General features: G+C 40.4%; 51 protein-coding genes, 1 pseudogene and 1 CRISPR repeat array (1 of these 53 running past the window's edge). Of the genes and pseudogenes, 19 read left to right on the top strand and 33 right to left on the bottom strand.

What is annotated here, in order from left to right:
- The 3 genes from RM049_RS27540 to RM049_RS27530 all read left to right on the top strand — a co-directional run.
- On the top strand, positions 1-436 hold the 3' portion of the coding sequence (locus RM049_RS27540) for a CHAT domain-containing protein (RefSeq protein ID WP_322706427.1). It extends 3,428 nt beyond the left edge of the window; the window shows 436 of its 3,864 coding nt (coding positions 3,429-3,864); its start codon lies off the left edge, out of view; it ends in the stop codon at positions 434-436.
- Between the two features lie 355 nt (positions 437-791).
- Positions 792-1,259 carry a GNAT family N-acetyltransferase gene (locus RM049_RS27535; RefSeq protein WP_322706426.1) on the top strand — a complete coding sequence of 156 codons (468 nt, stop codon included), beginning with the start codon at positions 792-794 and terminating at the stop codon, positions 1,257-1,259.
- A gap of 740 nt (positions 1,260-1,999) precedes the next feature.
- Positions 2,000-3,712 (top strand): fasciclin domain-containing protein, encoded by a 1,713-nt coding sequence (locus tag RM049_RS27530; protein WP_322706425.1) that lies wholly within the window; start codon positions 2,000-2,002, stop codon positions 3,710-3,712.
- Positions 3,713-3,812: 100 nt separating this feature from the next.
- Here the strand turns inward: RM049_RS27530 and RM049_RS27525 are convergent, their stop codons facing one another.
- Positions 3,813-4,478, bottom strand: coding sequence for a class I SAM-dependent methyltransferase (locus tag RM049_RS27525; RefSeq protein WP_322706424.1), 666 nt, complete (start codon positions 4,476-4,478; stop codon positions 3,813-3,815).
- A gap of 67 nt (positions 4,479-4,545) precedes the next feature.
- Here RM049_RS27525 and RM049_RS27520 point away from each other — a divergent pair, with 67 nt between their 5' ends.
- Positions 4,546-4,953 (top strand): hypothetical protein, encoded by a 408-nt coding sequence (locus RM049_RS27520; protein ID WP_322706432.1) that lies wholly within the window; start codon positions 4,546-4,548, stop codon positions 4,951-4,953.
- 10 nt (positions 4,954-4,963) lie between these two features.
- Here the strand turns inward: RM049_RS27520 and RM049_RS27515 are convergent, their stop codons facing one another.
- Positions 4,964-5,653 carry a hypothetical protein gene (locus tag RM049_RS27515; protein ID WP_322706423.1) on the bottom strand — a complete coding sequence of 230 codons (690 nt, stop codon included), beginning with the start codon at positions 5,651-5,653 and terminating at the stop codon, positions 4,964-4,966.
- Positions 5,654-6,247: 594 nt separating this feature from the next.
- Between RM049_RS27515 and RM049_RS27510 the strand changes: the two genes are divergently transcribed.
- On the top strand, positions 6,248-7,021 hold the full coding sequence (locus tag RM049_RS27510; protein WP_322670874.1) for a hypothetical protein: 774 nt from the start codon (positions 6,248-6,250) through the stop codon (positions 7,019-7,021).
- Between the two features lie 189 nt (positions 7,022-7,210).
- Positions 7,211-7,579, top strand: a complete 369-nt coding sequence (locus RM049_RS27505; protein WP_322706422.1) for a hypothetical protein — start codon at positions 7,211-7,213, stop codon at positions 7,577-7,579.
- Between the two features lie 607 nt (positions 7,580-8,186).
- Here the strand turns inward: RM049_RS27505 and RM049_RS27500 are convergent.
- The 3 genes from RM049_RS27500 to RM049_RS27490 all read right to left on the bottom strand — a co-directional run bounded on the left by RM049_RS27500 (position 8,187) and on the right by RM049_RS27490 (position 11,442).
- Positions 8,187-9,071, bottom strand: a complete 885-nt coding sequence (locus tag RM049_RS27500) for a hypothetical protein (RefSeq protein WP_322706421.1) — start codon at positions 9,069-9,071, stop codon at positions 8,187-8,189.
- Positions 9,072-9,140: 69 nt separating this feature from the next.
- On the bottom strand, positions 9,141-9,731 hold the full coding sequence (locus tag RM049_RS27495) for a DUF1517 domain-containing protein (RefSeq protein WP_322670996.1): 591 nt from the start codon (positions 9,729-9,731) through the stop codon (positions 9,141-9,143).
- Positions 9,732-9,879: 148 nt separating this feature from the next.
- The gene (locus RM049_RS27490; RefSeq protein ID WP_322706431.1) at positions 9,880-11,442 is read right to left on the bottom strand and encodes a pentapeptide repeat-containing protein; all 1,563 of its coding nucleotides are present in this window, start codon (positions 11,440-11,442) and stop codon (positions 9,880-9,882) included.
- A 70-nt stretch (positions 11,443-11,512) separates the two neighbouring features.
- On the opposite strand from RM049_RS27490, the gene RM049_RS27485 reads away from it, so the two are divergent.
- Together RM049_RS27485 and RM049_RS27480 are read left to right on the top strand one after the other, a co-directional pair.
- Positions 11,513-12,349 carry a prephenate/arogenate dehydrogenase gene (locus tag RM049_RS27485; RefSeq protein WP_322706430.1) on the top strand — a complete coding sequence of 279 codons (837 nt, stop codon included), beginning with the start codon at positions 11,513-11,515 and terminating at the stop codon, positions 12,347-12,349.
- A gap of 207 nt (positions 12,350-12,556) precedes the next feature.
- Entirely contained in the window at positions 12,557-12,853 is a 297-nt protein-coding gene (locus RM049_RS27480; protein ID WP_322670870.1) for a hypothetical protein, read from the top strand.
- A 400-nt stretch (positions 12,854-13,253) separates the two neighbouring features.
- Positions 13,254-14,230: direct repeats of the CRISPR family, unit length 37 nt; unit sequence ATTGCAATTCATCAAAATCCCTATTAGGGATTGAAAC.
- 85 nt (positions 14,231-14,315) lie between these two features.
- Here RM049_RS27480 and hetF read toward each other — a convergent pair.
- The 8 genes and pseudogenes from hetF to RM049_RS27440 all read right to left on the bottom strand — a co-directional run.
- Complete coding sequence (hetF, locus tag RM049_RS27475) at positions 14,316-16,814, bottom strand: cell division protein HetF (protein ID WP_322706420.1); 2,499 nt, start codon at positions 16,812-16,814, stop codon at positions 14,316-14,318.
- A 698-nt stretch (positions 16,815-17,512) separates the two neighbouring features.
- Positions 17,513-17,707: a hypothetical protein gene (locus RM049_RS27470; RefSeq protein ID WP_322706419.1), complete on the bottom strand. Its 195-nt coding sequence runs from the start codon at positions 17,705-17,707 to the stop codon at positions 17,513-17,515.
- Between the two features lie 1,187 nt (positions 17,708-18,894).
- Complete coding sequence (locus RM049_RS27465; protein WP_322670868.1) at positions 18,895-19,650, bottom strand: FHA domain-containing protein; 756 nt, start codon at positions 19,648-19,650, stop codon at positions 18,895-18,897.
- A 696-nt stretch (positions 19,651-20,346) separates the two neighbouring features.
- A complete protein-coding gene (locus RM049_RS27460) occupies positions 20,347-21,942 on the bottom strand; it encodes a serine/threonine-protein kinase (protein ID WP_322685897.1) in 1,596 nt (531 codons plus the stop codon).
- 692 nt (positions 21,943-22,634) lie between these two features.
- On the bottom strand, positions 22,635-23,465 hold the full coding sequence (locus tag RM049_RS27455; protein WP_322670866.1) for a phytoene/squalene synthase family protein: 831 nt from the start codon (positions 23,463-23,465) through the stop codon (positions 22,635-22,637).
- An 838-nt stretch (positions 23,466-24,303) separates the two neighbouring features.
- Positions 24,304-24,747: a thioesterase family protein gene (locus tag RM049_RS27450; RefSeq protein ID WP_322670865.1), complete on the bottom strand. Its 444-nt coding sequence runs from the start codon at positions 24,745-24,747 to the stop codon at positions 24,304-24,306.
- A 41-nt stretch (positions 24,748-24,788) separates the two neighbouring features.
- Entirely contained in the window at positions 24,789-25,376 is a 588-nt protein-coding gene (locus RM049_RS27445) for a TetR/AcrR family transcriptional regulator (RefSeq protein ID WP_322670864.1), read from the bottom strand.
- Positions 25,377-25,601: 225 nt separating this feature from the next.
- Positions 25,602-25,785, bottom strand: a pseudogene (locus RM049_RS27440) (NADH-dependent alcohol dehydrogenase); the annotation flags it as partial.
- A 423-nt stretch (positions 25,786-26,208) separates the two neighbouring features.
- Between RM049_RS27440 and RM049_RS27435 the strand changes: the two are divergent.
- Positions 26,209-27,006 carry a sulfite exporter TauE/SafE family protein gene (locus RM049_RS27435; protein ID WP_322685895.1) on the top strand — a complete coding sequence of 266 codons (798 nt, stop codon included), beginning with the start codon at positions 26,209-26,211 and terminating at the stop codon, positions 27,004-27,006.
- Between the two features lie 50 nt (positions 27,007-27,056).
- Here the strand turns inward: RM049_RS27435 and RM049_RS27430 are convergent, their stop codons facing one another.
- Positions 27,057-27,719, bottom strand: a complete 663-nt coding sequence (locus RM049_RS27430) for a cadmium resistance transporter (protein WP_322706418.1) — start codon at positions 27,717-27,719, stop codon at positions 27,057-27,059.
- Positions 27,720-27,944: 225 nt separating this feature from the next.
- Here RM049_RS27430 and RM049_RS27425 point away from each other — a divergent pair, with 225 nt between their 5' ends.
- Positions 27,945-28,631, top strand: a complete 687-nt coding sequence (locus RM049_RS27425; RefSeq protein WP_322706417.1) for a cadmium resistance transporter — start codon at positions 27,945-27,947, stop codon at positions 28,629-28,631.
- Between the two features lie 259 nt (positions 28,632-28,890).
- Here the strand turns inward: RM049_RS27425 and RM049_RS27420 are convergent, their stop codons facing one another.
- The 3 genes from RM049_RS27420 to RM049_RS27410 all read right to left on the bottom strand — a co-directional run bounded on the left by RM049_RS27420 (position 28,891) and on the right by RM049_RS27410 (position 31,139).
- On the bottom strand, positions 28,891-29,238 hold the full coding sequence (locus RM049_RS27420; protein WP_322670858.1) for a hypothetical protein: 348 nt from the start codon (positions 29,236-29,238) through the stop codon (positions 28,891-28,893).
- A gap of 437 nt (positions 29,239-29,675) precedes the next feature.
- Complete coding sequence (cysK, locus tag RM049_RS27415; protein WP_322706416.1) at positions 29,676-30,638, bottom strand: cysteine synthase A; 963 nt, start codon at positions 30,636-30,638, stop codon at positions 29,676-29,678.
- Positions 30,639-30,656: 18 nt separating this feature from the next.
- On the bottom strand, positions 30,657-31,139 hold the full coding sequence (locus RM049_RS27410; protein WP_322685903.1) for an Rrf2 family transcriptional regulator: 483 nt from the start codon (positions 31,137-31,139) through the stop codon (positions 30,657-30,659).
- Between the two features lie 216 nt (positions 31,140-31,355).
- Between RM049_RS27410 and cysE the strand changes: the two genes are divergently transcribed.
- Positions 31,356-32,081, top strand: a complete 726-nt coding sequence (cysE, locus tag RM049_RS27405) for a serine O-acetyltransferase (RefSeq protein ID WP_409339895.1) — start codon at positions 31,356-31,358, stop codon at positions 32,079-32,081.
- A gap of 181 nt (positions 32,082-32,262) precedes the next feature.
- Complete coding sequence (locus RM049_RS27400; RefSeq protein ID WP_322700157.1) at positions 32,263-32,853, top strand: Crp/Fnr family transcriptional regulator; 591 nt, start codon at positions 32,263-32,265, stop codon at positions 32,851-32,853.
- Positions 32,854-32,859: 6 nt separating this feature from the next.
- Here RM049_RS27400 and RM049_RS27395 read toward each other — a convergent pair whose 3' ends face one another.
- Positions 32,860-33,192, bottom strand: a complete 333-nt coding sequence (locus RM049_RS27395; protein WP_322706415.1) for an NIL domain-containing protein — start codon at positions 33,190-33,192, stop codon at positions 32,860-32,862.
- A gap of 22 nt (positions 33,193-33,214) precedes the next feature.
- Positions 33,215-33,880: an NIL domain-containing protein gene (locus RM049_RS27390; RefSeq protein ID WP_322670853.1), complete on the bottom strand. Its 666-nt coding sequence runs from the start codon at positions 33,878-33,880 to the stop codon at positions 33,215-33,217.
- 692 nt (positions 33,881-34,572) lie between these two features.
- Here RM049_RS27390 and RM049_RS27385 point away from each other — a divergent pair.
- Positions 34,573-36,084 (top strand): hypothetical protein, encoded by a 1,512-nt coding sequence (locus RM049_RS27385; RefSeq protein ID WP_322706414.1) that lies wholly within the window; start codon positions 34,573-34,575, stop codon positions 36,082-36,084.
- Between the two features lie 130 nt (positions 36,085-36,214).
- Here the strand turns inward: RM049_RS27385 and RM049_RS27380 are convergent, their stop codons facing one another.
- The 8 genes from RM049_RS27380 to purE all read right to left on the bottom strand — a co-directional run bounded on the left by RM049_RS27380 (position 36,215) and on the right by purE (position 43,209).
- A complete protein-coding gene (locus RM049_RS27380) occupies positions 36,215-36,481 on the bottom strand; it encodes an NIL domain-containing protein (protein WP_322706413.1) in 267 nt (88 codons plus the stop codon).
- Between the two features lie 149 nt (positions 36,482-36,630).
- Positions 36,631-37,506, bottom strand: a complete 876-nt coding sequence (cysW, locus tag RM049_RS27375; protein WP_322706412.1) for a sulfate ABC transporter permease subunit CysW — start codon at positions 37,504-37,506, stop codon at positions 36,631-36,633.
- A complete protein-coding gene (gene cysT, locus RM049_RS27370) occupies positions 37,493-38,353 on the bottom strand; it encodes a sulfate ABC transporter permease subunit CysT (RefSeq protein ID WP_322706411.1) in 861 nt (286 codons plus the stop codon). Before cysT ends, cysW begins: the two co-directional genes overlap by 14 nt.
- A 245-nt stretch (positions 38,354-38,598) precedes the next feature.
- On the bottom strand, positions 38,599-39,768 hold the full coding sequence (locus RM049_RS27365) for a sulfate ABC transporter substrate-binding protein (RefSeq protein ID WP_322706410.1): 1,170 nt from the start codon (positions 39,766-39,768) through the stop codon (positions 38,599-38,601).
- A 323-nt stretch (positions 39,769-40,091) separates the two neighbouring features.
- Positions 40,092-40,856 carry a sulfite exporter TauE/SafE family protein gene (locus tag RM049_RS27360; RefSeq protein ID WP_322706409.1) on the bottom strand — a complete coding sequence of 255 codons (765 nt, stop codon included), beginning with the start codon at positions 40,854-40,856 and terminating at the stop codon, positions 40,092-40,094.
- 423 nt (positions 40,857-41,279) lie between these two features.
- Complete coding sequence (locus RM049_RS27355) at positions 41,280-42,059, bottom strand: class II glutamine amidotransferase (protein WP_322706408.1); 780 nt, start codon at positions 42,057-42,059, stop codon at positions 41,280-41,282.
- A gap of 153 nt (positions 42,060-42,212) precedes the next feature.
- Positions 42,213-42,512, bottom strand: coding sequence for a putative quinol monooxygenase (locus tag RM049_RS27350; RefSeq protein ID WP_322670846.1), 300 nt, complete (start codon positions 42,510-42,512; stop codon positions 42,213-42,215).
- A 178-nt stretch (positions 42,513-42,690) separates the two neighbouring features.
- Positions 42,691-43,209: a 5-(carboxyamino)imidazole ribonucleotide mutase gene (gene purE / locus RM049_RS27345; RefSeq protein ID WP_322706407.1), complete on the bottom strand. Its 519-nt coding sequence runs from the start codon at positions 43,207-43,209 to the stop codon at positions 42,691-42,693.
- 91 nt (positions 43,210-43,300) lie between these two features.
- Here purE and nagA point away from each other — a divergent pair, with 91 nt between their 5' ends.
- Positions 43,301-44,464, top strand: a complete 1,164-nt coding sequence (nagA, locus tag RM049_RS27340; protein WP_322706429.1) for an N-acetylglucosamine-6-phosphate deacetylase — start codon at positions 43,301-43,303, stop codon at positions 44,462-44,464.
- Positions 44,465-44,573: 109 nt separating this feature from the next.
- Here nagA and RM049_RS27335 read toward each other — a convergent pair whose 3' ends face one another.
- Positions 44,574-44,942 carry a hypothetical protein gene (locus RM049_RS27335; protein WP_322706406.1) on the bottom strand — a complete coding sequence of 123 codons (369 nt, stop codon included), beginning with the start codon at positions 44,940-44,942 and terminating at the stop codon, positions 44,574-44,576.
- 155 nt (positions 44,943-45,097) lie between these two features.
- Between RM049_RS27335 and RM049_RS27330 the strand changes: the two genes are divergently transcribed.
- Both RM049_RS27330 and RM049_RS27325 read left to right on the top strand, forming a co-directional pair.
- On the top strand, positions 45,098-45,541 hold the full coding sequence (locus tag RM049_RS27330) for a DUF29 domain-containing protein (RefSeq protein WP_322706405.1): 444 nt from the start codon (positions 45,098-45,100) through the stop codon (positions 45,539-45,541).
- Positions 45,542-45,665: 124 nt separating this feature from the next.
- Complete coding sequence (locus RM049_RS27325; protein ID WP_322706404.1) at positions 45,666-45,815, top strand: hypothetical protein; 150 nt, start codon at positions 45,666-45,668, stop codon at positions 45,813-45,815.
- A 5-nt stretch (positions 45,816-45,820) separates the two neighbouring features.
- Here RM049_RS27325 and RM049_RS27320 read toward each other — a convergent pair whose 3' ends face one another.
- The 3 genes from RM049_RS27320 to typA form a co-directional block, all read right to left on the bottom strand.
- Entirely contained in the window at positions 45,821-46,069 is a 249-nt protein-coding gene (locus RM049_RS27320; RefSeq protein WP_322706403.1) for a hypothetical protein, read from the bottom strand.
- A gap of 27 nt (positions 46,070-46,096) precedes the next feature.
- Complete coding sequence (locus RM049_RS27315) at positions 46,097-48,430, bottom strand: ATP-dependent nuclease (protein ID WP_322706402.1); 2,334 nt, start codon at positions 48,428-48,430, stop codon at positions 46,097-46,099.
- Positions 48,431-48,703: 273 nt separating this feature from the next.
- Positions 48,704-50,494 carry a translational GTPase TypA gene (gene typA, locus RM049_RS27310; protein ID WP_322675245.1) on the bottom strand — a complete coding sequence of 597 codons (1,791 nt, stop codon included), beginning with the start codon at positions 50,492-50,494 and terminating at the stop codon, positions 48,704-48,706.
- Positions 50,495-51,106: 612 nt separating this feature from the next.
- Between typA and RM049_RS27305 the strand changes: the two genes are divergently transcribed.
- The 3 genes from RM049_RS27305 to RM049_RS27295 all read left to right on the top strand — a co-directional run bounded on the left by RM049_RS27305 (position 51,107) and on the right by RM049_RS27295 (position 55,327).
- Positions 51,107-52,477: a serine/threonine-protein kinase gene (locus RM049_RS27305; protein WP_322706401.1), complete on the top strand. Its 1,371-nt coding sequence runs from the start codon at positions 51,107-51,109 to the stop codon at positions 52,475-52,477.
- A 70-nt stretch (positions 52,478-52,547) separates the two neighbouring features.
- Positions 52,548-54,011: an ABC transporter substrate-binding protein gene (locus RM049_RS27300; RefSeq protein WP_322706400.1), complete on the top strand. Its 1,464-nt coding sequence runs from the start codon at positions 52,548-52,550 to the stop codon at positions 54,009-54,011.
- Positions 54,012-54,274: 263 nt separating this feature from the next.
- Complete coding sequence (locus RM049_RS27295; protein ID WP_322675242.1) at positions 54,275-55,327, top strand: hemerythrin domain-containing protein; 1,053 nt, start codon at positions 54,275-54,277, stop codon at positions 55,325-55,327.
- 81 nt (positions 55,328-55,408) lie between these two features.
- Here RM049_RS27295 and RM049_RS27290 read toward each other — a convergent pair whose 3' ends face one another.
- Together RM049_RS27290 and RM049_RS27285 are read right to left on the bottom strand one after the other, a co-directional pair.
- The gene (locus RM049_RS27290) at positions 55,409-56,593 is read right to left on the bottom strand and encodes a M20 family metallopeptidase (RefSeq protein WP_322688932.1); all 1,185 of its coding nucleotides are present in this window, start codon (positions 56,591-56,593) and stop codon (positions 55,409-55,411) included.
- Between the two features lie 193 nt (positions 56,594-56,786).
- Complete coding sequence (locus RM049_RS27285; RefSeq protein WP_322675240.1) at positions 56,787-57,350, bottom strand: pentapeptide repeat-containing protein; 564 nt, start codon at positions 57,348-57,350, stop codon at positions 56,787-56,789.
- Positions 57,351-57,671 lie beyond the last annotated feature (321 nt).

Raw genomic sequence — 57,671 nt, 5'->3', positions numbered from 1 at the left:
TCTAGATAGTTACAACCTTATTACCCTCTCTGCCTGTGAAAATTTAAGTACTAACAACTACACTATCAGCAGCGAATATGTGAGTTTAGTCAGTGGTTTTATAACTCAGGGCGTACCTCATGTAGTGAGTACTCTTTGGAGTGTAGAATCTTCGGCTAGCGCCTTGGTGATGATTGAGTTTTACCGACGATTACAGCCCAATAAATCAGCAGTTACTGCCTTAGCTGAAGCAACACGATGGCTGAAAGAACTAACTGCTGGAGAACTGACAAAATGGTATGAAGATATTTTGAATAATCTGCATCCAGAAGAAGTAAGAATTCAAACTTATTTAGCGACCCAACTATATAGAAATAGTAAAATGGCATCAGATAAAAATCTTTATAATCATCCTTATTATTGGGCAGCTTTTACAATTATGGGTAAGCCTAATTAATACTTTGAAACTTTTATTCCAGCCATAAAATTAGCCAGATACTTGTTTTTAGCTTCACCTCTCTAAAAGTTCAATGATTTCAGTAAAATAGTCTAATTATATACAAAAATTGGATGAATTCACTGTGGTCTTAAAATTAATGGCAAAAGTGAAGATTAAAAATAAATATGAAATCAGAAACCAGAAATATAGTACTTAAAGCTTACGCAGAACTACATAAGTAAGTCGGCAGAAAAAACCAAACTAAGTAAGTTTGCACAATAAAACTAAACTATGTGAAGAGAGGTAAACTAGACTAAAACTTTCTTTCCTCCTGCCTTATCGCAACGATAAATTTTTACGCCGAACTACAGCTTTGTCTAAACCTATAATTACCGTTCGCCTAATTACACGCGACGAACTTCCCCAACTTTTGGCTTTATATAAGCATCTAAATCTTGTCGATGCGCCTCTACCGACTGATGATGTCTTACAATCTATCTGGGATGGAATTTTAGATGATCCCCGTTTGTATTACATTGTGGCTGATGTTGATAAGCAGTTAGTAGCAACATGTAATTTAACTATTGTTCCCAACTTGACGCGTGGCGCACGTCCAGACGGCATTATTGAAAATGTTGTTACCCATCTCGATTATCGACAACAGGGATTTGGTACACAAGTGCTGCATTATGCCTTAGCTTTAGCATGGCAGCAACAGTGCTATAAAGTGATGCTTCTAAGCGGCTCAAAAAACGAAGAGACGTTGCACTTCTATGAAAAAGCAGGATTCAAGCGTGGACTAAAAACAGGATTTGTTGCCCTACCTCCAGAGGAGTTGTGAGCAAAATTTATACAGATTAGCTAGCTTCCAAAAATCCTAGTTTATCTTTGGGTTCGCTTTTATAAAATAGTCTTTTGGAAAAAAATAATTCTTAGCCAAAAATCTTGGCGCAATCAGGCTCGAAATTTTGGATTGCGATCGCTAATTTCCCGTCTAGTATTTGAAAATTTACCATCAAGGACAACTATCTAAAGAGTGAAAGTTTTTCTTCAAAATCCAGCCCTGAGTTAGTTGTATAATCACAATAAAAGATTAACAATACACCATATCGCCAAGATTGATTTTATTTCTTAAATCTTGCTAAAGATCATGATACATTGAGTTTAACGGCATTAACCCTCCTCGGCAATTATAAAGAGACGGCTATTAAAGGCCAATTATTTTACTGCTTGACTGCAATTTTAGAACTGAATAAAATCGCCTACTTGCATTAATTCTCTTTATTGTTGCGACATATTATATTACCACAGGAGCCATGCTTATTTGTAGTGTACTCTGCGGTTCTTAAAAAAAAATAGGAATTCGATACTATGTGTGGTGCACATGAGGATAAACGTTATGAGATATCAGAGCAGCTACTCATAATGTCCAGCGTATTAATTTTCCAGAGCTAACAGGTTTCATTTCTGGTTTTCATGTCGAGGCGAACCAAATAATCATCTAGATATTTGTATTCACTTAACCTTGCATCCAGTATTTTCCATATAGTCAACCCAAGAAATTGAAAAGAGGATATTTCCATGTCTAGTTTGTCTCGTTGGTCATCAACAAAGGTTGCTTTGCTAGTTCTGGGAATGACAGCTGCTACAATAACTCCCATCATAATTTCTGCCCCAGCTTCATCTCAAACCCCTGTTCCATCTACGACACCATCACCTGATACACCATCACCTGCAACACCATCACCTGCGACACCATCGCCTACGTCAACAGTTAACCTGTCTGATGTTTCCTCAGATTATTGGGCGCGTCCCTTCATTCAAGCCCTAGCTGAGAATAACGTGATTAGTGGCTTTCCTGATGGCACTTATAGACCAAATCAGCCTGTGACTCGTGCGGAATTTGCTGCTTTGATTCAAAAAGCTTTCAGTAACCAAAACCGAGTCCGGCAATTAAGTGCAGGTGGATTTAGTGATGTTCCTGCTAACTACTGGGCCGCTGCTGCAATTCAAAACGCTTACGAAACTGGATTTTTGGCAGGCTATCCTGGGAACGTGTTTAGACCAAATCAAGAAATTCCTAGAGTGCAGGGGATCGTTGCTTTAAGTAGTGGTTTAGGTTTAACTGGTGGCGATACAAGTACTCTCACTACTTACTACAACGATGCCTCAGCTATCCCAGAGTATGCTGTTGGCAGTGTTGCAGCAGCGACAGTAAGTAATCTTGTTGTCAACTACCCAGATGTAAAACAACTCAATCCGCAACAGTCTTTGACTCGTGCTGAAGCAGCAGCACTTTTATATCAAGCTTTAGTTAAACAAGGACGGGCGCAACCTATTGCTAGCAATCTTCCAGCTAGTCAGTACGTTGTAGCTGGAACTCCTGCCGGTACTGATATTGTTGCTCTAACGGCATCCAGTAGTTCTTTTACAACTCTGACTTCTTTATTAAAGACAGCCGGTCTATCAGATATTCTTCAACAGCCAGGCCCTTATACAGTCTTTGCTCCCACCAATGACGCATTTGCTGCTTTACCTGCTGCTACCTTACAACAGTTAGAGCAACCAGAAAACAGAGAAGCGTTAGTTAAGATTTTGAGATATCACGTGGTTCCTGGTGCGGTAACTTCTAGTCAACTCTCAGCAGGGGAGTTGACAACCGATGAAGGAAGACCTGTAAATATTAAAATCGATTCCGCTAACAGTCAAGTCTCGGTGAATAATGCCAGAGTTCTCCAGGCGGACGTGAAAGCTAGCAATGGTGTTATCCATGCAATTAACCAAGTCCTAATTCCGCCTGATGTTAACATCAGTCAGTTAAATCAACCACCAACAGGAAACACAGATGGTACAACGCCTCCGGTTAGACCAGGTAGAACTACTCTTGGTGGGCCTAGCTACATCGGGGGTGGTGGTAACATTGGTTTGAGCGGTGGCGATACAGCTTTGGGCGACACCAACTTTTCAGTGTTCAGCAAAATTGGTCTGACACGCAATATCTCAGTCCGACCAGCAGTAATCTTTGGGGATGATACATTGTTTTTGGTTCCCTTGACTCTGGATTTTACTCCTCGTGCAACTGCTGAAGTGGGTCAACGAACCTTTGCTATAGCTCCTTATGTGGGTGCTGGCGTAGCCATAGAAGCTAATCTCGATACTGATTTTGGATTACTGCTAACTGGTGGTGTAGACATTCCTCTCGGTACTCGATTTACGTTAAATGGCGCTGTAAATGCTGCTTTTATGGATGAAACTGATGTAGGGCTACAATTAGGACTTGGCTACAACTTCTAATTGAAGATAGAAGTAGGGGTAATTCATGAATTGCCCCTACCTAGAAATAAAAGTCTCGCCTATTGTTTGCGTAATTTATAAGCAATTAGAAATAAGTATACTAAGATCGCTTGATTGCTAAAGTAAGTCCATCGGCGATGGGGACAAGGGAGAGGGTAACTCGTTCGTCATGATGTAACTTTTCGTTTAGCGCCCGGATTGCTTGGGTGCTTTCATCTTGATTTTGCTTATCAGCTACTTGTCCAGACCATAAAACATTATCGATCGCAATTAATCCACCTGGACGAACTAATTGCAGCGATCGCTCATAATATCCATCATAATTTTCTTTATCAGCATCAATAAAGGCAAAATCAAAAGTTTCGGCTTGTCCAGTTGCTAATAACTTATCTAAAGTTTCCAAAGCTGGTGCTAATCGTAAATCGATTTTATCGGCAACTCCGGCTTCTTGCCAATATCTGCGGGCGATCGCAGTAAATTCTTTACTCACATCACAAGCGATAATCTTGCCATCAGGCGGTAGTGCCAAAGCTACAGAAAGTGAGCTATAACCCGTAAATACTCCAACTTCTAGGGTTTTTTTCGCTCCAATCAACTGCACCAGAAGGCTCATAAACTGCCCTTGTTCTGGTGAAATCTGCATTCCACTCCGGGGATGATTGGCGGTTTCTTGGCGCAACTTCCCAAGAATTTCTGGTTCTCGCAGCGAAACAGATAAAAGATAATTGTAAAGTTGGTTATCAAGACCTATAGACTGTTTTGGCATGATAGATGAGAGAATTGAGAGAAACTACAGTTATACTATCGCTGATAAGTGGAATCTCAGGAATAACATGGTGCGGTTAGTTTTGACAGCAATATTGCTGGTGCTAGTGACAGCTTGTGGCAGTATTGGACTGTTACCGACTAGCGAGTTAGTGCAAAAAGCGATCGCACTTGGGCTAGAACAAACTCAACAAAAACTTAGCCAACAGTTGGATTTAGATTTTCAAGGATTTGAAATCAAGCGGCTATCAATTACCCAAGAACAACCACTGACGATTGAAAATTTACCAGCTTTCCACGTTCGGGGAACCTACGACTTGATTCTCAAGCTACCAAAACGGCGCTTGACGCAACCAAAACAACCCTTTGACGTTTACTTGCAAATTCAGCAAGAAGGTAAAACTTGGCGATCGCTGCTTCCAGAAAAGGGTAGTAAAGATACTCAACCAACCTGGCGCAGTTACTTAGTTGAGTAAACCTGTGTCATCAAAGTGCTTTTTTACGGTTGTGTAAGAATTGCAAACCAGTAGCGTAAACACCCAATGCCAGTAAACCTGACATAAAATTGGGTTCAGGAACACTAGCAGTAGATACAGAATTGATACCAACAGCAAAGTCTTGATTTAAATCTACATTATCAACAAATGAACTGTCGGCAGCACCAATAAATATAAATTTTGCATCAATGGGAACTTGCACAATAGCACCATTAAAATCTACACGTGAGATGTAAAAAATACTATTGTCTAAACACTGCAATGGAAGACAACCGTTGGGAAGAATTGGATTAATAGCACCAGGAACTCTGTCAGTCGTTGCGCCATTATACTCTCCGGTGTTTGGTAGCAATCTATTGTCAGCGCTGAAAGTAGCCCACATTGCACCAAAGTATTCGTCAGTCGGATCGTCAAAGGGTGAAAAACTGCCAAACCGTTCCAGTTTAATTGTGTCCCCTGAATTAACTCCCAAGTTTGTTAGAGAAAAAGGTACGCTGTCAGGACTAAATGTATATGAGGAAATAAAACTTGCACTGGGGTCAATATTGAATTTGGCTGCCAAAGCTTGAGCAGAATCAGTTTTGAATAATAGTATTAAGCTGAAGGCGGTTTGAGCTGTTACAACTGATAATTTGGTGAATAATTTAGGAGCTTTTTGATTGAAAAAAAAGATTGACATAATGATTTTTTACAAATTGTTAATTACTGGAGTCAGATAAAAAGTGAGGTATTTTACTGTTTAATTTTTATTTATGAGTATATTTAAATATTTAATCGTCAAACTATCTTATAAAAGATAAAACTGTCAATCTACCAATAGCTAGTTGACAATTGATAACGAGCCTAAATTATAAGTTTTATTTAAATTTTGGTTGATGAATTGAAATTTTTTTATCAGGGAAAAAGTTCTGCGCCACCTCTTGTAAATTTTGATAAATGATTGCATGAGGCTATTGTTCCGAAGTCAAAAATACAATGTCTTCGGATAGAGAAACTTTTTATTGGTAATTAACGCTTAAAAAGTTCAAGAAATAAAGCTAAGTTTGTCGCAGTTGTGGAAAAACTAGATTAAGGGTTTTTAAATTTTGAATGACGTACAGTGGAATATGTGCTATTAAAAAAACTATCACAAGGATTCTGAACACAAAAATTTTTAAGGTTTGAATTCCGCACAGTAGGATATGTGCTACTCAAAAAACTATCACAAGCATTTACGTATAACCGCTAGGGTACAGTCACGATCGAGGTATAGTTTCATCGGAGACAGGGTAAGATGTATATCAACTTTTTTATCAGTTCCATTATTGGAATTGTGGTTCCGGTGCTGGTGGCTTTTGGCTTACTACAATGGTTGCACATACCTACAGGTAACTTTCTTGATTGGGTGATTGGTGGTGCTAGTTTTTGGTGGCTGTTGGTAATTGTTACCGTACCGTGGAATGTGCATTTTCAAGCCAAAGAAGTCTTAGCAGAAGCAGCACAATCAACTGAGAAAGGAATTCCAGTTGATGAGAAACAAGTGAAGTATGTCACATTGTTGGCAAAGCGATCGCTCTGGGTTGCTATTGCTTTACATTTATTCTCAGCTGTTGGTCTTTATACCCTTGCTGTCACTGGTATTAGTACAGTTGGATATATAAGTTCTGGTGCAGCTTTATTATTAACAATTCTGCGTCCCGCGATTCGCGCTTATGAGTATTTATATGCGCGGTTAGCGATGATTCGCCAAGAATGGAAGTATCCGCGCGAAGATATTTTGGAACTGCGCGATCGCTTCTCTATATTGGAACAAAAAATCCAGTCTTTGGAAGATCAACTCAACCCAGAACAACCCTATTCCTTATCCGCAACTCAACAACGTTTTGCCGAAGAAACTCGCAGAGATTTAGCCCGAATTGCGGCTAATTTAGAAGAATTACGGGCGACAAATCAAACGGAACATGAGCGTTTGGCAAGAGAAGCCAGAAATGCGATCGCGCAACTTTCTACCGATGGGCAATTTCTCGATCATGTCCGCGAAATTATTCGATTTTTTAAGACAGCTTAATTATTGCTTTAATAACCTGACCGAATTTTAAGTTTTGGATAATGATAGTGAATATTCATCATCCAAAATTTAAAAGAATTATTCAAAAACGGTTAACTATACCTTACGACCAGAAGAATAAGTTTGACATAAATTGTATAGTTCAGTATGCAATTTTTCTATATGTTGTAAAAAAGGAAAAAATCGGAAATGTTGGATTCTCTTCTCTTGTTTTTTATATTAGCCACAATTATTCCTTTTTTTCTTGCTCAGATTATGCCGAACAGCAAGTGGCTAATAGGTTATGCTATTTGTTTTGGAAGTTTTGTTGTTTCTGAGTATTATAATCACTTAACAACGCCAATCGAGCAACGAGCAAATGGTTTTGTTTACGCCTTGGCAATGCTTGCGAATTATTTAATTAATACATCGGGAACTCTGGGAATAATCGACAGGGCTATTGTATTATACTTTAAGTCAAGAGGGTATAAAATCAATATATGGTTAATAGTTAATATAATTTTCCTTGATTTTATGCTTGTTTACATAGCAGTATTGATAGTTAATATTCCTAAATAGATAGGCATTATTAAACAGAAAGCAAAGACGATCGGGACTAAAGCCCTTACTACAAACTTTAATTGATTTACGTCTAACGACTTAGTGAGTATCTCTTCATTTCTACTAATTTAAAATCCACTATTGAGGCTCATTATATACCTCACTAGAATAGGAAAGGCTATAGTAAAGTTTACATAACATCAGGAGTATTTACGGTGAATCAGATACAACTGACTTTAACTATTGGTTACTTGTTAATGTCATGCTATTTTTTAAGCAATTGGTTAATATTTTCCCTACATCATCCCACCTCCACTCCCGATGATAAATTTTTATCGATTGTGATGTTTTTAGTCACAGCTATCTTCTGGCCTTTGATGATTCCAATGTCTTGTTTAGAAATGGTTCAAAAAAAGCGAATAGACTTTAATAAAATAATTCCTGTTCTGTTAGCAATATTTATATTTACTATTTCATATTATTTGACCGAATAATTCATAATTAATCTTCACAAATTACATAGATATAAAGAGAAGCCGGAGGGTTAACTTATGACCCTCCGGCTTCTTTGTGCAACACACTAGCTTTACTTGTTAAGCAGTCTATTTATTGCATTTGGAATTTTCTAACGGCGTCTGCTGCCAAAACCAGTTGAGCGGCGGGGTGCTGAACTACGCCCACTACCAAAACCACTGCCAGAATTGCGTCTGGGTGAAGTGGCTCTACCAGAGGGTTGCAAGGTACTACCACCAAAACCAGAACCAGAAGGACGATTATTACCTGTAGTGCTACGCGGTGTATTGCGTATATTTGTATTTCCAGGATATGACCTTCTAATTGTCCCTGTATTGCGGAAGGCAGTGCGATTTCTCACGGCTGCAGGTTGCGTATTATAGCGAGTTTGGTAACTTTGAACTGCTTGGCCATAGCTTCCGCCATATCCACCAAAGCCACTTAATCCTTGCCCTGATTGATAGACAGGGGGTACATAATACTGGGGTCTAAACAACATACTACCAATTGCCTGACCGGCCAAGCTACCAGCTACAGACCCAGCAAATGGTGCCCAAAAATTATTTTCTCGACGGACTACAACCGTCTCTTGTTGTCCTGTTTGAGGATTGGTTTTATTCTCGGTAACGTTGTGGACGTACTCAATTTTAAAATCTTCCGTCAGATATAAAATCGGTTGTCCTTTATCTACCTTCAGATAGGTTTTTTTACCCTGCTTGATTTCATCATCAGTTAACCGTGCCATTTGCAAATTTTCGGTTGCAAAGGTTGGAGGATTATTGTTAAGTAAAAACAAGCTGTATTCACCAGTTGCATCGTCATAAGTGGCTTGTTGTATTTGATACTCGCCATCACTCAACTTTGTATTAGTAGAGGTTTGGCTAACGTTCTTAGCTGGAGGAGTACTTTGGTTCTCGCCACCACAAGCAACAGTTGTGATACACAAACTCAGAGCTAAAAAAACGGCTGTAAATTTACGTACTATGGTCATGATCATTGGATTATTGTCCTATCTCTGAGCTTAACAATTTATCATCTGAGTAGTAAGTACGGACTACCCAACAAATTACAAAGGAATCAATTCTGGGTAATATTGCAGCAGTTGATCGCTAGTGAGTTCATCGCCCAACTGTGCTGGAGAGAAATGCACTTGAATTGCCTTTAATCTATGTTTATAATGCAAATTTATCAATGCTTTCAATCCTTCCTTGAGCGCCTGAACGTTAGAAAGATCGGTTTCCAAATCTGGTACTTCTCCTTCATAAGCTACTGTAATCATCACAATGACGTTGCGGGTTACAGGTATAGATAAAGGTTCATTCGATCCATTGGAAGCGTAATCTGGTTCGCTAAGATATCTTTCGGCAGAGTCAGTAAATAATTCATTCACGTAATCTCCCGCTTCGCCCTCATTAAAAAATACGTCACCTTCGTTAGCAGCAGAAAGCCAATATTCATCGTATTGCAGCAGGGTTTGGCTGATTTCTACCAATCCTTCTCCTAAAACTTCTAAATCGCCATCGGCATCGATCGCATCTCGTCCTGCACTATTTAACACTCCCAAAATTGGCGCTACTTCACCTCCCCCTAAATGCAGAAATAGGCGAAACACGACATAGCGAGTTCGACCGATCATTTTATTAAAAAGATTGCTCATTTTTTCCTCCAAAATTTTGTCATTTGTCATTTGTCATTGGTCATTGGTCATTGGTCATTAGTTCAATCCCCGATGCCCAATGACGGCAGTTGCTCCACTTGGGGAGACCGCAAGACCGCACTGCCTCCCCAATGTCCAATCTCCATAACTAATGATTAATATAATGAAATCCTTTAACAAAATCTATAATAATATCTAATGAAGGTAATATATTTTTTGTTGAATCACTAGACATATCATAAGCTGAAGCATTAAGAGCAGAGCGATTAATAAATCTTTTTCCAAAGTTGGGATGGTCATAAACAATCAAAGTGTGGGCACTGGAATTTGTTAAAACTATTTGGGTTGGGGCTTTACAAAAATTTAATTTTGCGGCTACTTCGATATTTTTTTTCATCTGTTTAATTGTTGTAGCCTGATTCATAGCTTGTTCAAAAAGAGTATTTAATTGTTTCACTATCTGAAGCGATTTTAAGTCTTGCTTTGCAATAACTTCACTGTTAATCATTTCCACTATACTGGAAATATTTTTTTGAGTAGATGCCGCATCTAGAAAGGGAAGAATGACAATGTAAGCAGTGGGAAATAACGCTTCGTCGCTATCTACATGAAAGGTGAAAATAGTCCGGCGACGACCACTTTCGATGCTTGGAGGTTGTTTCAACCCTCGATATTCTTGAGCAATTTGGTAGCAAGCGCCAGCGATCGCAAAATTGGCTTCATGTTCTAGAGCTGCATCAACAATAATCCGAATTGTTGGCGGTGTTTCGTTAAAAAAATCTCGTGACTCTTCAGAATGGAAATTTTGGACAATGGAGCGATCGCCATTTGGGCTAAGATCGACCCATTCACAAACTATGCCTTCGGTTTTTAAACCAAATCTGGAAGTGGCATAAAGCTTGGCTCCTGTTAAAGTTGCTCCTGTTAAGTCAGCACCGATCCATTCTGCTCTAATTAATTTTGCCTGAGTTAAATTAGCGTGGACTAAACTTGTATTTGTTAAATTGGCATTGCTTAAATCTGCGCCAATTAAATCAGCCCCGCTCAATTTTGCGCCGCTTAAATCTGCCCACCGAAGATTTGCGCCGCTCAAATCAGCCCACCGGAGATTTGCCCCACTCAAATCTGCCCCGCTCAAGTTAGCATGGCTGAGATTGGCTTGTCTAAGTTCGGCATCTCGCAAATTTGCACCGCTCAAGTCAGAACGACTCAGATCGCTGGCGTTTAAGTTAGCCATCTCCAAGTTGGCTCCAGTTAAAGAAGCACCTCTCAAGATCGCCTCACTCAAGTTAGCGTGACGGAGATTCGCTTGGCGGAGTGTCGCTTCTCGCAAATCAGCACTGGTGAGATCGGCTTCCAACAAATCAGCGCGACTGAGGTCAGCGCGAACTAACTCGGTGCGGATTAATGAAGCTCCTCTCAGTTGAGCGCGACTTAAATCCGCTCGAATCAAATTAGCGACGTTGAGACTGGCGTTATTAAGGATGGCGCTGCATAGATTTGCACCACTCAGTCTAGCTACATTCAGCTTGACATTGCTTAAGTTAGCTTCACTCAGGTTCGCGCCACTCAGGTTGACTATACTCAAATTAGCATCGCTCAGATTTACACCACTGAGTTTTACTCCACTCAGGTTTGCTTCTGGGAGGTCAACACCACTAAAGTTTAAGACTCCTGCTGCGTATTGTTCCAGTAATTCCTCTACAGTCATTGATGCTACCCCTTGGATGCCAACTTTAATAGTTGGTAAAGTCATAAAAAACGGAATGTCAAAATCAAAAATGAATATTGGAATTTTAGGATTGGGACTGATAGGCGGATCTTTGGGTTTTGATTTGCGATCGCAAGGACATCATATCTTAGGAGTTAGTCGCCGTGAAGCAACCTGTCAAAAGGCAGTTACCTTGGGCAGTGTCGATCGAGCATCAGTCGATCTGAGCCTATTAGCAGCCGCAGAAGTTGTATTTATTTGTACACCTCTAGCCCTTATTGTGCCCCAATTTGAACAGTTAATCGCTCATTTGCCTACGGCTACAGTCGTCACTGATGTAGGTTCGGCGAAAGCACAGATAGTCAAGGATATTACTCCCCTTTGGAAAAATTTTATCGGCGGTCATCCAATGGCGGGCAGAACAGATAGTGGGATAGAAGCTGCACAGCGTGATTTATTTGTTGATAAACCTTACGTCTTAACACCGATAACGACAACCCCAACTAATGCAATTACAGTTGTAGAAGAAATTGTGCGATCGCTCGGAGCTAATATCTATTATTGTCAACCAGAGCAACACGACCGCGCTGTGAGTTGGATTTCCCATTTACCGGTAATGGTTAGTTCCTCGTTGATTGCTGCTTGTTTGAGCGAAACTGACCCTGAAGTTTTGCAATTAGCCCAAAAGTTAGCTAGTTCGGGTTTTCGGGATACCAGTCGTGTGGGTGGCGGGAATCCAGAATTGGGCGTAATGATGGCGCGGTATAATCGTCAAGCATTGCTGCGATCGCTACAACAATATCGTCAAAGCCTTGATGAGTTGACTAACTTAATTGAGCAAGAAAATTGGGCAGTTCTAGAGGAAAAGTTCAAATCAAGGCAACAGGCACGACCTGATTTTGTTTAATAGTTGTTGGGTGCGTTTAGCTATGGATAACGTACCCATATTTTAATTTAGTGAGTTAATTAATAAAGTTTGTTGGCTGCTTTTTTGTCAAAACAACTCTCCACAGCTACTCAGAAATTCCCACAATAAAATCTTTAAAAATGCTACTCAACAGTCTGATAGTCACCAAACCGATGTACCATACAGATAAATTTACAAAAATCAACAATGGTAGAACGTCCAATTAAGAAATCGGAACGTCAGGCTCAAGCAAACACTGACAGCAATTCCGAAAATTCGGATTCTGTAACCCCGATTGAATCTAACCCCAAAAGCTCAAAACCGAACCGCGACCGCTCGTCTGACAAAGGGAAAAAAGGCTCGTCATCTAGGGATGAAAGCAGACCACCGGTGAATCCTGCACTAGCGCGTGGCCCAAAACCGGTTAAACCTCCAACCCCCAAAGTTAAAACAGAAGAACTTGAAACCGAATCAGAATCTATCTCTGAGGAGTCTCAAGACTAAAATTACAAGTGTTGTTGTGTGTGATGTGGGAGGCTATAAGCATATTAAAGATTGAGATTTCTGACTCCGAAGGCAGCGATCGCGCCCCCCATCACCATTAGATTATTTTTAGCGATCGGATCTCTCATAGAGTTCCTGTATGTCAAATGCGCGAATGGGTAGGTGTACAAATTTCACACGCCAAAAAAATTGCTTCTCTCTCAATCCCAGTAAGCATTTCACCCCACTCATCACCCAATTATCATCCGCGCAATCTCTGAAATGCTTACAAAAACTAGGATGTCAGCCTTTAACTTTTCTCGGCACTCTTCCCAAAGGAATTCTCTAATGCTATGATTGCTCCAGAATCGCGCAACCGCACCTTGAAAACTAAATACAGCTTGGCTTTCAGGCTCTTGCTATTGCAATTCATCAAAATCCCTATTAGGGATTGAAACTAAATATTTTTTTGATCTGAGAACCACAACGCACTATTGCAATTCATCAAAATCCCTATTAGGGATTGAAACTTTCCTTTGAATAGGAAACACCAAACGCAAGACTTATTGCAATTCATCAAAATCCCTATTAGGGATTGAAACGATGGAAATCTGCATCAGGCACGCACGGTAAATTTTATTGCAATTCATCAAAATCCCTATTAGGGATTGAAACATTTTTTGTTAGTCTTGCTGCCAGTACCATTGTAGATTGCAATTCATCAAAATCCCTATTAGGGATTGAAACTTAAATACCCTTGATTTTGGCGTACCCCAAAGTAGAATTGCAATTCATCAAAATCCCTATTAGGGATTGAAACGCCGATCTTGAAATGCCAAAAGGATATTTCTATGCTGGATTGCAATTCATCAAAATCCCTATTAGGGATTGAAACAGATAGCCAATACTGGGCGAAAAGCTATTGAGATATTGCAATTCATCAAAATCCCTATTAGGGATTGAAACAAGTTATGCTCATTGCCGAGATGGGCGCTGGTAAAAGTATTGCAATTCATCAAAATCCCTATTAGGGATTGAAACAGCAACGACCTGGGAGGAAGAAATACCCGCCGGATTGCAATTCATCAAAATCCCTATTAGGGATTGAAACCTCTCACTCTTCTAATTTAATTGATGAAATAAGAATTGCAATTCATCAAAATCCCTATTAGGGATTGAAACTTAACACCCATACCCGAACCAATATTATCGTAAGAACATTGCAATTCATCAAAATCCCTATTAGGGATTGAAACCTTTGACCCTAACGAGATTGCCCCTAAGAAAATTATTGCAATTCATCAAAATCCCTATTAGGGATTGAAACTTGGCAGTGAAGGGGGAGGCGGGGCAGAGGGAAAATTGCAATTCATCAAAATCCCTATTAGGGATTGAAACCCCATATAGGTTTTAGCGTTAGCGTTGCTAAAACCTCTTCCCTCCTGCCTGATCCCAACGACAAATATTTACACGCACCTACTTATTACAGTTCTTCGCCTTTTTCTTGAAGGAGCGATCGCCAATCTTCAATCGCCTTCTCCGTCCACAGCCAATTTTTAGCTAATTTATCTACCTGGAAATTTTCTCGATCGGACTTGAGAACCGTTTGCCGCAATTTGATCGCTTCATTCAAATATTGCGTCTGCTTACCATTAGATTGACTAAGTGCAGATTTATACAATCCAAGAGCTAAACCAGCATAAGAAGTTAAAGCATCTTGAGGAACTGTTGTATTTCTGGATGTTGAATTTGTGTTCTGTTCTTTGAGAGCTAAATTCAAAGCCTTGAACCAAGCATCATTGGCGCGATTCAGATTGCCTTCTGTGTAGTAGGCAAATCCCAAAGCGTTATTATATAAAAGCGATTCGGGTTTAGCTTTGGCAGCAGTTTCCCAATAACGACGGGCATCATCAACGCTATAGTTATTGTCTCCAGTTTGGATCGACTGCCACGCCAATCGCCCCTTGTAAAAATTCACAGATGGATCGTCAGCTTGTTTACTAGGAATTAGTTTTAAGGAAGTTTCAGCCGCAGCCAGTGCGCCGCGATTCAGTAGTTCTTCTACAGCCAATAACCCACCTTGCAAGTCACCCTGACTCAATTTTTCCGTAGCAGTAGCGGTGACAATTCCAGTTGCTTCTATTCCTAAATCGATATTCGGCTGCTTTTGAATCGGTCGAGAATCAGGTAGAGACTGGGCGGGAATTTCTGGTATTTTAGGCAGTGCTTGGGGGCGATTTTGCCACCAATTTAAACCGATCGCAGCAGCGATCGCACTAATCCCCACAACACCCACAATCGGCCACAACTGGCGGCGACGAGTACGATTTCTTGGCGGAGGTGGTTGCGATTGCGAAAAATTAGAATTTTGCCAATTTTCTTCAAGGTTTCCAGGAGTTACAGGTGGCGGTGGTGGAACTTCTCCCCACAAATCTGCTGACTCTTCTGAGGAAGTCATTTCCTCTGAAATCTGACTTTGGTGAAGACTATTTTCGCTAATTTGTCGATCCGGTTCAGTTGCAGGTTTTTGATTATCTAGCTGACGAAACAAATCCGAAACGATCGCAGAATCTTCTTCATAGCTTGGGTCATCATACTCAATTTCATCAACCAGATCGCCCCAAGTATCTTCACCTAGCCAGTCCAACCCAGAATCCCGCGTCAAACCACTAGGAATCATATCTTCCATTCCTAAAGGCATCTCGCTATCATCAGGTATACCAGGGTACATCATGGAAGTTACCCCTAAAGGCGAACTATACTGATTCAGCGAATCTGTACTTGTAGATACCTCAGCTTCCTGACTTAAAAAACCGTCAAATTCTGGCTGGAGATATAAAATCGGTAATGCCCAGTACATCTGGTGAGAACCATAAGCAGAAATTAATCCTTGGCGCACCCGACTTACACACAAATCTACTGGATATCCCTGACTTAAATTGCGGTAAAACAATTGTGTGAGCGTCAACGCCACTTCATCAGGAATCCTTTCTGACATCGCCAAAACGCTTCTAATTCCGCGCTTCACCAGACTTTCTGCTAAGTTTCGTTCGCCAGTATCTCCAGAGGGATTAGACGCTGCTGTGTATGCCCCCAAGCAGGAATTAAACACTGCCATTTGGATATTATTGTTGACAAGCAAACCTGCCAAATCGTCCCCAGTTAAGATTTCCGTTAAGCCAGTTCTGCGACTAACAAGATAAATTTCTCCGCCATTTGCGCCTAAGTTACTATGACCGGAGTAATGGAGAACGTGATATCTACCTTGTTCTAGGGCTTGCGTCAGTTCTTCCCGTCCTGGTTGGTCTAAGACAGTAAGTTCAATTTCTGGGAAACGATTCCGACTTTCACCAAGTCGTGACGTTTGACGGTGAAGTTCCGCTTGCAGTTTAATTGCTTCTTGTTTCTGTAAGTCAAGACGGACTTGATCTGAGGGAGAAGCAATTACCATCAAGACTCTGACACCACCTTGTTCTGGTGGTGTGGGCATATTTTGCGACCGCAAAGGAGAAGCCCCCAAAATTCCACTTTGGAAGCGAGAAAAAGCCACATAAGGCCCAGTGGCCAGAGGGCGATCGCCTGCATGCATCACTTCCCAAGGCAAACGAGCTAATCTAGTGTCTTTTAGCCCCAAGCGTAAGCGTAGTACTTGTTGATGGTTCTGAGCAATACCTTGGGCAGTAATCCAACTATCTCTGAGAGTGCCTTGAAATAGGGCGTTATAAAATTGTTGACCCAACGCCACCAAATTCACAGAGTTTCTGGCGATATCGCTTTCATGTCCGCCAGAGGTAAATGGATCTCCTTGCAACACTGAATTCAACGGATCATTCATCAAATGCCCAGCAGCCATCAACCAATCAGCTATAGGCCAAGTCACCAATTCTTCTGCCAATGGTACCCCAGGCGCGACTTGTTCCGTCCGCACCAAGTAGTCATTTTGCCCTACTGGGGTTACGGAAATATGGAATTCCTGGGTCACAACTTCTCCTGTCCGCCTCCTAAATCTGGTTTGAAACGCGAAAGTTTCAAGTCGATTTTTCGCTTTCTCTGATAATTTAGATGCATCCTGCCCCTGAATGTTTCTGATTCGGTGTCGTTTTGGTTTTTCTGCCTTTACAACTTTATCCGGATCGGATTACCTGGGTCTAGAACACTTAATTGGTAGATGCACCTTGATCTTCAACTCCCCTAGTTGGCTAACACCCACTGGGGGTTTTTTTATTTTTGGCAAACAACAGCAACTTCTGACGCAGATATTCTCTACCAGAAAATAGTGCTTAATCCTAGAATACTTGATTAATAGATGGATGTCCCCCGATCTTTAACTCCCCTAATTGAGTTAATATCCACTTTGGTTTTTTTGAGACACGATAACAATCAATTTTCTCATAAATTTATCCGGAGCATGGTGGTTAAACCTAGAACATTTAAGTGGTAGATGCACCCTGATAACTAGCTCCCCTGGTTGGCTAACGCCCACTGGGGGTTTTTTTTATGAAAATTGAGTCCTATTGATTAACCCTGAAACACCCATTTTGTAAAGCAGCGCACCGATCGTTTAATTGGTAGGTCTGTCCTGATAACTAACCCCTCTAAGGTTTTTCTTCCATCGACAAACAGTAACAACTTCAACTTCTGCTAATTTATCCGGTAGCGACCCATTTATTTTAGAAAAGATTATTGGTAGATGCACCCTGATAACTCACTCCCCTGGTTGGTTAACACCCACTGGGGGGTTTTTTTAATTGCATCACTGATAGCGATCGCAAATGCCTCTCGTAGAGAAATGTAAGCGAGTCTTTTCCTCTCAAAGATGCTACGCGTAGCTTGCTTTTCCATAGAGGTACGAGCTTTACAGCCCATCGTAGACATCAACTCTGATTTAGTTCATTTTTCCCGGAAGATGCTATCTGCCCCTAGAAAAGATTATTGGTAGATGCACCCTGATAACTCACTCTCCTAGTAGGTTAACACCCACTGGGGGTTTTTTTATTAAAAAAATAACTGACCCTGATAACTCACTCCCCTGATAGGTTAACATCCACTGGGAGTTTTTTCTACTACTTGCGTTACCAATAGCGAGACGCATTTGCGTTTCGTAAAGAAATATTAGCGAGTCTTTTCCTCTTTTCCATAGAGGTACGAGCTTTACAGCCCATTATTGTAGACATCGCCTCTGATTTAGTTCATTTTTCCCGGAAGATGCTAGCTGCCCTTAGAAAAGATTATTGGTAGATGCACCCTGATAACTCACTCTCCTAGTAGGTTAACACCCACTGGGGGTTTTTTTATTAAAAAAATAACTGACCCTGATAACTCACTCCCCTGATAGGTTAACATCCACTGGGAGTTTTTTCTACTACTTGCGTTACCAATAGCGAGACGCATTTGTGTCTCGTAGAGAAATGTTAGCGAGTCTTTTCCTCTTAGAGATGCTACGCGTACCTTGCTTCTCCATAGAGGTACGAACGTTACAGCCTGTTATAGACATCGCCATCGCCTCTGATTTAGTTCATTTTTCCCGGAAGATGCTAGCTGCCCCTAGAAAAGATTATTGGTAGATGCACCCTGATAACTCACTCCCCTAGTAGGCTAACACCCACTGGGGGTTTTTTTATTTAAAAAATAACTGACCTTTGTCCAAATTCATCCGGAGTATGGTCTTCAACCTGAGAACACTTAATTGGTAGATGCACCCTGATAACTAACTCCCCTAGTAGGTTAACACCCACTGGGGGTTTTTTTGCCCTAGACGCATAGCGGTGAGCTACATAACCGGAGTAAATCACTATCACTACTCTTGTTGTTACTCCTGGTAGACCTTGAGTATCTTCCTGTTCCCAGGATAGAGCATAACTTACTCACTCAATTCCTGAATCGCTTTCTTTTTATTGTGAGCTAGAGACGCCACTCCAAAATGATTGCTATGATATTTAATCACATTCTTAATTTTTTTTATATATTTTGACGAGTTTCCTTTTAACTTTCACTATTTGTCTGCCTCAGCAAACCAAATATCAGGCTACCGCTAACAGCACTCCCGAAGCAATTGAAAACAGTTAGAAGTTCCAATTTTTTAGCTGGTTGGGATTAGACGGTAATTGTGTGGTAAACAGGCGGTCTAAAATTTCTGATTTCTGTTCTGAACTGAAGTTGTCATAAAAATTTTCAAGCTTCTCAACTATTCCGAAATTTCTGAAAGCCTCTAAATTAGAATCTGGTTTTTCAATTAGAGGTTTTTGTCTATTCTGGGAATAACTAAGTATATCTACTGTATGATTATTCCTTCGATGCACAAGCTGCATCAATAAATCTATTGCAACAGTTGGCAGAACGCGGTAGGTAGAAGTCACAAAAAAATCAAAAGTCATATTTCCTAGACGGATGCGATCGCCGTCTTTGAGCTTAATCGGCCTAACAACGCGATTACTATTCACAAACGAGCCATTGGTACTGTTGAAATCAATTAAGTAAAAGCCTTGCTCGTCAATATGCTGAATAGCAGCGTGGCGACGAGACAGATGATTGTCAGCAATGCAAATACCACTGGTGCGATTACGACCTATCGTCCAGATTTGTTGTGGCTGTCGTAAACTCTGAGTCTGATTGTCGCCCAAGTTAGTCATCAAATAAACAGCAGCACTATCCACTACGCCATGTACGTAACCCGCCTTGACTCTCCTCAACGACGGTTGAGATAGGTTTTCTAGCTGAAGAATTTCATCTAGAAGGCTGCTGTGGTGTTCATACACCTTGAGGAATACTTGATATAAAGTTAATCGCCGTTCTATTTCCGTTTGTGCAAAGTCAGTCATTATACGTAAACCTTATACTACCTGATTTCAGTTGTAATATACATCTCCAGCCGACAATCAGGGATAATTGATTTTTTGCTTTTTACTACCATCTGAAAAATTTAGTGGTTTAGGATCGTGCTATTTTATTTACAAATTTTAGGTTTGGGATTCTCTGTTATTTATAGCCAGAAAAAGCATATAAATACCTTTAGAAAATTATCATGATGCTTTATTGTTTATTGTAAATAATCATTTGTTATTTGTAACAGATAAAAATCATAAAGATTTCATGAAGAAATAACAAATATCTACGTATTTTTGCTAGATATTTGGATATTTCTTAATATTCGTGAGAGTGATAGTCATCGCTCAACCTAAACATTATACATATTTGTTCGATTTTGAATAAATCTAAGTTTTATCGAGAATAATCAGGGCTAATTTTCCCATATATAAGAAAATTTCAGCATTATGATGCTGATAAAATAAGTGTTTTAAAATTGTTAATAAAAACGGAGAGCTTAAAAGCAGGGGGTTGAGGCTATTCTGCTAATCTCAAATAATTGATTTTAAGAAAAAGGATTCATCCGTCAGGATAATCTAAAACCTAATATAGGAGAATATTCGCATAGAAATAGGGCGACAAAAGAGGCTATTCCCGATGAATTAGGAAATTCTATCCGTCTATAAATTGGGGTAGTTGACATTTTAAAATCACAACAGGCCTCGTTTTCCATTGGGACGCACAGTCATCCAATTAGTTTTTGCTAGTGCTAGCTGCTCATCAGAAATTTTGGCACTGGTGAGATTAGCACCACACAGATTTGCTCCTCGGAGGTTAGCATTGCTGAGATAAGCATTACTAAGGTCTGCGCCTCGCAGGTCTGCTCCTTCTAAATCAGCATGGTTAAAGTATGCTTTGCTTAAATTAGCATCCTTAAGATTTGCTCGAGTTAGACTGGCTCTGCCAAAGTCACTATTGTGAAGATTTGCTCCCTGAAGATTGGTTTTTTGTAATTGAGCAGAATGGAAATTTGTTTGAGATAAATCAGCACCTTGCAGATTTAGCAAATTTAAATTGTGTAAGGCAAAATCTCGTCTTCCCTTCAGATAAGCTGTTAATAAACCTTGGGTATCTAACTTCCGCCCAACTTTAGAATTTTGACTTTGTGAACCATTGCTGTTGCTACTGAAAGTCGTTGATTTGGCCATCCCAGAACCCTGGTGTAATCCCGCAGCTTCCGCTGCCTTGGCTCGTCTAGCACGAATCGCTGCCGCTACCTGTGCCACTCCAGTGTTGGTAGCAGCAGGGTTGTTACATAAAACAGCAGAATTTTCCAGGTGGTTATATGTTCGCTCTTTAGATCGATTATCAGATTTAGTCAGCAAACCCTTTGCTAAACTATCTAAGTATGGTTCTATTTCCAATGCTCTGAGAACTTCTGCCGCTGACTGATAGCGATTACGTACAGACACCTCTAACATTCTTCGCAACACATTGCCTAAGTGATCGCTCACTTGCACAAGCTGCTCCCACATCATCTCGCCAGTGTTGGGATTGTAATCTAAATCTTTAGGAGTTTTGCTAGTCAGTAAATAAATGCATGTCACACCTAGTGCATAAATATCACTGGCGTAGACTGGACGCATAGCCATTTGCTCTGGAGGTGCAAAACCAGGAGTACCAATAGCATACGCAGTTAATGCTGTCTGTCCTGATGGGCCTGTCGCACTTTGGCTAATTTGGTTCTTGACGGCACCAAAGTCGATGAGTACCATTCTGGCATCTTGAGTGCGGCGGATTAAGTTGGCTGGCTTGATATCACGGTGAATCACCTTTTGATCGTGGATGTATTGCAACAGTGGCAATATCTCGCTCAAAAATTGCTTGACTCCAGTTTCACTCAAGATGCCGTTAAGTTTGACCTCCTCTTGCAAGGTGTCACCACTGATATATTCTTGAACTAAGTAGAATTGCTCGCGGTCTTCAAAATAGTCTAACAATCTTGGCACTTGAGGATGATTGCCAATCTTACCTAGAGTTTTGGCTTCTCGTTCAAAGAGTTCTCTGGCCATCTGTAAAACGTGTGGGGCGCTTCCTGATGGGCGTAATTGTTTGATTACGCAACTCGGTTCTCCTGGTAAGCCTCGATCGTTGGCTAGGAAGGTCGCTCCAAAGCCACCCTGACCTAATGGTTGGATTGCCTGATAACGATCGCGCAACAGTAGTTGCGAGCCACAAGACTGACACCTTTGGCTATATACCAAATTTTCTGGATTGGAACAGGTAGGATTTAAGCAGTAGCTCATGCACTCTCAACTCGCTGCACGAATAATCACGGGGAGTGTTATACTCCCTTCCAATTATTTAGACATTAATCAACTCTTGCCAGGTAATTTTTGCTGGAAATCCTTTGAAGAGTTCCTAAAGTTTAACTGAGATTACCTAAAGCGATCGCTAAACAAGATTATTTATTATACTTACATTGGCAAATACTGTTTATGCTATTTTCTAGCAATTCGTAATTCCTTATAACGCTCTCTCAAAGGTTGTGGCGTTCATCGTGCTATTATCCCATTCAGAAAATCAGCTTTAATCTGGTTTTTGTATGGGAAAATTGGTATTAAAAGGTATTGAAGGGCAGTGCCTAACACCAGTTACTAATTTGGGGAAACCCCAGACGCTCGCGGACTCGCTCTAAGCATTGGCGCAGCCTCTCTAAGAGTTGCTATGCCGTTGGCGAACGCGAGTGCGGGTCGCAGACAAGCCTCTCGTACCACTTTGTGGAAGCAAGCTACGTGTAGCGTCTCCCTTTGGGAGAAGAGAAGGCTTTACGCTGCGCTATTGCTTTTAGCGTCTCCCCTTCCTCCTAAAGGGAGAGGCTAACCTAACGCCAAGGGAGAAAACCGCACTGGCTACCCTACAGAAAGTCGCTGTAGAATTTTGGATGCCCAAATTTGGAGGCAATTTAGAATCATCTTCATTAGTCCTTAAGAGATTATTAGCTAGCTTTCATGTTCACACTAATCAGCTGTTCGATAAGTGCAAAAACATCACTGCGGCTGAGTTTCTCTTTACCATTAGCAAGGGCGTCAAGAGTACCGTTTGCCAAAGTGAAGGGGATTTGACAAAAATCTAAGGCTGGCCCGGTAGGAAGGTCTTTGATATAAGCTTCTGCCAGGGCTAGATTGCGTCGGGCATAGTCTTGCATATTTTCTGCACTCCAACCTTCTGGGAAGAATTCTACCCCACGCCCCAAATCTTCAGTATGGTTACGCAGGATATTAACTGCTTGTAAACCGCGACCAAACCCAATCGCCTGGGTACGGTTCGTTTGTGTTCCATCATACCAAGTCCATAAGTCAGAAAGTAACAGTCCCACTGCACCTGCAACTCCAAAGGTATAACGATCTAAATCAGATTCTGTATAAATTTTCCAGTTTTTTTCTGCCCAATAAGCCATCCGGTCTGCCATTGCAGCAGTGGCATCCCAAATTCGAGGTGCAATGGTGTCTGGTGCTAGCAGTGACCATTCTCTAATCCTCAAAGTGACTTCTTCTAATGAATTCTCATACCCACTAAATCCTGCAAAGAAAGCATCTACCGCAAAGCCATCAACTCCTGCCTGTAATGTCAAGCTAATCGTTCTTAACAGCTTTGCTTTAGTAGCGTTATCTAGTTCGGGATGATCTTCAATTTCATCAATAGCACGCATACACAAATATGCTGATGCTACTGCTTCTTGCAATCCTGGCGGTAAAACACTAATTGGAATATAAAAAGTTCGGCTAGTTTCTTTGAGGATTTGCAATGCATCTCTACGTAAATTCATGTTTTCACTCCCCACTTGATTTTTGCACCACATGAAGTTTCCAGTTTTTTGATGATACTGGATATAGTTTTGACTAAACTTTAAAAACTATAGACTATAAGATACGCTAGTATTTCATCTAAAAATTGATAGTTTTTGGTGTTGCAATTAACAAAACTCTCAAATTTATCAAAGTCTAGTCTAGTATAGAGGTTTTTGGGTGCAAAAGTGTTTAAAGTGTCGTTTGATATAGCTTTCATAAACTTTTAGCATACATATAAAGAATTATGGTAATATTTGGTTGGATATGACGAAATTGTTCTATAAGCAAACATCCATTTTAGCGATTTGAAAGTGCTTTAAGTCTGCGTTAATCTGACTAAGAAAGTGGAATGATTGTATATATAAAGACAATTCAGGAAAAGCTGACAACGGATAACAGCATTGGTATATACCTTTGGATGAGTACAGTGGTTTAGCGAAGAGTTAGGGTCAGTTAAATTGGACGACATATAAGGCTGTAATGCCTGAGTTGTGACTATAGACTATACCTAATCTATTGGAGTCAGAACCGCTTTGCTGTTCAAAGTGACATAAAGTGACCAAAATTCAAAACAAGAAGTTCCCGTATATTTACGAGATTGACAATAAAAGGGAAAATTCCATACCTTTTCCCGACTTTTGCAAGAAGTGGGAATGAGAGGACACCTCCCCATCTGCTCTTAGCAAGGGGAGATGCCATAGGCATTGGGGTTATTTCGCGTATTCATCAAGAATCGGTGTTATAGTCCAGATTATGTTTACAAACAAACCGAATAGTCTGTAAAAACTCAAAAAAATATCGAAGTATTCCTAATTATTAAATTTTCTGAATCCCTTGTTGATATTGTAAATATTTTTTCTGTAATTCCTCTGGAATGGGAATAAGACGATTATTTTGCAGACTGACAAAACCACCCTTCTGACTAGCTACTGCTGCTAACTCATTGTTAGATAAAATTTCAGCTTGCACAGTCCACTTTAAGCGTCCTAAACCACTCAGCCATAAACGCCCAATCACTCGATCGATAATCTTTATTGGACGTTTGTATTCAATTTCAGTCCCAGCTAGAATTGGTGTATATCCTAGCTCAATTTGTTGATTGAGTTGCCAATGTTCATCTAAAAACTTTAGACGTAAATCCTCTAGCCATCTGATATACACGATATTACTCACAATTCCCATAAAATCAATGTCGTATGTTTTGACAGGAATTGCTAATACTACTTCTAATGGTCTGTGTAAGTTGTTATTTACTAGCATTATTGATCTTGATATTTTTTAATACTGCTTGGTCTGTTCAATTAAAGAGAAGTTTTCAAGTATTGATTCAGGTGATTCATTACTCTATGGATATGAATTGAATCTCCATAAAGCTTGCTGATCATTATGCCTCCTTCCAGCGTTGCAATTATGATGGTAGCGATTTCATCAGCACTCACTTCCGGGCGAATTTCACCTTTTTCAATTCCTTTTTCAATAATTCGACAAATTAGATGTAGCCAAGAGTTCATCGCTTGTTGAGCACGTTCTCGCAACGCCGGATGAGCATCATCACTTTCCACAGCAGTATTCAGCAGTGGACACCCGCCCTTAATCGGTGGATTTTCTGCAAAGCTACTAAACACCCCAATGATTGCTTGCAGACGTTCTACTGCGTGGTGTTTGCTTCGTAATGCAAATCTAGTATGCTGTTTAATGCGAGCGATCGCAAAATCAAAAGCCTGTAGTGCGAGATCGTCTTTGCTTTGGAAATGATTGTAAATTCCTCCTTTCTGCAATCCAGTTACACGCATAATGTCTGACATCGATGAGCCTGCATATCCCTGTTGGTTAAACAGTTCGGCTGCTTGGTGGAGAATTCTACTTTTTGTTTCTTCGCCTTTGGACATTACAGCGATTTATTAGAGTAGGGAGTTGTGAGTTTATTGAACTAAAAATTACTGTAAATTCAAAATTACCGACCGAACAGTCTTTTTGTTTCTACCATAATATATGTTTGCAGGTCAAGTATTTTTCAACGCTGAGTTCTGAACAAAGATTTATTTGATGAAGTCAAGCCATACATAGATTTGCACGATGGCATTTGAAGTGAAGACAATATACTTAAGTAAGTTAACACAACGTCCAGACAACGCAGATTTCACCCGGTCATAAATACTATTAGTTTTGATGCTACCTCCAGTGTCGGCAATGATAAATTTTGGCATCAACAGAAATTTCAGCAGCAATATTGGCGATTTGAGCTTTGCTAAACAGGATTTTGACTGGGTTGTAAAAACAAAATTTTCCATGAGTTATTAGACTTGCGGTCTATTATCCAGAGAATATAGCGATATACAAAGCGAATACGCTGGACGTTTGATGGCGTTTACAAGTAAAATACGGTAAGTACATCGCTTTACGGGCTTTTGTATGTAAAACCGCAGAAAAACCAGTAAGAAGTTAATTTTAGTCAAACAACTGACCTATAAGCAGTTATCAAAGTCTGTTTCAGCTAAATGTTAGTTGTCATACTTCCAAAAACTTCCAGACAGGTTTTAAGTTGTCCAGTAATCCTCTGCCCTAACTTTTAGCTGGATAACCTTTCCTTGTGTCACTCATCTTTTGAGAAACACAATAACTTGCCATGACTAGCTCTATCTACCACTGGGCTGTGATTCGGCTGAGTTATTGCTCTCTAGTAGTGAAGTTCTAGCTGACTTTCTCAAACCCCCAAAGAGTATGCACTATTTATTACTACCATTCTTAAGCTTCTTCGTTGGCATCATAGTTGGTTTGACGGGAATTGGCGGAGCCTCTCTCATCACTCCAATGTTGATTTTTGTTTTTCAGGTTCCACCTTCCATCGCCGTGAGTTCTGATGTTGTAGCTGCCACATTGATGAAGGTTGTTGGTAGCGTCAAGCATTGGGAACAAAAAACCCTGGATACAAAAGTTGTCAAATGGCTGGCCTTTGGAAGTGTTCCAGGCTCATTATTCGGAGTGGGGATTTTGCATCTCATTAAACATACAGGTAAGTATAACCTGGATAATATCTTGCTCCGTTTGCTGGGTGGGATGATTTTGCTAGTCACAGTGTTAGCACTAGTGCAATTGTTGTTATTGACTTTTTTCCCCAAATTTAATTTACCCGAACTGCCAAAGTTAGACTTAGAAACTAACTTCGGTCGATTTATAACAATTACTTTGGGAGCAATTTTAGGCTGTTTTGTCGGTCTAACTAGCGTCTCTTCAGGTTCAATGTTTGCCCTAGTACTGATTGGGTTTTTCCGTCTTGATGCCCGGAAGTTAGTGGGTACAGATATTTCACACGCAGCGATTTTACTGCTGTTTACAGCCCTTGGTCATCTCAGCCTGGGAACAGTTGATTGGAGTTTGGTACTTCCTATATGGTTAGGCTCTGTACCTGGGGTGTTACTAGGTGCTAAAATCTGCCAAGTAGCTCCGCAACGCCCACTACGGTTTATTATTTACGCCATTTTGATGATGGTAAGTTGGAAATTAGTTCATCAAGTGTAACCAAATTGAGATTTTAGCTCCCAAATCCAGCATTCAAAATCCAACCTTGATTAACTTCTTACCCAAGATAGTAGAGTGAATGTACCTCGCTCATACATAATGAACAGACCCAAGCCAATTAACACAAAAGGTACGGCAGCTTTACCGTAGCGACTTAAAATATTAGCAATGGTAGGTTGACGGCTTAAAAAATAAGCGATCGCACACCAAACCCCTACCATGATAAAAAATATACCTAAAATTACTCCCAAACTGGTAAGGTTATGACCAGCGAACAAAGGGATATATATACTAATATTGTCACCACCATTAGCGATCGTTACTGCTGCTACTTTATAGGTTTGAGGATGCAAAACACTCAGAATAAAAGACAATACCGGGTTAGTAGGTGTAGGCTTTCTAAAATCACTACTGACTGTCTGAACTGTTATAGTTTCTTCTTTTCTAAATATTAATTGCTGAATACCAATAGCAATTGGTAGTAGTCCTAGCAATCCTATCCATTCTCGCTGTACAACCAATCCACCAAAAAATCCTGGTAAGCTAGCGATGATAATGGCTGTAAAACCCAGATATTGACCGAGTAAGATATGCCACCGCCGAAAATTAGCATCTATTTGTGAAAAAAATATTAACAAGATAATGATGTCATCTATGTTAGTGGCGATGAAGGCAATTATCCCTTCACTGAAGGCTGTCCCTAGCTGACTCATGCTGGATTTTTAGAATCTACGATTTACCACCATACCAAATTCACTAATTCGTAATTCGTAATGACGCTCGTTTCTCGCTACCGCTACTTAACGTAATTCGTAATTATTGGCGAAATCCTCGCGCGTCATTCTCAATCACGAATCATTTTAACCTTCTGGCACAACTTACATTTAAGATGACACAGTAATTATTACTGACTCCTAAATTTTTCTTTATCTTAAAATATGAACGAGTTAGTTACTGCAATGACTACAGGGGCAATTGCGTTCATTGCCACTAATATTGATGATATTGTCATTTTATTGTTGTTTTTTTCTCAAATAAATGCTAATTTTCGCCCCCGGCATATAGTTGCTGGTCAGTTTCTAGGTTTTACGGTTCTGTTAATTCTTAGTCTTCCTGGTTTGTTTGGTGGGTTAGTTTTATCAAAAAGCTGGATTGGATTACTTGGTTTACTACCAATGTCCATAGGTATCAGTAGTTTAGTGAATCGGGAAGAAGATTCATCAAAAGAAGTTATAGCTGGAACAGAAGAAGCGGAAGCATCAACAATTACTAGTTTTTTTTCTCCCCAAGCTTATAGTGTGGCAGCTGTTACAATTGCCAATGGTAGCGATAATATTAGTGTCTACGTGCCTTTATTTGCTAGTAGTAACTTAGAGACTTTTTTAGTAATTATCGGATTATTTTTTCTATTGTTAGGAGTTTGGTGCTACGCTGCATCCAAATTAACTAATAACAGAGTCATCGCTAATGTATTGACTCGCTACATTAATAATCTTGTACCTTTTGTTCTTATCGGATTAGGCGCTTTTATTGTATTAAAAAGTGAAGCTTTGAGTCCAATCAAGTTAGCTGCTAGTTGTTGCTGTTTAACAGTTTTGGTAAAAAGTGATGTTGCTAACCATTAACAAAAAATAATTTAGAAGCAGAATTGAAGATGCTCTGTTTCCGGTTAGTAGTTAGAGGATGTCTGAGAAGTATCAAATATTGGTTGATCCCCCTTACCCTGTTAAAAAAGGGTAAAGAATAACCTTGAAGTCCCTCTTTTTAAGGGGGATTTAAGGGGAGCTTTGAGCGTTCGGTGTATACAAAAAACTTTTTAGACGTTCTTTTAGAATTCAGCTTTTGACAGGATTCAAAACAATACCTATAAAAAAGCCATCACTTTCATTCGCATTTTTTAGGGGAGCGATTTATAACATTAAGAGGCAATGTCTTTTGAAATTCCTTAATTGCTTCAATATGAGTTTGAGTTATATTTATATGTTCCTCTACTGCCTCTGTAAACACTTCTGTTGAGCCATCTTCTGCTAATTTTTTCGTCAAATCTTTGACTTTCTGCGCCTGCTTCTGGATACTTTCTCCGCTATCTTCGATGCGTTTGCCTTGTTGGTGACTAGTATGGTCATCTGTTTGTAAACTCTCACCCAACTCTTTTACTGCTTTGCCTTGCTCAAGTAATTCCTGAGCATGTTTCTGTGCGGTTTGTATAGTCTGCTGGGAAATTTTATGCATAATATGAATCCTTGTATTGCAATTTGATTGCAATAATTTCAATACAAAGTGATTTTGTTTACTAATCTTTATTAAGGAGCGATCGCTACAAGAAAGAATTTACACACTAAAAAATTATATGACTTGTTAAAAACTCATCAACCTATCATTCGACAGATTAAAGTCATATATCAAAAGGTCAAGATTAATAACTGTTGGAAAATTTTCAAAATCAAAGCGATCGCTTATCACCATTGCGTATGCTTAACTTTTATCAAACGATGATTTGCACTGTATATAGCGGTTCTCGTTTACGTGAGGTATACCTGTAAGGGCACGGCACTGCCATGCCCCTACACCTCGCAATATAATGTTGTACCGCATCTGAATGGGAACCGCTATATATTGTGACTAATCAACTATCCAAATAGGTATAACACACGCTACAAAATCAAATATTAAACTTTACTCAACCACTCATTCTCTTCTGGATCTTTGAACAGTGAGGTACTGAGGTAGCGTTCGCCGAAGCTAGGCTGGATCGTGACGATGAGGCGACCCGCATTTTCTGGCCGTTGTGCCACTTGAATAGCCGCGTATAAAGCAGCGCCAGTCGAAATCCCTGATAGCAATCCTTCTTCTTTTGCGAGGCGACGGCTGTAAGCGATCGCTTGCTCATCGGCTACCTGAATCACTTCATCTACCAGTTCTGAACGGTAAATTGCTGGGACAAATCCCGCGCCGATACCTTGAATTTTGTGAGGGCCTGATTTACCGCCTGCTAATACCGGACTGTTACTTGGTTCAACTGCGATCGCTTGAAAACTCGGCTTCCGTTTTTTAATAACTTCTGCAACTCCCGTAATCGTCCCACCAGTACCCACTCCCGCCACGAGAATATCTACCTCTCCATCGGTATCATTCCAAATTTCTTCGGCTGTGGTTTCGGCGTGAACTTTCGGGTTAGCGGGGTTGCGGAACTGCTGCAACATATAAGCATTGGGCGTTTTAGCTACAATCTGCTCTGCATGAGCGATCGCTCCTCGCATCCCTTCTACCCCTGGCGTTAACTCTAGTTGAGCGCCATAAGCTTTGAGCATGGATCGTCTTTCGTGGCTCATTGTGTCAGGCATCGTTAGAATGAGATGGTAGCCCTTGGCAGCTGCCACCATCGCTAGCGCAATTCCTGTATTTCCAGAAGTCGGCTCTACTAAAACAGTTTTTCCGGGGTGAATCAAGCCTGCTTCTTCTGCCACTTCCACCATACTCCCGCCAATCCGGTCTTTCACAGAAGATGCTGGATTCATGCTTTCTAGCTTCACCACAATCCGAGCAACCGCTCCTGACGCTTGGGGAATCTTGTTTAATTGAACTAAAGGAGTTCGGCCGATTAACTCTGTGATATCTTTCGCTATCCGCATGTGGGTACTCCGTCGTGTCTAAATATAATACATTGGACTCTGCTGGGCGCGAGTTTCTCTTTCCTCGCACAAGTCTTGGAGTGTATAACGACCCAAAACTTCTATTGAGGCAGCGTTAGCTTGCTCCCAAACTTCATAAACCAGAGTCTTTTCCAGAGTCGGAGAGTTAGAGGTATCTTTCTCTTTCCGCTCGCCTTCAACCAAAGTGACAATTTCAAGTATTGTAATCTGCCAAGGTTCCCGAACTAAAACGAAACCTCCTTTAGAGCCGCGTTGGCTCTGCACCACACCAGCACGCCGGAGGTTGGTCAAAATTTGTTCCAGATAGCGCTCAGGTATGGGTTGTTTGGCAGTAATCTCGCTCATGGTTAAAGGAAGTTTTTTTCCGTGGTGGCTTGCCAGTTCTAATAGTGCCAGCAGCGCGTATTCCACTTTGGAAGACAGATCCAAGAGAGCGTAGTTTTGGCTATTCAACACTGTACTCAATATACTACGGTGAATTGGGGGACTTATCGCAGTTTATGCGAAATTAATTTTTTTCAACTGTGGAATGTGATAACATCCCACTTATTACCCACAAAAACACTATACTCTATCGACTTACCGTAGATTTAGATATTACACAATTCCCAATATAAGGACTCGATCTTTTTTTTGGGAATCATCCTGAGTTTCTGTTTTCAGAGCCTCACCTACCAACAAAAATCTCAACAGAGTATGCTAATAACTGATTTGCGAACCATTTTTGAGCGCGATCCAGCAGCCCGTAACTGGCTAGAAGTATTGTTTTGTTACCCTGGACTGCAAGCTCTAGTGTTTCATCGATTGGCGCACTGGCTGTATAAAATTGGAATTCCCTTTATACCAAGGTTCATCTCTCATATTAGTAGGTTTTTAACCGGAATTGAAATCCATCCTGGGGCATTAATTGGTCAGGGAGTGTTTATTGACCACGGTATGGGAGTTGTGATTGGCGAGACTGCGATCGTAGGTGACTATGCTCTGATTTATCAAGGTGTCACCCTTGGCGGGACTGGGAAAGAAAGCGGCAAACGCCATCCAACTTTAGGTTCTCATGTGGTTGTGGGAGCAGGTGCAAAAGTATTGGGAAATATTCAAATTGGCGATCGTGTCCGTATCGGAGCCGGTTCAGTGGTACTACGAGATGTCCCCAGTAACACTACTGTAGTTGGGATTCCAGGACGGGTAACTCGTCAGAACAACTTAAATAGCAATGTTCTGGATCATGATAAAGTACGCGACGTAGAAGCTGAAGTCATCCGCGCTTTATTTGAACGCGTCAAGTCTCTAGAGAAACAGTTTGAGCAGTTGGAACAATCAAGTTTGTCCCCAACTGAACTTGGAGACGAATTAACCGACAACCCTAAGAGCAAAAACTCTGATGGGATGATTGAAGATTTTCTGGATGGTGCGGGAATTTAATTTTGAGAATGGGGCATTGGGCATTGGGCATGGGGCATTGGGCATGAGTTATTCTTCCCCTGCTCTCCCTGCCTCCCCTGCTCTCTTCTCCCCTCTCTCCTCTTTAAAATATCCATAGGTTCTTATAACCTGATATAAATGTAATACTACGGTTAATTTATCGGAGAATAGTTTTATATATATGGTGTCTTTGTACACAAGCGTATCTAGTTCAAGCAGTAACAATACTAAGCAACTTTTTGCCCGTAGGTCATTTCTGCCAGAGCATCATAAGGATCTTTGGAAGATTGAAACGGGTTTTGTGAGAACTTTTAGCTATCTGGAAGATGGTACAACTGTTGCTCTGGGATTGTGGGGCCCTGGGGATGTCGTTGGTAAAAGGTTGTCAAAATTAGAACCTTATCAGATGGAATGCCTAACTAAAGTGGAGGCAACAGTTTTACCTCTAGAAGAGTGGACTGAATTAACAGAAACTCTACTTGCCCATATCCAACAGGCTCAAGAATTGATGATCATTCGTAGCCATAAAAAAGTGGATACTATGCTTATCAAGCTATTGGCATGGTTATCCAAAAAGTTTGGTTCGGAAGTTGAGAAGGGACGTTTAATAGATATGCGTCTGACTCATGAAGACCTGGCCGAAATGCTCGGTTCAACTCGTGTTACGATCACTCGTGTTCTTGGGCAGTTTGAGCAAGAGGGCTTGATCGATCGCCTCTCCCTACATCGAATTGTGTTGCGAGAAGAAGAAATTTGGTACTATGAAATTTAAATTATTTCAGTAAGACCAGCTATCGCCGTCAGCATTCGGCTTGCCCACAATTCTAAGATTCAAGGATTCTAGGTAAGCTAAACCGCTAGAAATTTGTGGCACTGTTCCCCGCAGTTCAATGTCAAAGCATCCTTCTGAATTTGGTTGTAGCACAGCTTTGGTAATATTAACTACCAAGCCGTAGGTAGAAATTAACTGCGAAATCACGGGCGCTTGCAGATAGCATTTGGGAATATGTATCCGCAAACGAATCTGAGTGACTTGGCTTTTTTCAGAAACTGAAGAAAGCAGTGATAATCTATTTTGGGAATTGGTTTTTTGGTTATTTAGTGCTGACATTGAATAGTGATGATTTTATTAATTAGCGTAGGCGTAGCCCGTCGTAGACATCGCTATAAACGCTAGACAAATCTAGCCAAATCGGTAGTCCCAGTTTTTCTAAATAACTCAAGCTAGAGTAGAGTTGCTTTGTTCTTCCCCACAAATCCAAGTCAAACCAGCCGTCATCTTGCGTATCGGGTTGAAGTAACGCGCTGGTGATATTGACTGTTAGTCCATAACCAGAAACTAACTCGGAAATCACTGGTTCTTGGTAATAAGATTTTAAGATACACAGTTGCAAGCGTAATCGATTGGTTTGACCCTGAGAAATCCATTGCTGGAATTGTTCTTGCCATTTATTTGTCAACCATGCAGAGTCTTTGGGACTCAATTTGCTACCTGGATTTGGGAAAGGTAGAGTGTGCTGGTTGGGTTGAATTTGGTTAGCGATCGCTAGTTGCAGCAAATTCACTCCTAATCCTTGCAAGTAAGATAAGCTATTTGTCAGTTTTTGAGGATTTCCTGAAAGTTCCAAATCAAACCAGCCATCGCTGTCACTGTCGGATGTCAGGGATGCAGCTTTAATATTGACGGTTAAATCATAACGAGACACCAGTCGAGAAATTACGGGTTGCCTGTTATACCGTTGAGGCACGAGAATTCGACTGTGGACTGAAGCGGGTTCTACAGATTTACTCTGAGACATCAGATTAATTTCCCATCGCCATGCCTACGGTGGTAACACGCCTGGTGAGCGGCTCATGAGCGCAGTCGTTCGCGTAGTGTTCCGCAGGGAAGGGAGTCGAACCATGCCGAAGTGCTACGCAATTTTTGGGTTCGGCAGAGAATCTTGTTAATGCCGTGCCCCTACAATTCAACTGTGTGTGGTTGAATATCAGCCTGATAGAAATTTTCATATTTCTGGCTTTTTATTAAACTACGGTAAATCTACAGGTTTAATGTATTTGGTTGTTATCTACAGGAAGGTATCACAAAAACCGTAAAAAAGCAATCAGCAAATTAACGTAAGTTAGGAGCAATGTATGTAGAGTACTTGACAATAAACGAATTGGGAATTTATTTCATCTGTCTCTTCACTGATATCGTCATTATCTTGGAATCAAAACTGAACGCTTACCAAATCTCTGAGTACTTAGTTAAATTAAAGCCATCGATAAGGACGAAAGCAAACCTCTTGAACGACATGAGCGAGCCACACGCAACTATGTAGGACTTAGTTTGTACTTGAGTTAATTATTAATAAACTGACTGGTCAGTGCTGACGCGATCGCGAAAACTTTAAACTTTAAATTCATATCCTAAAATTACCTTGTTCTTTACCCTGTTAGGATATTAATCAGCATAAGATAGTCGGTTAACTTTTGATTATAAAGTTTGATGATTAATATTACTAAATTAAATAAAATTGACTTTCTCGTTTTGATTGGGATTGTGATTATTGGTCTTATACATTTACCTTTTCCATTTGACGGAGATCAAGCATTTTTTAGGCTTGGTGCTTTGGAGATGCAACAAGGAAAATTACTCTATCGTGATTTTTGGGATGTGAAGCAACCAGGGATTTTTTGCTTTTACTTTTTAGCAGGAACTTTATTTGGTTTTAATGAGATTGGTATCCATCTCTTTGAACTTATTTATATGGTGTTTCTGTCTATAGTATTGTTGCTAAGTCTCAAAAGCTATTTTCAGCATCCGATAATCGCAAGTCTAGTACCTTTGTTAACGGTTGGCGTTTACTATACTGTTTCACAGCCTTGGCATCTGACTCAAGTGGAAGCATTGGTTAGTTTGCCTTTATTTACTTGTGTTTGGTTAACTTCTCAATCTTTTAAATATGAAGGTAGAAAAGCATTTTTTATACTTTTACTATCAGGCTTTATTGGTGGAATCGTTATTACATTTAAATTAATACTTTTACTAATATTACTTTCCTTTTGGCTAACTATTTTGATATATTCTTTACTGATCAAACGGCAGCCAATTCCAAAAGTATTTGTAGAAATCTTTATTCCCATTTTTATGGGGATTATATGTCCTATTTTATGTATTGTTAGCTATTTTGCCTGGTTTAATAGTTTACCAATTTTGTATCAGACATTTTTTTTATATCCACCTCGGATTGTTGCTAATTCCCAATTTAACCCAAGTGGGCTTTTTGCAGGAATCAAATGGTTCTTAAATAATTTTTACCCTCTAATTTTAGCTGCTACTGTTGCAGTAGATGTATCATTGCGTAAGTCTAAGAATATATTGACTTTGCTACTTGTGATTTGGTGTATTTTTGCTTGGGGTGTGATTGTTCTACAACGTGGGGCATTTTGGGAATACCATTATTTACTATTGTTTGTACCTTTAGGTGTTTTAGCAACTAAAGGATTAGATGTTTTATGGGAGTCTTTAAGAAAATTGAGTTCCCCATTTACGGCAATCCTGCTGATATTTTTGTTTTTCTTCCCTTTATCGCACACTCTGATAAAAAAGAGCATTGTTCTGGCTAATAATAACTTTGCTTTAACTGAAGATACACGATTCAAATATCAGACTGTTTTTAGAGAAAAATATCCATCTCTTCGTTCAGAGGCTAAATTTATCTCCCAACCAGGAAGTCTTCCTGGTAAGATTTATGTAGCTGGCGATCCATCTATTTACTACTTCTCCAATCGGACTCAGGCAACATCGCTACGTGGTTGGGCACTTGAATATTTCCTGCCTGAGCAATGGACAAAACTTCTAGAAGAGTTAGATTCATCTAAGCCTCCTTATATCTTTATTGATTATATTCAGCAGCCTACTATCAACAAAAATTTTCCCAGAATGCTAGAATTTCTTGAGGGAAGATACCGTATTTTACGTCAAAATGATAACGGTATTTGGTATACCCTTTTGTAGAAAAGCCACTACAGCAATTCTGAATTATTCATGAGAAACAAGATCCCCGACAACTTTTACGAAGTCGGGGATCTGCGGGTTGCAATTCTCTTAAAACCAGATAAATAAACTGTTTGTGTTGCTATAATCCTTACCAATCGCTTGCTTTAGTATCATCCCAGACTTCCAATTCCAAATCGCCAAGATAAGTTAACCCGCTTTGAATTTGTGCATCTGTTCCTTGTAGTTCAAGGTCAAACCAACCATCTCCGACAGCATTGGCTCCCAAAATCGCTGCTGTGATATTCACAATCAGTCCGTAGTCAGACACCAGGCGAGAAATAACAGGTTCCTGGTGATAATCTTTAGGAATTCTAAGTCGAATCCGCTTATTGGTAAGTGTATTGTCAGTAGCCATATCTGAGTTATTTCAATCCCTAATCGGGATTGGTACAGAACTACTCTTAACCCTAACGGTAATTACCTGATAGGTACTAGGTAGCTCGTACCATGTCCCATGATTTGCTTGTATCCTATTCAAAAGATAACTATAATTGCTTGATTTTTCTATTCAACATTTTTAATGCGGGTTTTCCGTTCTAGAATCTCCTTCAGCACCAAGGTTACTACTGCTAACAACGCTAACAGTACAGCCGCAGAAAAAGCCGCTTCAGTTTCGTATTGTTTGTAAGCGTCTTCTACAAACAGTGGTAGGCTCTGGGTTTGGTCAGCAATGTTGCCAGATACTACTGAAACCGCTCCGAATTCACCCATTGCTCTGGCATTGGTCAAAATTAAACCATAGAGTAAGCCCCAACGGATACTAGGTAGAGTGACGCGCAAAAATATTTGCCAATCTTTCGCACCTAGAGTTCTAGCAGCTTCTTCTTGATCCTTACCAAACTCTTCTAAAACCGGAATCACTTCCCGCGCCACAAAGGGCATACTCACAAAGGCTGTAGCCAGTACCATACCAGGAAAGGCAAAGATAATCTTGATATCATGAGCCTGGAGCCAAGGGCCAAACCACCCATTCCGTCCGTAAAGTAGGACAATCATTAACCCTGCAACTACGGGCGAAATCGAAAAGGGCAGGTCAATTATGCTCAAAACTACGGCGCGTCCAGGAAATTTATGACGAGCGATCGCCCAAGCTGCACATAAACCGAATACCGTATTTAAAGGTAGAGAAATTACAGCTAATAACAGTGTCAGCCAAGCTGCATGGATAAAAGCTGGTCGCGTCAGGTTGGATAGAAACGGCCCAACACCCTTACTAAAGGCTTGGACAAAAACGTTAATTGCCGGGATATATTGAACTAGGGCTAAATAAGCGATCGCTATCCCAATTAAAACTATTGGCACCCAACTCTTCTGCTCTTTTGGCTTGGCCGTATGTGTCTCAGATGCAGATGAGTGAAAACTTGGCTTATCTACTGTCATATCGCCTTGCCCATGCTTGTAAGAAATTAATTGCCAATAACAGTACCAACGAAATTGATAGTAAAACTATGCCAATTACTGTTGCACCAGAATAGTCATACTGCTCTAGCCGTTGGAAAATCAGTACAGGTGCGATCAAATCTTGATAGGGCGTATTGGAAGAGATAATCACAGTTGACCCATATTCCCCAACTGCACGGGAGAAACCCAAGGCAACACCAGTCAAAATCGTGGGAAATAAAGGTGGCAAAATCACTTTCCAGAAGGTCTGCCATTGAGAAGCACCCAGACACCAGGCGGCTTCTTCAATTTCATGTTCCATTTCCTGAAGCACGGGTTGCACAGTTCTCACGATAAAAGGTAGTGAGATAAATATCATTGCTACCGCTACTCCTGTGCGGGTAAAAGATACCTTTATTCCCAGTGGTGCTAGTAGCGAACCTAGCCAGCCGTTATCACTGTAAACTGTTGCCAAGGTTAGCCCTGCTACGGCAGTTGGTAGTGCAAAGGGTAAATCCACTGTGGCATCAATCAAGCGCTTTAAGGGAAAGTCGTAGCGAACCAGAACCCAAGCAATCAGAGTTCCAAATACGCCATTGAGTAAGGCAGCAAATATTGCCGTCACAAAAGTTACGTTGTATGTTGCTAGTGCGATATCACTGGTTGCGATCGCCCAAAACCTAGATGGAGGTTCTGTAGCTGCTTTCAGAAACATGGCAGCTATGGGGACAAACAACATCACCGTCAGGTATGCAATGGTGATTCGCCAAGTCCAAGGAACTCGTCCCAATCCCTTCCAGAATGGCGTTTTGCGTTCAACTTCCACAGAAGGAGATACAGATGTCATAGTGAAAAATTCAAAATTTAAAATTCACAAGGAGCTTTTTGCCAGTGTTCGTAATTGCTAATGACGCTCTCTACGAGACGCTAAAAGCGTAGCTTGCAACTCTTACAGAGTACGCGGACTCGCTACCGCTACGCTAACGTAATTCAACCACAGACCAACTATTTTTAATTTTGGAGAAAAGAAAGTTGTGGAGTCATAATTACGAATTACGTAGCTTGCTTCTCGCCTTTGGCGAGTATTACGAATTATTTTTTGCCTTGAATCTTGTCAAACACGCCCCCATCTGCGAAGAACTTCTGATCGATTGCTTCCCAACCGCCCAAGTCTGCAACTGTACCCAGAGTTTTCAGCTTAGGAAATTTGTCAGTGACTTCCTTGGTTTGAGCTAAAGTCTCATCCACAGGACGGAATCCTAATTTGACAAACTCTTGCTGTGCTTCTGGGCTATAGAGGTATTTCACAAAACCTTCAGCAACTTCGCGGGTTCCGTGCTTATCGACGTTTTTATCTACCACAGCGATCGGATTGTCGATGGATATATTTACATCGGGAACGACATAGTCAACCTTCTCGCCCTTTTGTTGTGCCAAAAGAACTTCGTTTTCGTAGTTGATTAAGACATCTCCCTGCCCTTGCTTGGCAAATGTATCAGTAGCTTCCCGGGCATCTTTAGGCAAGATTGGGACATTCTTGTAAACTTTAGTCACAAATTCAGTAGCTTTCGCCTCATCGCCACCTGTTTTAATTACAGAATCCCATAGTGCTAAGAAATTCCACTTAGCACCACCGGAAGTTTTGGGGTTAGCAGTAATCAATTTCACACCGTCTTTGGCTAAATCTTGCCAGTTTTTGATGCCTTTAGGATTACCGGAACGAGTGACTATTGCTGCAACAGATTTGGAGACAATACCATTGTTGGGAACTTCTTTCTCCCATCCCGGCTGAATCAATCCAGCCTTCTCAATCTTTGTGGTGTCTCCAGCTAATGCTAAGTGAACAACATCTGCTTCCAAACCATCAATAACGGCGCGTGTTTGGGAACCAGAACCACCATAGCTTTGCTTGAAGACGACAGTTTGATTATGATCTTTTTTCCACTGTTCTACAAACTTAGGAATAATTGCTTCGTGAGCGGCTTTGGTGACAGCAAAGGAAACTAAAGTTAGTTCAACATTATCTTTGCTTGCAGCCACAGGAGTAGCATTAGCAGCAGGGGTTTCAGAGGAAGAAGTACTCCCAGTTTCTCCACCAGAGCAGGCAGCAAGGGCTACACTCAATACAGTACCTACTAAAAAGAGTGATACAAAGCTTTTGAGCGAATTTAGTCTGAACCGATACGTTCTATTGAACGCGTAGGCGTAGCCCGCCTTCAGCATCGCTTGTAACCTTTTCAGTGGGCGTTGCCACAAACTCATTCTATTTCCTCCACTAAATAATCTACAAATAACTGATGGGAATACAGTTATATAGTGTTTATCATACTGGATGATTCCATGTATCTAGTTGCAAACACCAAAAAACCTCATATTCTTTATCAAGAACATGGTGATTTTACCAGTTCTGTAAAAAATTAAAAATGCTTTTACTTTCAACTATCAAATTGCATAGGCGCGGCCCGTTGTAGGCATCGCAATCAACTATCTGGTGCATCAAGCAACTTGCTAGAGAATAGCTAATCTAGCGTAGGCGTAGTCCGCACTTCGACAAGCTTAGTGACCATCGTAGATATCGGCTTCGCTCAACGCAGTGCAACAAAATCAAATAACGTCTTGAGTGCAAGAGAAATTACTGTAGTGAGAAATATACGGCGCAACCAGAGGTTACTAAGTCTGAGAGCAACCCGCGATCCAACAACTCCACCAATGAACATAGTAATACTCAGAATAATACCTAGTTTGTAATCAACTATTCCCTGCATAAAGAAAATAATAGTGGCAATCAGCGAAGAAAAAATGTTGATAAACTTTGTGTTTGCGATCGCCTGCACAAATGTCATCCGAAATAGACTGACATAAGCTGCTGTGAGCATAGTGACATAGCCACCACTAAAGAAACCACCATAAACACCAAGCACAAAAGTTGCCACATATCCAACAATTTCTGCTATTGGTGATGGTTTCCCTATTCTTGAAACGATTCCAGCATTCCGATTGGTGATTGAAAAGACGGTAACTACAATCATCAAAATCGAGATAATCAGAGGCATCGATTTTGAAGGTACAACTAAAACAAGTAATGCACCAATAATTGAGCCTAAAAGTGTTAATAAAATCATTATTGGCAAGCGACTGCGGTCAATTACTTTTTTACCAATAAAAGGCAATGTACCACCAACACTCATAAAAGTTAATGCCAGCATATTAGTGGCAAGAGCAATACGCGGTTCAATGCTCAATTGAAACATTACAGGGACGGTAATTAAAGAAGTGCTTCCTGTAATGACACTTATAACACTTGTGAGAAAGAAAACTGCGATGAGTAAAAGTAATTGGGTAGCATTCATTAGAGATTCGATCTTTATGTTGTTATCAATACATTTTTTTCCAGAATGCTTGCAGTAGATAAAAGATATCTAAAGCCTTTAGTATGAAAGAAATACAGCTTTTTGAAATTATCTTAATATAAATATAATTCCGTGTAAACTTATAATTTTATACCAATATAAATGGTAAATTTTATATATTGTTAACAACTAAGTTGGGGGACTTTATATAAATTGATAAATTACAACAGTGAGCCACATCCAATACTGTGCGAGCAATGGTTATTGGTATAGATAGATTGGTCTTTCAATACGCGATAAACTGCGTCTCTACATTAGGGTTTGATTGCTTGATGAACTGAATGTATTGCAATATAAATAGCATCAAAAACAAAACCCATTTAGAAATTATCTAAATGGGAAAAATTGAACAAATATTTATGATTAACTGAATCCATATTTCAGGGGTAGCCCGTCCTGAAAAACTAGTAATTCCCCTGGTTGAATTTGTGTCCAAACTTCATTGTCAGTCAGGGGTGTGGTAGCAATGACAGCGACGCGATCGCGTTCAGTAGTCACTTCCCGAAAATCTACGGTCATGTCTTGGTCAATTAAATGAGCAGCAGCAAAGGGCGCTTGGCGAATAATGTAGCTGAGATTAGTTGAGCAATAAGCAAAAAAGTGTTCTCCATCTGATAATAAGTAATTAAATATACCTACTGTCGCAATTACAGCAGTAATTTCTTGCAGCACAAAATACAATTCCTTGATATCGGGCTTACCTAAAGGAAAGCGCGATCGCAATGTTTCTAGGATCGTACAGAATGCTTTTTCACTATCGGTATCACCTACGGCTTGATAAAAGCCCAAATTTTCTGGATCGAAATCTGGCAAATTACCGTTGTGGGCAAACACCCAATACTGACCCCACAATTCTCTGCGGAAAGGATGGCAATTGTGTAGGGCAATTTCACCCTGAGTAGCTTTGCGGATATGGGCTATGACATGGGTTGAGTGGATGGGATAACTCCGCACAAACTCCGCTACCGGAGAAGCAACAGAAGGTTGAGCATCTAAAAACATTCGACATCCCTTTCCTTCAAAGAAAGCAATGCCCCAACCATCGCGATGGTCATCCGTTTTTCCTCCCCGTGCAGAAAACCCTTCAAAAGAAAAGCAAATATCCGTTGGAACATTGCAATTCATTCCGAGCAATTGGCACATTAGCTCTCAATTTTTGACTAAGGTCTCAGGATCAAGATACTTCAGAATGCTGCATTGATTCTGGAGCGATCGCTTCAATCTTAGAATTTAAGGCTGAGATGTTCCAAACGCTCTCCAAAAATAAAGAGTCTGCTTCTAGTTAGCATGATGACACTATGCCAAAAGATTGTAGCGGCGGATATCTGGTGCAGCAGTCACTAAACCTTCGAGTTTAGCTGCTGCCGCTTGGAAATGGGGTGAATCTAGATGAGTATTCAAGGCTTCATGAGAAGCCCACTCTTCTACAAAAGTAAAGTCTGTTGGATCGTATTGGTTTTGCAAAAGTTCATACTTAATCGCACCTGCCTCCTGACGAGTTGGCTCAATAAGTTCCAACAGTACAGCTTTTAGTTCTTCTACTTTGTTAGGCAAAGCAATAATACGGGCAACAATCTGAATAGTTTGGTTTGTCATTTGTCATTTGTCATTTGTCATTTGTCATTGGGCATGGGGAAAGAGGAGGCAGAAGGCAGCTATGCTGGAGGCAGGAAGAGGCAGAAGTTCTTTAATTTTGAATTTTGAATTTTGAATTTTGAATTGATTTGTCCCCTTGTCTCCCTCATCTTCCCTGCTGCTCTGGTATTAATATTTATTAAAACATCTGCTGTAAATATTGTTCATAGCCTAGTTGTTCTAGTTTTGCTTGCTTTGCAATTACTGATTCACATAAGGTTTGACGATATTGTTGCACTTTTTCTAACAATTCTGGTTGATGAGTTGCGAGGATTTGTATTGCTAAAAGACCAGCATTTTTGGCATTACCGATCGCTACTGTTGCCACAGGAATACCACCAGGCATCTGTAAAATAGAATACAAAGAATCTACACCTTGTAAGTTCCGAGTGGGTACAGGAACACCGATCACAGGAAGGGGAGTTAAAGACGCTACCATTCCTGGTAGATGGGCAGCACCACCGGCACCTGCAATAATTACCTTAATACCGCGTTGGTGTGCAAGTTGAGCATATTGCACCATACGTTCTGGGGTGCGGTGAGCCGAAACGATCGCCACTTCGCTCTCAATGCCAAATTCTTCACAAACTGCGATCGCATCTTTCAGAGTGGGCAAATCGGAATCGCTGCCCATGATAATACCAACTAGGGGAGCCATAGAATTTTGGATTTTGGATTTTGGATTTTGGATTAATCGTCGGTTGTTTCATCTAAAATCGGAGAGATTTAGCTATCTTCTCCTCAGTGTGATGACCCAAGCAACACAAAATCCTGTAGATATTATCAATGCTAGAGTGACTGGTTACAAAGATTTGCAGATGCTCTTGGTCGATCAAGAGGGCATAATTGAGCAAATCTTGCTAATGGATACAGTCGGGAAGGACATCTGTGCATCTGCGATCGATGTTGCAGGTGACTGGATTTCATTGGGTGGCGTTGATTTGCAAATTAATGGTGCATTGGGTTTGGCATTTCCTGATTTAACGGCTGAAAATGCTCATGTACTCCAGAAAATAACGCAATTTTTGTGGGATGTCGGGGTAGATGGATTTTTACCGACACTTGTGACAACTTCAGTAGAAAATATTCAGCGATCGCTTGCTGTGATTGCTGATATTATCCCCTGTAAACAAGCTGGTGCCAAGATTCTTGGAGTTCATTTAGAAGGCCCATTTTTGAATTACCAAAAGCGCGGCGCACACCCAGCAGAGTACTTATTACCCTTAACAATTGACGAGGTAAAGCGGGTTTTGGGAGATTATGCCCACGTCGTAAAAGTCATCACCTTAGCGCCGGAATTAGATCCCACTGGTGAAGTAATTCCATATTTGCGTTCTTTGGGAATTACCGTTAGTTTAGGACATTCTCAGGCGACATCAGCCCAAGCGCAACTTGCTTTTGAACTCGGTGCAACGATGGTAACTCATGCTTTCAATGCCATGCCGCCATTGCATCACCGCGAACCAGGATTATTAGGGGCAGCAATTACCCATTCTGATGTGATGTGTGGTTTTATTGCTGATGGCGAACACGTCTCGCCCACGATGCTGCAAATATTACTCCGCGCTAGCTATGAAGAAAAAGGGCTGTTCCTCGTCAGTGATGCCCTTTCACCTCTGGGGCTACCCGATGGCGTGTATCCTTGGGACAGTCGGGAAATTGAAGTTAAAAACGGTACGGCACGACTAGCCGATGGCACTTTATCGGGGACGACTTTACCCTTATTAGTGGGAGTGCAGAATTTGGTGAAGTGGGGAATTTGTGACGTGGAGACTGCGATTTTACTAGCTACGGATGCACCTAGACAAGCGATTGGTTTATCTGGAATTGCCAAGAGTCAACCCGCTAATTTATTACGCTGGCATTGGGATGAAGCGAGAAAAGAATTAACTTGGCAGCGATTACTGGGCTAAATTTCTCATCAAGGTAAAAGAATAGACTTCTTGCATAAGTCAAATAGACCCCCCTTTATCCCCCCGATACAACGGGCGATAGAGTTGTTCGAGCAGTCTTTGGATATCGCTAGGGAAATAGGCGATCGCAACGGCAAAGGCTTATCCTTATATAATTTGAGCAATGCTTAAAACTCACTGTGACAGTATGAACGAGCGATAGATTTCTTGCAGCAGTCTTTGGGTATAGCTCAAGACCAATTTGGAGAATAGTTATCAAACCATGCGATCGCTCTTGTCGATTCCCATCACTGAGCCAAAAGCGATCGCATACGTGTAGAAGCCGAGGGTATGGCAAATCAATTAATGTTTTTAATAAAATATATTGATAATTTTTAATCGGCGATCGCTTTGTGTGAAAAGATGCAAAAGAGCGATGTCTACGACGGGCTACGCCTACGCACTGTAAATCTATGCTATTAATTGGCGATCGCACCATTAAAAGACTTGCATTTTCAAAAGCTTTTCGGTGGAGTCAGTTAGGAATTGTATGCACAATGTAACCAGTTAATTCTCTATATTGTGGTGTGTTTGCATCTGTAAATTTATAATTGTATATAGTTAAATTATGGAATGTATGTAGAAGGTAAAAACATGACAATTACTACCAAATTAAAACAACTCTATGAAAGCGATGAGAATTTGTGGTTAGAAGAAACTATTGAATTATTAAAACAAAAACAGTTTAGCCAGCTTGATTTAGAAAACTTAATTGAGGAATTAATCAGTTTGGGTAGAAGAGATTTAGCTAAAGCCAAAAGTCTTTTAAGGCAAATTATTATTCATATATTATTACTCCAATCTTGGCAGGTTGAATATGAAAGAAACTATCGTCATTGGATTGGAGAAATTCAAACCTTTAGATATGACTTAAATAATCATTTAACAACGAATCTAATAAACAAGTTACAGGATGATTTAGAGAATATTTATCAAAGTGCGGTTGATTTTGTGAAAATTAAAACCGATTTAACTATTTTTCTAGAAAAGTGCCCTTACACTCTTGTACAATTATTAGATGAAAATTATCTACCTTAAATATATCAGTCTTATCTGATTTTTGTGAAATGAAAGCAGTACGAGAGGGTAGGTCTACGATGGGCTACGCCTACACAGTGTAAATCTATACTAAGGTTTGGCGATCGCAGTTTCACGAATAGTCATGAGAATAATCCTTTTTCAGTCCTCTTCATTGTTACTCAAAGATTTGACTAAATGTACGGCAAGAGCGATCGCTTTCTGTAAGAATACATGCTGGCTAGCGATCGCTCTTGGGTTATGTCGTTATCAAATAGATGTCTTTACACCTTAATATTACTAGCGAGGGTTGGACTTTCTTCTTTTGTTGGAAGTTGCAGGATTGCCAGTAACTTCAGGCGTTTTTAGCTCAGAGACGGTAGATTCTTGCTCATTAACTAATTGTGCTTGCCCATCCACAATGAGCTTATCCGTTTGTACCTCTTCAATAACTTCTTCAGAAATAGCTGACTTCTCTGCTTGAGCCTCATCGAGAGTTTCTTCTTGACTAGCTAAAAGCCCTGCATACTTAATTCTTTCTAAGCCCACCTGAAATCCAGCATAGTCGTGAATTGTTTAACTCATGTCAATATCAAGCTTGTAATCACGACGCAAATTTTGTATTGCATTCTTAATTGCTTCAATTTCCTTAATTGCTTCATTTTCTATATTACTTTCTAAAATTACCTCAATCTCATCAAGCAAAATCACACCATGCTCACGTCTAGCAGAGATAGGATGAAGTGCAATAAAGTTCTTCTTTAAACGTTCTATTTTTTGTGACAGCCTTTCATCTGTTAACCTTTGCTGGGCACTGCGCTGCATAACGTTTAACTTCTTAAACAAAGTTTTGAAGTTATGCTCAAAATTTTGAAGTGCGCCGAGTTCACGTTGATTAAGTGAATCTCGTTTCCGCGACCACTCATTAACGACTCTAATAATATTTCGAGCAAAACCAGCCTTACTAATTTTTAAGTCTTTTTCAGGAAAGTCTTTTAGAGTTTCTTCTATAGCATCAAGCATAGTTTGACCAGCAATCTTACTTGAGATTAAGTCTTCAGTCAGGAATAAAAGCTCCGTTTCATCTACTTGAAGGAACTCTTGCAAATAAAGCTTTGTTGCTTGGATACAAATTGGCAAACAAATAATATCTTCTATTTCAATCTTTGTTGTTATATTCTCACCTACTAAGCAGAATTCTTCTTTAAGATCAGCAAGTTGAAGAATAAACTTTTCTTTAAGTAAAGGTCTTTTATGTTGACCACCTTTACCTAATAATTGCTTCTTAGCATCATTACCACTCTGATCGCTGTCCAATAGAACAATAACTGCGATTTGCTCTACATGCCTTCCACAAGCTAGATAGACCATGTAAGGAATTTGTGTGGCTCCCCCTGAATCAACAATCGTAATTTGGTTTAAATCTAAAGTTTCTAAACTAGATACACCAGAGGCTCGAAGATATGTTGCGGCTCCTGCAATAATAATTTGATCGCCAATACCCTCAACCATCAAATTACAATTTCCAATGAAAACAGTTTCGCCGATATGAGGGCCAATAGAAGACCTTAAAGGTTCATAACGGTTTTGGGCAAAATCTTTAACTACACGTGTTCCTTCATCTTCATTTCCCTTCTGTAAGACCCGAATCCGCTCAGAATGGTTTTTATCAATTAAAAAAGGAGAGTGAGTTACGTAGACTACCTGAACTGGATGAGTTAAATGTGAGCTTGGTTCGGGACTTGCAAATAAGTCAAATACTTTAAGTAAGTCTTGTTGAGCTTGACTAGATAAGTAAGCATCTGGCTCATCCATCAACAGTATCTCAGTTTGACTTGGATGAGGTTCGTGAGATCGATACTCAATGTAGTAGCTAAGAAAGTATCGTAATCCTTGGCTCCTTTCATTAAATGAATATTCAGTTCCTGTTCTATCAGTTATGGTAAAAACTAAGTCATAATCTCTTGCCATAACTTTTAAACAGAAGTTACGATCCTGAACCCAATAGGTAGGAAAATTTAAATTAATCGCTAATTGGCGATTTATATCCTCAATGATTCCATTTGCATAACCTTGCATTCCATCTTTAATCGCCTTAGCTAAATCAAGTAAAGCCTTGATATCAACCTTGGCAATTTTACAGATTAATTTGTAAGCTAAATTGAATTGTTTTTCTCTTTTTTCCTTCTCTTTATTACTAAAACTTACTTCATCAAGTGCTAAAACAATCGATTTTATTGTCTCAACTGCTTCACGATCAATTTCTTCCCTCTTTTCACCCCAAAGAACACGAACTTTAGTAATCAATTCTGGATTATCACTAAAAATATCAAGTGCATCTACTATTTTGCTTCTTTGTTCTCGATCCAGAAGTTCAAATTTTCTACCACCCGAATAGTTTTCTTGACCAAACTGAACTAATTTTTTAATGGGAACACTTGACGGAAGCGCAACACTAGACTCGATTCTAAATGCTCTAGGAAGTAATTTTTCTAACTCAATGGCTTGTTTTTGTCCAATTCTATATGGTCTGTAATCTCCTTTTTCAGGTAAATAAATAGTTAAATTATTAACATTATTACGAAACATTAAAAATCGATCAAAAATAACGCTCTCAGGAATTTCTATAATTTTTCTTATACTTGCATCTTCAAGTTTAGAAAGACTAGACCATTCGGAACCAAAGTCAGGATATTTTAATTCATTCTGTTTAACAGTGAAAAAAGGAGAATAACGGCAGAAATCACTCCGCTCAATATCTTTGCCAGATATAGCCTTTTCAATAGCGGTTAACAAGTGAGACTTTCCAGATTCATTTGCACCAACAATTGTTGTAATTTTGGATTCTATGGGAACTTCAATATATGGGTAGAAAGCAGTGCCTATCAGTTCCCAAGGTTTAGGCTTCACTCTGTTATTATGCTTTCTCAGGAAGTCATCATTGAAAGATTTATAGAAGCGGATGAACACTGTCTTGAGATGCATAAGCTAAGATTTGATAATACAATTGTGCTACTTGCGTAGCTTACTCAGTTATAACAGTAGTCTGTAAGACATGTCATTACGTAATTTGTAAAAATTTTATAGATCAGGTTTCTGCATCAGGCATCTAATTCAATTTAAATAACAAAATAAAAAGCCCGCTCATGCGGGCTTTTTAAATCAATTAAGTTATGACTTTACTTAGCGTTTTGCCAACTTCTTCGACATTTTCCGCAGACGAATCGATTGAGGTGTAACTTCCACCAATTCATCGGGGCCAATGTATTCCAAAGCACGCTCTAGGCTCATGTCTATTGGTGCTTGCAACTGAACCAATTCATCGCCACCAGCAGCGCGGTGGTTGGTCAACTGCTTGGTTTTACAGATATTCAGTTCCAAATCTTGCGGACGATTGTGTTCGCCGACAATCATGCCTCTGTAAACCTTTGTACCGGGAGTAATAAAGAATGCTCCTCTATCTTCGGCGTTCCTCATGGCGTAGAAGGTAGAAACACCTTCTTCAAAGGAGATTAAAACGCCTTTGTTACGGGCTTCAATGTCGCCACTGAGTTGACGGTAGTCTAAGAAGCTGTGGTTCATGATGCCTTCGCCACGAGTCATCCGCATGAATTCACCCCGGAAACCAATCAATCCACGGGCGGGTATGACAAACTCTAATTGGGTGCGATCGCCACTACCTGGTTGCATATCTTGCATTTCGCCTTTACGTTGTCCCAGGCGTTCGATACAGCTACCCACGGCATCAACAGGAATGTCTAACACTAAGAGTTCGTAAGGTTCGCAAGGTTGACCGTTGACTTCGCGGTAAATAACCTGTGGCTGAGATACCTGAAACTCGAATCCTTCCCGGCGCATGGTTTCAATTAAGATACCCAGGTGAAGTTCTCCACGACCGGAAACGAGGAATTTATCGGGAGAATCTGTTTCTTCAACGCGTAAAGCCACGTTGGTTTCAAGTTCGCGGAATAGGCGATCGCGCACTTGTCTTGATGTTACCAACTTACCTTCTTGACCTGCAAAGGGCGAATCGTTCACCCAGAAGGTCATTTGCAAGGTGGGTTCATCCACTTTAATTAGTGGTAAAGCTTGAGGTTCGTTAGGATCGGTAATCGTTTCCCCAATATAAGCATCGGCGAAACCAGCCACCGCGACAATATAACCTGCGGTTGCTTCTTCCATTTCCACCCGTTTCAAACCTTCAAAGCCCATCAATTTGGTAATTTTACCTTTGACGATGGTGCCATTTTCTGTGACTAAAGCCGCTTGCTGTCCTGAACGGATAGTACCATTGTGAATTCTGCCAATGATAATCCGTCCCAGATATTCAGAATAATCTAGGGTTGTGACTTGTAATTGCAGAGGTTTATTGCGATCGCCCACCGGTGATGGAACGTGTTTCAAAATTGCGTTAAATAAAGGTTGCATGTCTACCGATTCTGCTTCCAAGGTTTCCTTAGCAAAACCTCCCATCCCGGAAGCGAACAGATAAGGAAAATCACACTGGTCTTCATCTGCCCCTAATTCTAAGAACAGATCCAAGACTTTATCAACTGCAACGTGGGGGTCAGCTTGACCGCGATCGATTTTGTTGATCACAACGATGGGACGCAGCCCTTTTTCCAAAGCTTTTTTCAGAACAAAGCGTGTTTGGGGCATGGGGCCTTCATTGGCATCGACAATCAGAAGACATCCGTCAACCATGCCGAGTACCCGTTCAACTTCGCCACCAAAGTCAGCGTGTCCAGGAGTGTCAACAATATTAATTAGTGTTTCTTTGTAGCGAACTGCTGTATTTTTGGACAGGATAGTAATACCCCGTTCCCGTTCTAGGGCGTTGGAGTCCATAACGCAATCCGGAACGTCTTCGCCTTCGCGGAAAATGCCGGATTGTTTGAGGAGTGCGTCAACCAGCGTGGTTTTGCCGTGGTCAACGTGGGCGATAATGGCGACGTTGCGAATTGGGAGCGTCATAGAAGCTTTTGGTGAACTCTAGAGGGTGTTTATAAGATTTACATTTGAATGCTAGGCTGTTTTAACAGAATTGAGAAGGATCGGCAAATTCTGTAAAGAACCTTTAATAATTCTAGCGTAATCGTCACAATTGCGGGGAGTTTTGTAAACCCCACAATCGAGATGTGTGGTAATTACGGCGTTAGTGGGATAAAAAAGCTTCTGTGACAAACAGGTGTTACCTGAAGGGCTGTATTGCTTTTGAGAATTGCGGTTGATTCGCATAGAGAAATTTAGTCATTGAAATACTTTGGTGAAAAGTGCGATCTTTGTCCCAGAGAGATGAAGTTCCTGGCTGCTAAAAGTCAGGTTATTTCGTGTTTGGGATCGATAGAGAAGCGATCGCCAAGCGTGGTTTTTATTGACTAGAATGGGGTGGGTATATCTACAAAAATATTCAGTGTACGCAAAACAATCGCAATGTAGAGCCAGGTCAATTGTTTACGAGAGTAAGAAGCGATGTCTACGACGGGCTACGCCTACGTCATTATCTATGTAGAGACTTTACAATGTAACGCTTCTAGAGAATTTCAGGTATATCCTAAAAACTAATAAAATGACAGCGATAATTATATGGTCTGCTGCCTAAATCCTAATTGCGAGAATCCCCAAAATCCTGACGGGGCAAATTTCTGCCTCAGTTGTGGCACAGAGTTGGTATCGCTATTGAGAAATCGTTACCGAATCATCACACCATTAGGGAGAGGAGGGTTTGCACGCACATATATCGCCGAAGATATAGACAAGCTTAATGAACGATGTGTTGTGAAGCAGCTGGTTCTAAGTCAATTTTATGCCAGTCAGGGTAGTCAGGCACATAAAAAAGCGACTGAGTTGTTTGAACGAGAGGCCAAACGTCTCAAAGAACTAGGAGAACATGTCCAAATTCCCAATTTGTATGCATATTTTAAGGAAGCTGAATATCTGTATTTAGTGCAGCAGTTTATCGAAGGACAAAATCTGTTACAAGAGTTAAAACAACAAGGGGTTTTTGATGAAGCCAAGATTCGAGATGTTTTAAAGAATTTATTATCTGTACTGATATACATACATCAACAACAAGTAATTCACCGAGATATTAAACCAGAAAATATTATTCGCCGTCAAAATGATGGGAAGTTAGTACTAATTGATTTTGGAGTGGCAAAACAAAAAACGGAACCTACAAACACTACGATCGGGACAATTATTGGTTCATTAGGTTATGCACCAGTTGAGCAAATGCAAACGGGTAAAGTTTTTCTGTCTAGTGATATCTACAGTTTAGGAATAACTTGCTTTCAACTGCTGACCAATATCTCTCCTTCGAGTTTGTGGATGAAACAAGGCTATGGTTGGACTTCTAGTTGGCGGCAGCATTTAACGCAACCCATAAGTCAAGAATTAGAGATAATTCTTAATAAGTGTCTAGAAGAAAATCACGAACAGCGTTATCAATCTGCACAGGCTGTCTTACAAGACTTAAAGAAGTTGCCACCGCTAAGGTATACATCACCTCCTACAATTATTCCACCTACTCTACCATCAAGGACGCAACCGCAAAATCAACATCAATCAACTCGATATCTACCACAATTATCTAACAGGAGATTATTATCTGGAGCAATAATAGCTGGATCGGGTAGTTCATTTTTAGCGATCGCACTTATAAGTTTTCTCGGAACGACTTGGATTAGCTCTGGATTGTGGTTGCTCATTTTAGGAGGATTAGTCTTTATTCAATCTCGCCCCCTTCTAGAAAAAGCTTATTTAGTTGTTATTGCTATTATCGCAAATTTACTCGTTGTCTTTATTTTCAGAAATCTTTTAACTAATAATCTTTTCAAAGCTGGTTTAAATGGGCTGTTACTTGTAGGATTGCTAGTTATTCTAGCAGGTATATTGACAGTTCTTATTGTGGGTGTGTCTGAAATAATCAACAACCTGATTGCTAAATATCTTTAGTTTTTTGTATTGTTCAATTGTCATAAATTTCTTTATTTAAAATAAATTTTGTAAGTATTGGTAGTTATTCATGACAAATAAAAAAGAAAACTTGAGATTGCTTATTTCTCTTGGTCTGGCTGGGGTAATGGTAGCAGCTATTTTATGGTTAATTAACAAAGTATCTTCTACTATCGTAACAACACCATCAAACCCTACACAAACTTCATCTTCATTTACAAATAAGTCGTCATTAATGAATTTGGGTACAAGGATTTTGGTGAAAGTGCAAACATCCCCTGAAAAAACAGATGGAGTTAAAGCTTTTGCTGAAAAAGATTACATTACTGCCGTTAAAAAATTTACTGATTCTCTGAAAAATAATCGCAACGATCCAGAAACTTTAATTTATTTAAATAATGCCAAAATAGCGCGAGATAATTCATCAGCTATAAAAGTTGCGATCGTCGCACCAATTAACTTCGACCCTAGTTTAGCAGAAGAGATTTTACGCGGTGTAGCTCAAGCTCAAAATGAAGTTAATACCCAAGGAGGAATTAATGGTAAAAAATTGCAAATTGTAATTGCAAGTGCTGATAATAGAGAAGATTCTGCACGCCTAGATAATGAATTAGTTGAAGATAAAAGCCTTGTAGCTGCTGTGGGTGTTAGACGTAACGCAGAAATATATAAAGAGAAAGGTTTGGTTTTAGTCTTGCCCGTCGAGCTACCAAATCAAGCAGAAAATTCAGGAAAGTTAGATAATAATGCATTAAATAGTCAGCCTAATAGTTCCACAAATAACTACTTATTTCACGTAAATCCGTTATATGATAATTTAGTAGATACTCATTCTCGCTACATTGCTCGACAAGCAAGGAATGTTGCTATTTGTGGCGATGTTCGTAATTCAAGAGATAATCCAACCTCTTCATCAAATCAGATACTTGTAGAAAAGTACACTCAAGCTATCAAAAGTTATGGCAGCAACGTTATTAGTACGCCTTGCAATTTAGCAGATAAGAATTTTGACCCTAAAGCTTTTGTAGATAAAGCCATAGAAACAGAAAATGCAAGTGGCTTTTTACTAATGCCTTCAATCAGAAATATCTACTTTGCCACCAAAGTAGCACAAGAAGTTAAAGGTAGAAAGCCACTGTTTGCTTCTGAAACTATGTACAGTGCTACAACTTTGCAAAATGGCAAGGATCTCGAAGGACTGGTATTACCTGTGTATTGGCATCGTGATGCTAATAAAGATAACCCCTTTGCAAAAAATGCCTTTCAGCTTTGGAATGCTCAAGTAAATCAGAGAACAGCAGGAGCTTATGATGCACTCCAAGCAATTATTGCTGGTTTAAAAAAAGATAGTACCCGCGAAGGATTACAAAGGGTATTGTCTAATCCCAATTTTTCAACATCTGGAGCAACCGGAATGATTCAGTTTTCGGCATCCGGGGAGCGTCAAGGAGAAGCAATGCTTGTCAAAATTGAGCGTTGCGAGTCTTGCTCTAGTGGAACTGGTTACGATTTTGCCCTCTTGAATAAGAAGTAGTTTTTTTGAGCTTATTTGTCATTCTCAAGATAGAAATTGCTTTCAAATAGGTAATTTATTCAATTTGAATGTCATACTAAACTGCTTGATTTGATGGTAATCAAAAATTGAAGCGATCGCTTCGATTTTTCTCTAAGGAAAAGTTTTTTTCTCTACCCAGAGTTGTGAGCGCGATCGCTCAAAAGAAAGATGGAATCTCCCTAACCTCTGTGTCAAGGTTATATCAAGTAAGAATTACGAACGCTTTGCCGAGGAGAACACGGATGGTAACTACTTTAGATGATACGAAACGCAATGCTATTGCTGTAAAACTTGCAAGTCTAAAAGCTCTGCAACAGTTGGTCATCGAAAATGAACAATCGCTTTTGACGCAAGGGCTTGATGCTGAAATTGCCGATCGCATCCGAAATTTTATCAATGATGATGAAAAAAATCTTGGTATTTTAGAAACTGTAATTGGTCAGTATGGGATTCAGGCTGAACCCAAAGAAAATGTTACACAATTCATTGAAAAAGCTCGCGAATTGTTCAAAGGTTCTGAGTTAAGCCTGTATGAGAAAGTTTCTCAGCATGAATTGCTGAAACATCAAGTAGTAATGAGTGGCTTGATAGTTCACAAAGCTGCTCAAAAAGTTGGCGCTGATGTGTTGCTAGCGATCGGCCCATTAAATACCATTAACTTTGAAAACCGCGCTCACCAAGAGCAACTTAAAGGCATTCTGGAAATTCTGGGTGTCCGCGAACTCACTGGACAAGATGCAGATCAAGGAATTTGGGCACGTGTTCAAGACGCTATGGCCGCAGTTAGTGGTGTAGTAGGTAGTGCTGTCACCCAAAACAGCGACAAAAAGGATCTAAATATCCAAGATGTCATCCGCCTCGATCACAACAAGGTAAATACCTTATTCACCGAACTACTGCAAAGCGACGATCCGCAGAAGATCCAAGAGTACTTCGGTCAAATTTATAAGGATTTAAATGCCCACGCTGAAGCTGAAGAGGAAGTAGTCTATACAAGAGTACGTCCTTTCTACGGTCAAGATAACACCCAAGAACTGTTTGATGAACAAGCTGAAATGAAGCAGGTGTTAGACCAAATTAAGGGTATTAGCCCTTCGTCACCTGAATTCAAAGATCGAGTTACACAGCTTATGGAAGCTGTTGGCGACCATATTCGTCAAGAAGAAAGCACAATGTTTGCTGCCATTCGTAACAACTTGAGCAGCGATGAAAGCGAGCAACTGGCTACTGAATTCAAAGCCGCTAAGACCAAAATTCAAGAGAAATTAGGTGTTGTTAGCGAATCCAATGTGTAGAAGGCTTTTGAGCTTTCTATAGCTGCTAAAAAGGTTAGTTAAACAAAAACTCCCAGCAGATAAATGCTGGGAGTGTTTTGTTTACAAATTTTGCTGACAATATTTATAAGCTGTGTATGCCATAGTTACAACCCCGGTGATAATAGCAGATTCATCGACTTCAAATTGGGGATGGTGTAAAGGGTGGTTAATGATTCTTTCTTTGTAGCCTACACCCAAGCGAAACATAGAACCAGGGACATGTTCCAAATAAATAGAAAAATCTTCAGAGCCAAGGGAGGGTTCGGGTAGTACTTGAACGCGATCGCTACTCCAAGCTTCTTCTGCGGCTGATTGTAACAATTGCGTCAGGGCGTAATCATTTTGGACGCTGGGTACACCTTGGCGATAATTGACTTGATACTTTGCTCCGTAGGTATGGCAAACATTAGATACAATGTTTTCAATCCAGTTTGGGAGATGGGCACGGGTTTCAGGATGGAGCGATCGCACAGTTCCCAATAACTGCACTTTATCGGCAATTACATTCGGCGCTCTGCCACCATTAAATTTCCCTATACTCAATACTACAGGACGCAAAGGATTTTGTGTCCGGCTGATAGCTTGTTGCAGTGCCGTAATCACTTGGCAACCAATCCAAATCGCATCAATCGCCTCATGAGGACGCGCCCCATGTCCAGATTCTCCCATAATCAGAATCTCTAAATCATCAGCGGCGGCTGTTAATGCCCCGTAACGCACCCCAATAGAACCTGCGGGTATAGAAGGGAAAACATGAACCCCTAATAAAGCTGAGACATTTTGCATCGCCCCATCTTTCACCATCCAGCTTGCCCCTTGAGCAATTTCCTCGGCTGGCTGAAATAAAAACCGCACTTTTCCACCTAATTCCTCAGCCATTTGGGACAGCACCATCGCCGTTCCTAACCCTACAGTGGTGTGGACATCGTGACCGCAAGCGTGCATAATCCCATCTGCACGAGAGGCATATTCCAAATTAGTGCCCTCTTGAATTGGCAAGGCATCCATATCAGTGCGAATTGCCAATAAACGGTCATTTTGGCCAGTGCCTTGAAGTTCTCCAATGACACCCGTTTTGCCAACTCCTTCTTGTACGTGCAGTCCACTGGAAGACAAAACACCAGCTACGAAAGCTGCTGTTTGGTACTCGTGACCGCTGAGTTCTGGGTGAGAGTGGATGTGGCGGCGAATTTCAATTAAGCGGGGCGCTAGTTTTGCTGCTAAGTCTTTTATATGGGTAAGCATCGATTTAATTAATCTATAGGCTAGGCTTTTTTCCCATGATAAAGAACTGTTAACAAACAAAATGCTTTTGCTATACAAGGAGTGTTAAGAACAAGCAGGGGAGCAGGGGAGCAGGGGAGGAGAGAGGCAAGGGAAGAATTAATAACCAATACCCAATGCCCAATGCCCCATTCCCAATCCCCAATGCCCCAGTTTATTTTGAATAGCAAGTTGTGCCTAAAGTATTTTCGGGTTTAAACTCGTTACATTCTCTGGGATTTTGACGCTCTAACGACCAGCCATAGGGTTTGTCAGAGGTGACGACACCATTAGCCAGAGTTGTTAGTCGGTAGTTAGCCCCTCGAAAATTAGTAAACTGCAATATTGCATTTTTTAAGTTTGTTGCTTCCAAATTGGCGCTGATAAAACCGGCATAAGATAAATCAGCATTTTCCAGGGATGCTGATTTCAAATTTGCTCCTGTTAAGGAAGCACCACTCAGATTTACCGAATTCAGAATCGCACCTTCTAAATTTGCACCGGTGAGATCGGCATTCGTGAGATTAGCTTGAGATAATGTAGCGCCGCTCAAGTCAGCCCCTCGCAAATTTGCTCCAGTTAGATTCAGCCTAGTTAGGTCAGCGCCACTCAAATTACACCGAGGACAGGCACTTGTTGCCTTCAACTGATCCAAGTCTAGCTGATTTAACGCAAGAGCCTGCTCTGCAAACCCTAAACAAGCTAACAGGGAGACGGTGGCAATAATCTTAAGTTTCATATTTTTTACTGATATTTACAAAAATGACAAGTTACGAACATTACGTACTGTCATCCTTACATATACTGCTTCTCTAAGGAAGTACAGGGATGAAGCATTGATTAAGAAGCTGTAAAAATACTATAAATTCTAATAGTAAGACTACTCAAACGGAAATATAGGCTATAGAATCAAATCGTAAGGAACTATACCGAACCAATTATAGACTACCAAATATGTGATCCCCCTAGCTCGATAAAAATACGACTAGGGGGATCTTGTTTTTAGGTATTGGGCATTGGGCATTGGGCATTGGGCATTGGGCATTGGGCATTGGGCATT

The sequence above is a fragment of the Nostoc sp. DedQUE04 genome (assembly GCF_034530995.1).
Lineage (GTDB): Bacteria > Cyanobacteriota > Cyanobacteriia > Cyanobacteriales > Nostocaceae > Nostoc.
This window is presented reverse-complemented; position numbering and strand designations above follow the sequence as displayed.

Excerpts from the sequence above, each read along its gene's own strand:
- RM049_RS27465 (WP_322670868.1), bottom strand. The coding sequence starts at position 19,650 with ATGACTGACTTTGCACAAACGGAAATAGAACGGCGATTAACTTTATAT.
- RM049_RS27515 (WP_322706423.1), bottom strand. The coding sequence starts at position 5,653 with ATGTCAATCTTTTTTTTCAATCAAAAAGCTCCTAAATTATTCACCAAA.
- RM049_RS27305 (WP_322706401.1), top strand. The coding sequence starts at position 51,107 with ATGGTCTGCTGCCTAAATCCTAATTGCGAGAATCCCCAAAATCCTGAC.
- RM049_RS27480 (WP_322670870.1), top strand. The coding sequence starts at position 12,557 with ATGGTAGAACGTCCAATTAAGAAATCGGAACGTCAGGCTCAAGCAAAC.
- RM049_RS27300 (WP_322706400.1), top strand. The coding sequence starts at position 52,548 with ATGACAAATAAAAAAGAAAACTTGAGATTGCTTATTTCTCTTGGTCTG.
- RM049_RS27395 (WP_322706415.1), bottom strand. The coding sequence starts at position 33,192 with ATGTCAGCACTAAATAACCAAAAAACCAATTCCCAAAATAGATTATCA.
- nagA (WP_322706429.1), top strand. The coding sequence starts at position 43,301 with ATGACCCAAGCAACACAAAATCCTGTAGATATTATCAATGCTAGAGTG.
- RM049_RS27530 (WP_322706425.1), top strand. The coding sequence starts at position 2,000 with ATGTCTAGTTTGTCTCGTTGGTCATCAACAAAGGTTGCTTTGCTAGTT.
- RM049_RS27460 (WP_322685897.1), bottom strand. The coding sequence starts at position 21,942 with ATGAGCTACTGCTTAAATCCTACCTGTTCCAATCCAGAAAATTTGGTA.
- cysK (WP_322706416.1), bottom strand. The coding sequence starts at position 30,638 with ATGCGGATAGCGAAAGATATCACAGAGTTAATCGGCCGAACTCCTTTA.
- cysW (WP_322706412.1), bottom strand. The coding sequence starts at position 37,506 with ATGACAGTAGATAAGCCAAGTTTTCACTCATCTGCATCTGAGACACAT.
- RM049_RS27350 (WP_322670846.1), bottom strand. The coding sequence starts at position 42,512 with ATGACAAACCAAACTATTCAGATTGTTGCCCGTATTATTGCTTTGCCT.
- RM049_RS27495 (WP_322670996.1), bottom strand. The coding sequence starts at position 9,731 with ATGAGCAATCTTTTTAATAAAATGATCGGTCGAACTCGCTATGTCGTG.
- RM049_RS27290 (WP_322688932.1), bottom strand. The coding sequence starts at position 56,593 with ATGCTTACCCATATAAAAGACTTAGCAGCAAAACTAGCGCCCCGCTTA.
- RM049_RS27505 (WP_322706422.1), top strand. The coding sequence starts at position 7,211 with ATGTTGGATTCTCTTCTCTTGTTTTTTATATTAGCCACAATTATTCCT.
- typA (WP_322675245.1), bottom strand. The coding sequence starts at position 50,494 with ATGACGCTCCCAATTCGCAACGTCGCCATTATCGCCCACGTTGACCAC.
- RM049_RS27390 (WP_322670853.1), bottom strand. The coding sequence starts at position 33,880 with ATGTCTCAGAGTAAATCTGTAGAACCCGCTTCAGTCCACAGTCGAATT.
- RM049_RS27470 (WP_322706419.1), bottom strand. The coding sequence starts at position 17,707 with ATGTCTACGATGGGCTGTAAAGCTCGTACCTCTATGGAAAAGCAAGCT.
- RM049_RS27285 (WP_322675240.1), bottom strand. The coding sequence starts at position 57,350 with ATGAAACTTAAGATTATTGCCACCGTCTCCCTGTTAGCTTGTTTAGGG.
- RM049_RS27420 (WP_322670858.1), bottom strand. The coding sequence starts at position 29,238 with ATGCATAAAATTTCCCAGCAGACTATACAAACCGCACAGAAACATGCT.
- RM049_RS27380 (WP_322706413.1), bottom strand. The coding sequence starts at position 36,481 with ATGGCTACTGACAATACACTTACCAATAAGCGGATTCGACTTAGAATT.
- RM049_RS27355 (WP_322706408.1), bottom strand. The coding sequence starts at position 42,059 with ATGTGCCAATTGCTCGGAATGAATTGCAATGTTCCAACGGATATTTGC.
- purE (WP_322706407.1), bottom strand. The coding sequence starts at position 43,209 with ATGGCTCCCCTAGTTGGTATTATCATGGGCAGCGATTCCGATTTGCCC.
- cysE (WP_409339895.1), top strand. The coding sequence starts at position 31,356 with ATGCTAATAACTGATTTGCGAACCATTTTTGAGCGCGATCCAGCAGCC.
- RM049_RS27360 (WP_322706409.1), bottom strand. The coding sequence starts at position 40,856 with ATGAATGCTACCCAATTACTTTTACTCATCGCAGTTTTCTTTCTCACA.
- cysT (WP_322706411.1), bottom strand. The coding sequence starts at position 38,353 with ATGACATCTGTATCTCCTTCTGTGGAAGTTGAACGCAAAACGCCATTC.
- RM049_RS27445 (WP_322670864.1), bottom strand. The coding sequence starts at position 25,376 with ATGTCCAAAGGCGAAGAAACAAAAAGTAGAATTCTCCACCAAGCAGCC.
- RM049_RS27450 (WP_322670865.1), bottom strand. The coding sequence starts at position 24,747 with ATGCTAGTAAATAACAACTTACACAGACCATTAGAAGTAGTATTAGCA.
- RM049_RS27400 (WP_322700157.1), top strand. The coding sequence starts at position 32,263 with ATGGTGTCTTTGTACACAAGCGTATCTAGTTCAAGCAGTAACAATACT.
- RM049_RS27430 (WP_322706418.1), bottom strand. The coding sequence starts at position 27,719 with ATGAGTCAGCTAGGGACAGCCTTCAGTGAAGGGATAATTGCCTTCATC.
- RM049_RS27425 (WP_322706417.1), top strand. The coding sequence starts at position 27,945 with ATGAACGAGTTAGTTACTGCAATGACTACAGGGGCAATTGCGTTCATT.
- RM049_RS27510 (WP_322670874.1), top strand. The coding sequence starts at position 6,248 with ATGTATATCAACTTTTTTATCAGTTCCATTATTGGAATTGTGGTTCCG.
- RM049_RS27485 (WP_322706430.1), top strand. The coding sequence starts at position 11,513 with ATGAATATTGGAATTTTAGGATTGGGACTGATAGGCGGATCTTTGGGT.
- RM049_RS27325 (WP_322706404.1), top strand. The coding sequence starts at position 45,666 with ATGAGAATAATCCTTTTTCAGTCCTCTTCATTGTTACTCAAAGATTTG.
- RM049_RS27365 (WP_322706410.1), bottom strand. The coding sequence starts at position 39,768 with ATGAGTTTGTGGCAACGCCCACTGAAAAGGTTACAAGCGATGCTGAAG.
- RM049_RS27295 (WP_322675242.1), top strand. The coding sequence starts at position 54,275 with ATGGTAACTACTTTAGATGATACGAAACGCAATGCTATTGCTGTAAAA.
- RM049_RS27520 (WP_322706432.1), top strand. The coding sequence starts at position 4,546 with ATGGTGCGGTTAGTTTTGACAGCAATATTGCTGGTGCTAGTGACAGCT.
- RM049_RS27335 (WP_322706406.1), bottom strand. The coding sequence starts at position 44,942 with ATGGTGCGATCGCCAATTAATAGCATAGATTTACAGTGCGTAGGCGTA.
- RM049_RS27490 (WP_322706431.1), bottom strand. The coding sequence starts at position 11,442 with ATGACTGTAGAGGAATTACTGGAACAATACGCAGCAGGAGTCTTAAAC.
- RM049_RS27385 (WP_322706414.1), top strand. The coding sequence starts at position 34,573 with ATGATTAATATTACTAAATTAAATAAAATTGACTTTCTCGTTTTGATT.
- RM049_RS27435 (WP_322685895.1), top strand. The coding sequence starts at position 26,209 with ATGCACTATTTATTACTACCATTCTTAAGCTTCTTCGTTGGCATCATA.
- RM049_RS27455 (WP_322670866.1), bottom strand. The coding sequence starts at position 23,465 with ATGAATTTACGTAGAGATGCATTGCAAATCCTCAAAGAAACTAGCCGA.
- RM049_RS27500 (WP_322706421.1), bottom strand. The coding sequence starts at position 9,071 with ATGATCATGACCATAGTACGTAAATTTACAGCCGTTTTTTTAGCTCTG.
- RM049_RS27330 (WP_322706405.1), top strand. The coding sequence starts at position 45,098 with ATGACAATTACTACCAAATTAAAACAACTCTATGAAAGCGATGAGAAT.
- RM049_RS27525 (WP_322706424.1), bottom strand. The coding sequence starts at position 4,478 with ATGCCAAAACAGTCTATAGGTCTTGATAACCAACTTTACAATTATCTT.